The sequence below is a fragment of the Collinsella sp. CLA-SR-H006 genome (genome assembly GCF_040097075.1).
Taxonomy (GTDB): domain Bacteria; phylum Actinomycetota; class Coriobacteriia; order Coriobacteriales; family Coriobacteriaceae; genus Collinsella.
Genome location: NZ_JBBNPD010000006.1, coordinates 57672 through 114883, shown reverse-complemented (window position 1 = coordinate 114883; position 57212 = coordinate 57672). Strand labels below are relative to the sequence as shown.

The 57212-nt window shown below is 58.3% G+C and carries 58 protein-coding genes (2 of these 58 cut by a window edge); 41 read left to right on the top strand and 17 right to left on the bottom strand.

Annotated elements, in window-relative coordinates; all coding sequences use genetic code 11:
• From AAA069_RS05135 to folB, 11 genes are all read left to right on the top strand, one after another.
• A protein-coding gene (locus tag AAA069_RS05135; protein ID WP_233502238.1) for a thiolase family protein crosses the window boundary here: on the top strand, positions 1-294 show its 3' end. The gene continues 993 nt to the left of window position 1, outside the view; the window shows 294 of its 1287 coding nt (coding positions 994-1287); its start codon lies off the left edge, out of view; its stop codon occupies positions 292-294.
• A gap of 38 nt (positions 295-332) precedes the next feature.
• The gene (locus AAA069_RS05130; protein ID WP_117583871.1) at positions 333-755 is read left to right on the top strand and encodes a hypothetical protein; all 423 of its coding nucleotides are present in this window, start codon (positions 333-335) and stop codon (positions 753-755) included.
• Between the two features lie 103 nt (positions 756-858).
• A complete protein-coding gene (locus AAA069_RS05125; RefSeq protein ID WP_055251381.1) occupies positions 859-1092 on the top strand; it encodes an acyl carrier protein in 234 nt (77 codons plus the stop codon).
• A 5-nt stretch (positions 1093-1097) separates the two neighbouring features.
• Positions 1098-2105 (top strand): phosphate acyltransferase, encoded by a 1008-nt coding sequence (locus AAA069_RS05120; protein WP_349127740.1) that lies wholly within the window; start codon positions 1098-1100, stop codon positions 2103-2105.
• Positions 2106-2108: 3 nt separating this feature from the next.
• Positions 2109-3221: a butyrate kinase gene (buk, locus tag AAA069_RS05115; protein ID WP_349127739.1), complete on the top strand. Its 1113-nt coding sequence runs from the start codon at positions 2109-2111 to the stop codon at positions 3219-3221.
• 74 nt (positions 3222-3295) lie between these two features.
• Positions 3296-4495 (top strand): MFS transporter, encoded by a 1200-nt coding sequence (locus AAA069_RS05110; RefSeq protein WP_349127738.1) that lies wholly within the window; start codon positions 3296-3298, stop codon positions 4493-4495.
• 674 nt (positions 4496-5169) lie between these two features.
• Positions 5170-7392, top strand: coding sequence for an anaerobic ribonucleoside-triphosphate reductase (gene nrdD, locus AAA069_RS05105; protein WP_195239173.1), 2223 nt, complete (start codon positions 5170-5172; stop codon positions 7390-7392).
• 425 nt (positions 7393-7817) lie between these two features.
• Entirely contained in the window at positions 7818-8399 is a 582-nt protein-coding gene (nrdG, locus tag AAA069_RS05100) for an anaerobic ribonucleoside-triphosphate reductase activating protein (protein WP_349127737.1), read from the top strand.
• Positions 8400-8465: 66 nt separating this feature from the next.
• Complete coding sequence (folE, locus tag AAA069_RS05095; protein ID WP_349127736.1) at positions 8466-9023, top strand: GTP cyclohydrolase I FolE; 558 nt, start codon at positions 8466-8468, stop codon at positions 9021-9023.
• A 2-nt stretch (positions 9024-9025) separates the two neighbouring features.
• Positions 9026-9607: an HD domain-containing protein gene (locus AAA069_RS05090; RefSeq protein WP_349127735.1), complete on the top strand. Its 582-nt coding sequence runs from the start codon at positions 9026-9028 to the stop codon at positions 9605-9607.
• Positions 9608-9650: 43 nt separating this feature from the next.
• Positions 9651-10136 (top strand): dihydroneopterin aldolase, encoded by a 486-nt coding sequence (gene folB / locus AAA069_RS05085; protein WP_055251396.1) that lies wholly within the window; start codon positions 9651-9653, stop codon positions 10134-10136.
• Between the two features lie 6 nt (positions 10137-10142).
• On the opposite strand, the gene AAA069_RS05080 is transcribed toward folB, so the two are convergent.
• Both AAA069_RS05080 and AAA069_RS05075 read right to left on the bottom strand, forming a co-directional pair.
• Positions 10143-10919 carry a SprT family zinc-dependent metalloprotease gene (locus AAA069_RS05080; RefSeq protein WP_349127734.1) on the bottom strand — a complete coding sequence of 259 codons (777 nt, stop codon included), beginning with the start codon at positions 10917-10919 and terminating at the stop codon, positions 10143-10145.
• A gap of 74 nt (positions 10920-10993) precedes the next feature.
• A complete protein-coding gene (locus AAA069_RS05075; protein ID WP_349127733.1) occupies positions 10994-12007 on the bottom strand; it encodes a membrane dipeptidase in 1014 nt (337 codons plus the stop codon).
• Between the two features lie 120 nt (positions 12008-12127).
• Between AAA069_RS05075 and AAA069_RS05070 the strand changes: the two genes are divergently transcribed.
• The 3 genes from AAA069_RS05070 to AAA069_RS05060 all read left to right on the top strand — a co-directional run bounded on the left by AAA069_RS05070 (position 12128) and on the right by AAA069_RS05060 (position 14019).
• Positions 12128-12556 carry a peptidylprolyl isomerase gene (locus AAA069_RS05070; protein ID WP_117640821.1) on the top strand — a complete coding sequence of 143 codons (429 nt, stop codon included), beginning with the start codon at positions 12128-12130 and terminating at the stop codon, positions 12554-12556.
• 3 nt (positions 12557-12559) lie between these two features.
• A complete protein-coding gene (locus AAA069_RS05065) occupies positions 12560-13138 on the top strand; it encodes a hypothetical protein (RefSeq protein ID WP_349127732.1) in 579 nt (192 codons plus the stop codon).
• A gap of 83 nt (positions 13139-13221) precedes the next feature.
• Entirely contained in the window at positions 13222-14019 is a 798-nt protein-coding gene (locus AAA069_RS05060; protein ID WP_349127731.1) for an HAD family hydrolase, read from the top strand.
• Positions 14020-14095: 76 nt separating this feature from the next.
• Here the strand turns inward: AAA069_RS05060 and AAA069_RS05055 are convergent, their stop codons facing one another.
• From AAA069_RS05055 to AAA069_RS05035, 5 genes are all read right to left on the bottom strand, one after another.
• Entirely contained in the window at positions 14096-14476 is a 381-nt protein-coding gene (locus AAA069_RS05055) for a transcriptional repressor (protein WP_349127730.1), read from the bottom strand.
• Between the two features lie 61 nt (positions 14477-14537).
• Complete coding sequence (locus tag AAA069_RS05050) at positions 14538-14948, bottom strand: acylphosphatase (RefSeq protein ID WP_117583885.1); 411 nt, start codon at positions 14946-14948, stop codon at positions 14538-14540.
• Positions 14949-14950: 2 nt separating this feature from the next.
• Positions 14951-16057 carry a Gfo/Idh/MocA family oxidoreductase gene (locus AAA069_RS05045; RefSeq protein WP_349127729.1) on the bottom strand — a complete coding sequence of 369 codons (1107 nt, stop codon included), beginning with the start codon at positions 16055-16057 and terminating at the stop codon, positions 14951-14953.
• A 73-nt stretch (positions 16058-16130) separates the two neighbouring features.
• Entirely contained in the window at positions 16131-16667 is a 537-nt protein-coding gene (gene rnhA, locus AAA069_RS05040; protein WP_117637459.1) for a ribonuclease HI, read from the bottom strand.
• Between the two features lie 48 nt (positions 16668-16715).
• The gene (locus AAA069_RS05035) at positions 16716-17618 is read right to left on the bottom strand and encodes a LysR family transcriptional regulator (protein WP_117766079.1); all 903 of its coding nucleotides are present in this window, start codon (positions 17616-17618) and stop codon (positions 16716-16718) included.
• A gap of 273 nt (positions 17619-17891) precedes the next feature.
• Here AAA069_RS05035 and AAA069_RS05030 point away from each other — a divergent pair, with 273 nt between their 5' ends.
• From AAA069_RS05030 to AAA069_RS05020, 3 genes are all read left to right on the top strand, one after another.
• A complete protein-coding gene (locus AAA069_RS05030; protein ID WP_349127728.1) occupies positions 17892-19202 on the top strand; it encodes an O-acetylhomoserine aminocarboxypropyltransferase/cysteine synthase family protein in 1311 nt (436 codons plus the stop codon).
• 311 nt (positions 19203-19513) lie between these two features.
• Positions 19514-20287, top strand: a complete 774-nt coding sequence (locus AAA069_RS05025) for a hypothetical protein (protein WP_349127727.1) — start codon at positions 19514-19516, stop codon at positions 20285-20287.
• Between the two features lie 186 nt (positions 20288-20473).
• Complete coding sequence (locus AAA069_RS05020; protein ID WP_346979403.1) at positions 20474-20680, top strand: hypothetical protein; 207 nt, start codon at positions 20474-20476, stop codon at positions 20678-20680.
• 109 nt (positions 20681-20789) lie between these two features.
• Here AAA069_RS05020 and AAA069_RS05015 read toward each other — a convergent pair whose 3' ends face one another.
• A complete protein-coding gene (locus AAA069_RS05015; RefSeq protein ID WP_349127726.1) occupies positions 20790-21704 on the bottom strand; it encodes a 2-dehydropantoate 2-reductase in 915 nt (304 codons plus the stop codon).
• A 480-nt stretch (positions 21705-22184) separates the two neighbouring features.
• Here AAA069_RS05015 and AAA069_RS05010 point away from each other — a divergent pair, with 480 nt between their 5' ends.
• The 6 genes from AAA069_RS05010 to AAA069_RS04985 all read left to right on the top strand — a co-directional run bounded on the left by AAA069_RS05010 (position 22185) and on the right by AAA069_RS04985 (position 28735).
• Entirely contained in the window at positions 22185-23375 is a 1191-nt protein-coding gene (locus tag AAA069_RS05010; protein ID WP_349127725.1) for an aldo/keto reductase, read from the top strand.
• Positions 23376-23466: 91 nt separating this feature from the next.
• Positions 23467-24486: a Gfo/Idh/MocA family oxidoreductase gene (locus AAA069_RS05005; protein ID WP_349127724.1), complete on the top strand. Its 1020-nt coding sequence runs from the start codon at positions 23467-23469 to the stop codon at positions 24484-24486.
• Between the two features lie 129 nt (positions 24487-24615).
• Entirely contained in the window at positions 24616-25482 is an 867-nt protein-coding gene (locus tag AAA069_RS05000; RefSeq protein WP_349127723.1) for a deoxyribonuclease IV, read from the top strand.
• Between the two features lie 147 nt (positions 25483-25629).
• Positions 25630-26490 carry an ABC transporter substrate-binding protein gene (locus AAA069_RS04995; protein WP_099431468.1) on the top strand — a complete coding sequence of 287 codons (861 nt, stop codon included), beginning with the start codon at positions 25630-25632 and terminating at the stop codon, positions 26488-26490.
• Positions 26491-26608: 118 nt separating this feature from the next.
• Positions 26609-27970, top strand: coding sequence for an ABC transporter permease subunit (locus AAA069_RS04990; protein ID WP_349127722.1), 1362 nt, complete (start codon positions 26609-26611; stop codon positions 27968-27970).
• Positions 27971-27982: 12 nt separating this feature from the next.
• The gene (locus AAA069_RS04985) at positions 27983-28735 is read left to right on the top strand and encodes an amino acid ABC transporter ATP-binding protein (protein ID WP_117770154.1); all 753 of its coding nucleotides are present in this window, start codon (positions 27983-27985) and stop codon (positions 28733-28735) included.
• A gap of 117 nt (positions 28736-28852) precedes the next feature.
• On the opposite strand, the gene AAA069_RS04980 is transcribed toward AAA069_RS04985, so the two are convergent.
• The gene (locus AAA069_RS04980; RefSeq protein ID WP_349127721.1) at positions 28853-29272 is read right to left on the bottom strand and encodes a flavodoxin; all 420 of its coding nucleotides are present in this window, start codon (positions 29270-29272) and stop codon (positions 28853-28855) included.
• A gap of 46 nt (positions 29273-29318) precedes the next feature.
• Positions 29319-30023 carry a DUF3793 family protein gene (locus AAA069_RS04975; protein WP_349127720.1) on the bottom strand — a complete coding sequence of 235 codons (705 nt, stop codon included), beginning with the start codon at positions 30021-30023 and terminating at the stop codon, positions 29319-29321.
• Between the two features lie 176 nt (positions 30024-30199).
• Between AAA069_RS04975 and AAA069_RS04970 the strand changes: the two genes are divergently transcribed.
• Together AAA069_RS04970 and AAA069_RS04965 are read left to right on the top strand one after the other, a co-directional pair.
• Entirely contained in the window at positions 30200-30583 is a 384-nt protein-coding gene (locus AAA069_RS04970) for a cation transporter (protein WP_343007053.1), read from the top strand.
• 272 nt (positions 30584-30855) lie between these two features.
• On the top strand, positions 30856-33408 hold the full coding sequence (locus AAA069_RS04965) for a hypothetical protein (RefSeq protein ID WP_195362247.1): 2553 nt from the start codon (positions 30856-30858) through the stop codon (positions 33406-33408).
• Here the strand turns inward: AAA069_RS04965 and AAA069_RS04960 are convergent.
• Positions 33405-33830 carry a hypothetical protein gene (locus AAA069_RS04960; protein WP_227790077.1) on the bottom strand — a complete coding sequence of 142 codons (426 nt, stop codon included), beginning with the start codon at positions 33828-33830 and terminating at the stop codon, positions 33405-33407. The two genes, AAA069_RS04965 and AAA069_RS04960, sit on opposite strands and share 4 nt — an antisense overlap.
• Complete coding sequence (locus tag AAA069_RS04955) at positions 33823-35328, bottom strand: DNA repair protein (protein ID WP_195232110.1); 1506 nt, start codon at positions 35326-35328, stop codon at positions 33823-33825. Before AAA069_RS04955 ends, AAA069_RS04960 begins: the two co-directional genes overlap by 8 nt.
• Positions 35329-35551: 223 nt before the next feature.
• On the opposite strand from AAA069_RS04955, the gene AAA069_RS04950 reads away from it, so the two are divergent.
• Positions 35552-36076, top strand: a complete 525-nt coding sequence (locus AAA069_RS04950) for an iron-containing alcohol dehydrogenase (RefSeq protein WP_229066775.1) — start codon at positions 35552-35554, stop codon at positions 36074-36076.
• A 199-nt stretch (positions 36077-36275) separates the two neighbouring features.
• Positions 36276-37970, top strand: coding sequence for a glucose-6-phosphate isomerase (gene pgi, locus AAA069_RS04945; protein ID WP_349127719.1), 1695 nt, complete (start codon positions 36276-36278; stop codon positions 37968-37970).
• A gap of 141 nt (positions 37971-38111) precedes the next feature.
• On the opposite strand, the gene AAA069_RS04940 is transcribed toward pgi, so the two are convergent.
• The 3 genes from AAA069_RS04940 to AAA069_RS04930 form a co-directional block, all read right to left on the bottom strand.
• Positions 38112-39416, bottom strand: coding sequence for a VirD4-like conjugal transfer protein, CD1115 family (locus tag AAA069_RS04940; RefSeq protein WP_349127718.1), 1305 nt, complete (start codon positions 39414-39416; stop codon positions 38112-38114).
• A complete protein-coding gene (locus tag AAA069_RS04935) occupies positions 39409-40026 on the bottom strand; it encodes an ATP-dependent Clp protease proteolytic subunit (protein WP_349127717.1) in 618 nt (205 codons plus the stop codon). Before AAA069_RS04935 ends, AAA069_RS04940 begins: the two co-directional genes overlap by 8 nt.
• Before the next feature lie 63 nt (positions 40027-40089).
• Positions 40090-40980, bottom strand: a complete 891-nt coding sequence (locus AAA069_RS04930; RefSeq protein WP_349127716.1) for a hypothetical protein — start codon at positions 40978-40980, stop codon at positions 40090-40092.
• A 773-nt stretch (positions 40981-41753) separates the two neighbouring features.
• Between AAA069_RS04930 and deoC the strand changes: the two genes are divergently transcribed.
• The 14 genes from deoC (at position 41754) to AAA069_RS04860 (ending at position 55682) form a co-directional block, all read left to right on the top strand.
• Positions 41754-42428, top strand: coding sequence for a deoxyribose-phosphate aldolase (gene deoC, locus AAA069_RS04925; protein WP_349127715.1), 675 nt, complete (start codon positions 41754-41756; stop codon positions 42426-42428).
• 149 nt (positions 42429-42577) lie between these two features.
• The gene (locus AAA069_RS04920; protein ID WP_349127714.1) at positions 42578-43420 is read left to right on the top strand and encodes a Cof-type HAD-IIB family hydrolase; all 843 of its coding nucleotides are present in this window, start codon (positions 42578-42580) and stop codon (positions 43418-43420) included.
• Positions 43421-43483: 63 nt separating this feature from the next.
• Positions 43484-44143: an HAD family phosphatase gene (locus tag AAA069_RS04915; protein ID WP_349127713.1), complete on the top strand. Its 660-nt coding sequence runs from the start codon at positions 43484-43486 to the stop codon at positions 44141-44143.
• 150 nt (positions 44144-44293) lie between these two features.
• On the top strand, positions 44294-45037 hold the full coding sequence (locus AAA069_RS04910) for a GntR family transcriptional regulator (protein WP_117840174.1): 744 nt from the start codon (positions 44294-44296) through the stop codon (positions 45035-45037).
• A 218-nt stretch (positions 45038-45255) separates the two neighbouring features.
• Positions 45256-46719 (top strand): YfcC family protein, encoded by a 1464-nt coding sequence (locus AAA069_RS04905; protein ID WP_349127712.1) that lies wholly within the window; start codon positions 45256-45258, stop codon positions 46717-46719.
• A gap of 9 nt (positions 46720-46728) precedes the next feature.
• Positions 46729-48312 (top strand): amidohydrolase family protein, encoded by a 1584-nt coding sequence (locus tag AAA069_RS04900; protein WP_349127711.1) that lies wholly within the window; start codon positions 46729-46731, stop codon positions 48310-48312.
• 1 nt (position 48313) lies between these two features.
• A complete protein-coding gene (locus AAA069_RS04895) occupies positions 48314-49165 on the top strand; it encodes a sugar phosphate isomerase/epimerase family protein (protein ID WP_117745875.1) in 852 nt (283 codons plus the stop codon).
• A 62-nt stretch (positions 49166-49227) separates the two neighbouring features.
• On the top strand, positions 49228-50196 hold the full coding sequence (locus AAA069_RS04890; protein WP_022094440.1) for an SIS domain-containing protein: 969 nt from the start codon (positions 49228-49230) through the stop codon (positions 50194-50196).
• A 14-nt stretch (positions 50197-50210) separates the two neighbouring features.
• Complete coding sequence (locus tag AAA069_RS04885; RefSeq protein ID WP_349127710.1) at positions 50211-51074, top strand: PfkB family carbohydrate kinase; 864 nt, start codon at positions 50211-50213, stop codon at positions 51072-51074.
• 121 nt (positions 51075-51195) lie between these two features.
• On the top strand, positions 51196-51996 hold the full coding sequence (frlD, locus tag AAA069_RS04880) for a fructoselysine 6-kinase (RefSeq protein ID WP_161115774.1): 801 nt from the start codon (positions 51196-51198) through the stop codon (positions 51994-51996).
• Between the two features lie 27 nt (positions 51997-52023).
• Positions 52024-52884, top strand: coding sequence for an amidohydrolase family protein (locus AAA069_RS04875; RefSeq protein WP_229055555.1), 861 nt, complete (start codon positions 52024-52026; stop codon positions 52882-52884).
• Positions 52885-52886: 2 nt separating this feature from the next.
• Complete coding sequence (locus AAA069_RS04870; protein WP_117735290.1) at positions 52887-53315, top strand: secondary thiamine-phosphate synthase enzyme YjbQ; 429 nt, start codon at positions 52887-52889, stop codon at positions 53313-53315.
• Between the two features lie 33 nt (positions 53316-53348).
• A complete protein-coding gene (locus AAA069_RS04865) occupies positions 53349-54158 on the top strand; it encodes a BtpA/SgcQ family protein (RefSeq protein WP_349127709.1) in 810 nt (269 codons plus the stop codon).
• 6 nt (positions 54159-54164) lie between these two features.
• A complete protein-coding gene (locus tag AAA069_RS04860; RefSeq protein ID WP_349127708.1) occupies positions 54165-55682 on the top strand; it encodes an FGGY-family carbohydrate kinase in 1518 nt (505 codons plus the stop codon).
• Between the two features lie 79 nt (positions 55683-55761).
• On the opposite strand, the gene AAA069_RS04855 is transcribed toward AAA069_RS04860, so the two are convergent.
• Both AAA069_RS04855 and AAA069_RS04850 read right to left on the bottom strand, forming a co-directional pair.
• Positions 55762-56544, bottom strand: coding sequence for a TatD family hydrolase (locus AAA069_RS04855; RefSeq protein WP_349127707.1), 783 nt, complete (start codon positions 56542-56544; stop codon positions 55762-55764).
• Between the two features lie 14 nt (positions 56545-56558).
• On the bottom strand, positions 56559-57212 hold the 3' portion of the coding sequence (locus AAA069_RS04850) for a tRNA threonylcarbamoyladenosine dehydratase (protein WP_347478567.1). Its footprint extends 144 nt past the window's final position; the window shows 654 of its 798 coding nt (coding positions 145-798); its start codon lies beyond the right edge, outside the window; its stop codon occupies positions 56559-56561.

Below are 57212 nucleotides of genomic sequence, written 5' to 3'. Positions count from 1 at the left end.
GAGATCGTCTCGGCTGAGGAGTGCGGCTATATTCCGCGCGGCGAGGCTTGGAAGTATGCGATCGATGGCCGCACCGCTTTTGACGGCGATAAGCCCATCAACCCGCACGGTGGCCGCTGCAACTTTGGCCACGCACATGGCGCATCGGGCATCGCCGATATCGTCGAGGCCGTTAAGCAAATGCGCGGCGTCGCCGGTGCCACCCAGATGAAGAAGGTTCCCGAAACGGCTTTCCTGCGCGGTTTTGGCGGTTCTCAGAACGTGCGCTGCCAGATCCTTCGTACCGTCGCCTAAGCGACCGCGGTTTTCGATTTCCCATAAGGAGTATTCTCATGCAACTCAAAGATATGGAGCCCGTGGTCAAGAAGTTCTACACGGGTCTTGAAGAGGGCATCTATTGGGCGCGCCAGTGCCCCGAGTGCGGAGCCGTCGAGTTTCCGCCCCACCTTGCCTGCAATGCCTGCGGCTATCACAAGACCGATTGGGTCCAGGTTTCTGGTCACGGGCATCTGATCGATTTTACCTTGCCTGGTCCACAGAACGACAAGCCTTACCTCAAGGAGTATGGCAAGTACGCCTACGGCGCCGTCGATATCGACGAGGGTTCTCAGTACACCTACGTCATCTACGGCATTACCAAGAAGAAGGCCCCCGAGATTCGCGCCAAGCTCATGGCGGGCGAGACCGTTGGCGTCCATGCCAAGGTTATCGACCGTCCGGGCTATAAAGAGCTTACGTTCGAGCTTGACGATTAGGTTTTCACCCTTGCAACAATTCGATTCCTCTCTTAGGCCACGGCGGGACCCATGTCTCCAGCCCGCCGTGGTCGCCCCTCTTTTTCGATTGAAAGGCACCATCATGAACGAAGAACTCACTCAGCAGATCTGCGATTTTGCCAAGTCCGCCTACAACTATGACGGCGATGTGACCCCCGAGACGACGTTTGAGACCCTGGGCAAGGGCTCGATGAAGATGATCGCTCTGACCTCCATGATCGAGAACGAGCTCGATGCCGAGGTCCCCGTTCGCGAGGTCATGGTCATGAAGACCATCGGCGAGCTTATCGAGCGCACTGCCGAAGAGATGGAGTAACTGCCATGGACCTGATGCAGACCCTGCGCGAGCAGGCTGCCGCCAAGCCTATGCGCGTTGCTTTTCCCGAGGGCGAAAACGAGACCATGATGCAGGCGGTCGCAAAGATCGCCGCCGAGCATCTTGCCGAATGTGTGCTGGTCGGCGATGGCGGTAAGCTCAAGGAGCTTGCCGATGAGCGCGGCATCTCCCTTGACGGCATCGAGATTGTCGATGTGACCGACGAAGAGGCGAACGCTGCTTGCTGCGAGCGCTACCTTTCTCATCCGGATTGCAAGTTTAAGCCCAAGGGCGCTGCGCGCCGTATGACGCGTCCGCTTGAGCGCGCCCTGATTTTGCAGGTGCTCGGCGATGTCGACGTTATGTTCGCAGGCATCGATAACGCTACGGGCGATATTATCCTGGCTGGTCAGACCATCGTCGGCCTTGCCGACGGGGTGGACACCGTGAGCTCGTGCGGTATCGCCGACATCCCCAACTGGAATGGCGGCGAAGGTGGCCTTTTGGCTTTTGGCGATTCTGCCGTGTGCGTTGACCCCACGAGCGAGGAGCTTGCCTCGATCGCGATTTCGTCGAGCGAAACGGTACGCTCGCTGACCGGATGGGATATCCGTTGCGCGCTGCTTTCGCATTCGACTGACGGTTCGATGGATAACGAACTCGTCGACAAGGTACGTCGTGCTCGCGAGATTGCCAACAATCGCCGTCCCGACCTTGCCATCGACGGCGAGTTCCAGTTTGATTCGGCGATTAACCCCAAGGTTGCGGCCAAGAAAGTTCATCGCGAATCCGCTGTTGCAGGCCAAGCTAACGTGGTCATCTGGCCCGATATCAACGTGGGCAATATCGGCGTCAAGATCATCCAGAATCTGACCGGCGCCAATGCTTACGGCCCCATGCTTCAGGGCTTCAAGAAGATCGTGTGCGATTGCTCACGTTCTGCGCCCGTCGACGAGATTGTCGGCAACGTGGTGATGAGCTGCGTGCGCGCCCAGGCGCTTAAGGAGGCTTAAGGTATGTCCGATAAAAAGACTCCCTGGCGCGTCCTGGTAATCAACCCTGGTTCCACTTCCACGAAGGTGGGCGTTTTTGAGGGTGATGAGTGCAAGCTCAGTAAGAACGTTGCGCACGATGCGAAGGACCTTGCCCAATTCGACGGGGTTTCGGCTCAGATGCCGTATCGCTGCGATCTGATTCTAACGGCGCTCGACGAAGCAGGGCTTTCGCTCGATGACTTCGATGCGTTTGTTGGCCGCGGCGGTGGTCTGCTTTCGCTGCCCGGCGGCACCTATGCCATCAACGAGGTTATGCTCGAGCATGCCCGCATCGGTGCGAATGGCGTTCGGCACCCGGCGCAGCTGGGTCCCCAGATTGCCCATGAGTTCGCCTTAAAGACGGGAAAGCCCTCTTTTGTGGTGAATCCTCCCGATACCGACGAGCTGTGCGACCTCGCACGTATGACGGGCATTAAGGGCGTGTATCGAAACGTGCACCTGCACGCCCTTAATCTCAAAGAGACCGCCATCCGCCATGCGGCAAAGCTCGGTCGCCCCTATGATGAGTGCAACTTCATCGTTTGCCATATCGGCGGCGGCATCTCTATCTCGGCTCATCTTAAGGGCAAGATGGTGGACGGCAACGACATCGTCGGCGGCGAGGGCCCCATGGCACCGACGCGCTGCGGATCGGTTCCCGCGATCGAGGTCGCAAAGTACACCGCGGAGCACGGTCTTGATGTCGCCCGTGCCCATTGCATGAAGACGGGCGGCTTCGTTGACCTTTTGGGTACCTCCGATGCCATCGAGGTGTGCGAACGCGCTGCAGCGGGAGATAAGGCCGCAGCTCGCGCCTGGGATGCAATGGTCTACCAAATCTGCAAGTGGATTGGCGAGATGGCATGTGTGCTGAAGGGCGATGTCGACGGTATCTTGCTCGGAGGCGGCATGGTCCACAGCAAGGAGCTCGTTGCCTCGATTGAGGAATGCTGCTCTTGGATCGCCCCCGTGTCGGCTTATCCCGGCGAGTTTGAGCTCGAGGCGATGGCGTCTGGCGCCTGCCGCGTGCTCGATGGTGTCGAGGAAGCGCTCGTGTACAGCGGAGAGCCCGTGTTCACTGGTTTCAACGACTGATAGTGCTGTGTTTGGGGCGGCCGATGGTGACGTCCGGCCGCTCCGACCCTTTTTTCTAAGTGTAAGGATGGATCATGGATAAAACCAAGATCAAGTACCTGGTGGGCATTTATGCTGCCGCCATGTGCATTATGGGCATGTTGGTGCCCGTCCCCATCGTGGCCTCTGTTGCAGCGGCGTTTCCCAACGAGAACATCGCTGCCGTCCAGATGATCATCGGCATCATTCCGCTCATGATGGCTGTGTCCGCCATGCTCGTGTCTTCCCAGCTCGCCTCGCGTGTATCCAAGAAGAAGACGACGCTTGTCGGCCACGTTATCGTGATGCTCGCCGGCGCCTCGGTGCTGGTGTTCCACGATTCGCTTGCCCAGGTTCTTGCGGCCTCTGCCGTGATGGGTCTTGGCCTTGGCGCCGTGCAGAACTCGACCGACGCTCTGATCGCCGACTATTTCGGTGGCAAGCAGCGTTCGTTTGTCATGGGCATCTACTCAACCTTTGTTGCACTGGGTGGCATTATCTGGACGATGGTTTCCGGCATCTTGGGTTCTGCCGAGTGGTTCCACAGCTATGCGGCGTACTTCATCATGATCGTGTTTATCGTCATTGAGGCCGTCTGCCTGCCCGAGGGTCATCTTGAGCCCAAGCGTAAGGTCAACGTGTTTGCCAACATGCCCAAAGAGGTCGCAATTATCACGGTCATGAGCTTTGTGTTCGTACTCACGTTCCAGCTCTTTAGCTCCAATGTCTCGCTGCTTGTCGTGGGTCGCGGCTTTGGCGGCACTGTTGAGGCTGGCCTCGCTTCGACCGTCATGACGGTCGCCGGCATTGCGGCTGGCCTTTTGGTGGGCCCGCTGTTTGCCAAGTTCAAGAACCTGTCGATGCCGATCGCGTGGGGCGTGACGCTCGTTGGCCTGGGCCTGACGCTGGTTGCGCCCGCCTTTATGGTGCTGTGCGTTGCGGGCTTTGTCGTTGCGCTGGGCAAGGAGACCTACGTGCCGCTGGAGGGCAATTTTGCCGCCGGCAACTCTGCTCCCGAGGGACGTGCGTTTAACCTCGCCATTGGCATGGCGGGCATCAACTTTGGCATGGCACTGTCTCCCATTGTGTTTGAGGCCGTGACGTCGCCGTTTGGTGCAACGATTGACCAGAAGTTCATCGCCGGCATGATTGTCTGTGCGGCTTGTGTCGTCTTTGGCGCCATTAAGTATCGCAAGCTCACTCCGGCCCAGCTTGCCGAAGCCGAGAAGATGGCGGCCAACGGCGAGGCGGAGTAACCGCTCGAGTAGTTGCTTTGCCGCCCATCATGTTTTATCGGGGCCGCCGACATATGCCGGCGGCCCTCTTTCTATCAATGGCTTGATAGCTCGCGAAGAGAAGTAATAGCTCCTCGCCTATCGAATGCCGGCGGACGGGGTGCCGGGGCTACAGTCTTCCGAGCGTTTGCAGTCCCGTCGCTCCGTCCGCCGGCATTCGACCGCAACATGTTGGTCAAGCATAATCTTTTGGATTCTTTTGGCGTGAGTGGCTTGGTTTTAGTAGGATTTGTCAGTGGCTTGACTAAGGGGGTTTTATAGCTGCCATGCAGGTAGCCGTGTTGGTAACGTTTTACCGACTTGTCAAATACCCCTCATTTATAATGCGTCTGCAAAATGACTAATTGCTTTGACCTGCTGAAACACTATATGTTGTGTTTGACCTAAAAAAAGAATACAGGATATAGATGCATCTTTGTCGTATGATAGATGGCGGACAGAGAACGAAGACCTTAATTGCCCCTTTTGAACGTGTCCTTGAGCCGCTTGATCGGCTCCTGGGAATGTCCGCATAGAGGCTTATGGTTTATCGAGAACACAGATTGCGCGACGGCGCCGCAAGACAGGGGCAAGCCCTGCCGGGCATCGTTTGGCTCTGAAGCGCAATGAGGCTACGACGCGAAAGAGGCAAGAGGATGAAGATCATCAAGCGCAGCGGCACCGAGGTTGTCTTTGACATCGATAAGATTGTCAATGCCATCCGCGCCGCTAACTTGGAGGTCGAGGAGAGTTCTCGTCTAACCGACCGCCAGGTGGTTTATGCGGCGCAAAACGTCGCCGAGGCATGCGAGAACGCGGGCCACACCGTTTCGGTCGAGGAGATCCAGGATTTGGTCGAGGACGAGATCATGCGTCTCGACTGCTACGAGGTTGCCCGCCACTACATCATCTATCGCTATGTTCAGAGCCTGAAGCGCCAGAAGAACACGACCGATGACAAGATCCTGTCGCTGATCGAGTGCAATAACGAAGAGGTCAAGCAGGAGAACTCCAACAAGAACCCGACCGTCAACTCCGTTCAGCGCGACTATATGGCTGGCGAGATTTCCAAGGACCTGACCCAGCGCGTGCTGCTGCCTCAGGAGATCGTGGATGCCCATAATGAGGGTCTGATCCATTTCCACGATTCGGATTACTTTGCCCAGCATATGCACAACTGCGATCTGGTGAACCTGGAGGACATGCTCCAGAACGGCACTGTTATTTCGGGCACGCTGATTGAGAAGCCGCACAGCTTCTCGACCGCCTGCAATATTGCGACGCAGATTATCGCCCAGGTTGCTTCCTCCCAGTACGGCGGCCAGTCCATCTCGCTGACCCATCTTGCCCCCTTTGTTGAGGTGAGCCGTCAAAAGATTCGTGGCGAGGTCGCCCGCGAGCTCGAGGAGCTCGGCGTTTCCGCATCTCCCGAAAAGGTTCGCGAGGTCGTTGAGGATCGCCTGCGTGACGAGATCCGTCGCGGCGTCCAGACGATTCAGTATCAGGTCGTGACCCTTATGACCACCAATGGCCAGGCGCCGTTCGTGACGGTCTTTATGTATCTTAACGAGGCCCGTACGCCTCAGGAGAAGCACGACCTTGCCATGATCGTGGAGGAGACGCTTCGCCAGCGCTACGAGGGCGTTAAGAACGAGGCCGGCGTGTGGATTACCCCGGCATTCCCCAAGCTTATCTATGTACTCGAGGACGATAACGTTCACGAGGATTCCCCGTACTTCTACCTGACCCAGCTGGCTGCCAAGTGCACCGCCAAGCGCATGGTGCCCGATTACATCTCCGAGAAGAAGATGCGCGAGCTCAAGCTGTCTAAGGGCGAGACCGCCGGCAACGGCGATTGCTACACCTGCATGGGTTGCCGCAGTTTCCTGACGCCCGACCGTTCGGGCAACGGTTTTAACAACGTTGCCAACGCGCTGAACTACGACCCGAACAAGCCCAAGTACTATGGTCGCTTTAACCAGGGCGTTGTGACCATCAACCTGCCTGATGTCGCACTGAGCTCGCACCAGGATATGGACAAGTTCTGGAAGATCTTCGATGAGCGCCTTGAGCTGTGTCACCGTGCCCTGCTGTGCCGTCATGAGCGCCTGATGGGTACACTTTCTGACGCCGCGCCGATTCTTTGGCAATACGGCGCCCTGGCGCGTCTGAAGAAGGGCGAGACGATCGACAAGCTGCTCGTGGGCGGATACTCTACGATCAGCCTGGGCTATGCCGGCCTGTATGAGTGCGTTAAGTACATGACGGGTCACAGCCACACCGAGAAGGAGGGCACGCCGTTTGCCATGGCCGTCATGCAGCACATGAACGACAAGTGCGCCGAGTGGAAGGCCGAAAGCGATATCGACTTCTCGCTGTACGGCACCCCGCTTGAGTCGACGACCTACAAGTTTGCCAAGTGCCTGCAGCGCCGTTTTGGCATTATCCCGGGCGTGACGGACAAGGGCTACATTACCAACAGCTATCACGTCCATGTGTCCGAGGAGATCGACGCCTTCGATAAGCTTAAGTTTGAGGGCATGTTCCAGCAGCTTTCGCCGGGCGGTGCCATCTCCTACGTCGAGGTTCCCAACATGCAGGACAACCTCAAGGCTGTCATTCGCGTGATGCAGTACATCTACGACAACATCATGTACGCCGAGCTCAACACCAAGAGCGACTACTGCCAGGTGTGCGGCTACGACGGTGAGATCAAGATTGTCGAGGACGATGGCAAGCTGGTGTGGGAGTGCCCCAACTGCGGCAACCGCGACCAGGAGAAGATGAATGTCGCTCGTCGTACGTGCGGCTACATCGGTACCCAGTTCTGGAACCAGGGTCGAACCGAGGAGATCCGCGACCGCGTGCTGCATCTCTAATAACCATCCCAGGCTGCCCCGTAGCGAGGCCCCGGACCTTTACTCGCTATTTCGGACAGTCCTGGCTCACGACGGAGGCGCCACTGGCGCCTCCTGTTCGTGCGGAACTCATATCGAGCAAAGGTCCGGGGCCTCGCTACGGGCAGCCAAGTTGATGTAGCTGAGATGCGGCATGCGGTCTGCTCACTCCTCGAAGTTCTTAGCGGAAATAATTTGAGCTGCAGCTGCGATTTACTTGCGATGGCGGTTGAGCTGCAGCTGAGTATTTATTGGACCTCGAACCCTATGCTCGATGTTCGCTTCGTTCATTGAGTTACCCTTTGCATGAGGCCGGGACATATCGTCCCGCCCGCAGTTTCGCAGGCCGAAGGCCGAGAATGTTTGAGGACGGGAAGATATGTCCCGGCCTCCCGGGAGAGTTACTTATGAACTACGCGAACATTAAGTATTTCGATATTGCTGATGGTGAAGGCGTTCGTACTTCTCTGTTTGTGAGTGGGTGCCGTCGTGGGTGCAAGAATTGCTTTAACTCTGTCGCGTGGGACTTTGCTGCGGGCGAGCCGTTCGATCGCGCCGTCGAGGACAAAATTATCGAGAGTCTCGACCATCCCTTTAACGACGGTCTGACAATTTTGGGCGGCGAGCCCATGGAACCTGAGAACCAGGCGGGACTCGTTGATTTTGTCGAGCGTGTTCGCGCGGCCTATCCATCGGGGTCGGGAAAGACTATTTGGTGCTTTACCGGCGATGTGCTCGAGGAGCTTATGCCGGGCGGTCGTCATCATACCGAGGTGACGGACCGCATCCTTACCTGTCTTGATATGTTGGTGGACGGCCCGTTTGTTCAGGACCTGTACGATATCACGCTGCGCTTTAGGGGCTCGAGCAATCAGCGCGTGATTGATATGAACGCTACGCGCGCCCGTGCTGAGCGCGAGGGCGTTGCGCTTTGTGATGCGGTTGAACTTTGGCGTGATGATCCGGTCTATTCGACCCATACTATGTAGCTTGTGGTCGATGCCGGAGGGCGTGGTACCATAGCGCGAACGCAAAATCGGAAAAGTGAGGCCCAGATGGTCGATCAGGAAAAAGTCGAGGCCGCCATTAAGCTGTTGCTTGAGGGCATAGGCGAGGACCCAACTCGTGAGGGCCTGCTGGAGACCCCGGCGCGCGTTGCCCGTATGTATGGTGAGATCGCCGGCGGTATGGACCAGAGTGCCGAGGAACACCTGTCCAAAACCTTTGCCGTCGCTTCGAACGATTTAGTTATCGAGCGCGACATCACGTTCTACTCGCTGTGTGAACATCATCTGCTGCCGTTTTATGGCAAGGCCGCCATTGGTTATATCCCTAACGGTCGGGTGGCTGGGCTTTCCAAGCTCGCCCGCACGGTTGAGGTCTACGCCCGTCGTCTGCAGCTGCAGGAGCAGCTGTGTGCGCAGGTTGCCGACGCCCTCATGGATTATCTCGCTCCCCAGGGAGCGATTGTGTTCATGGAAGCTGAGCATATGTGCATGACTATGCGCGGCGTGCAAAAGCCCGGCACCAAGACCGTGACGCTCGCTCGCCGCGGCGTCTTTGAGACCGATCCGGCGCTCGAGGAGCGATTCTTTAGGATGCTGGGCCGCTAACCATGAGAGTCGTCAACGACTTTACATCGAAGACCGATGAGGGCACGTCGCGTCGCGGCTTTATGGCTTCGGGCCTGGCCCCCTTTGGTGCCATGCCTCGCATTGATTACATTTGTGCCAACGGGCTGTTCCGGCGGCACCTGGGCAACATTGCACAGTTGGAATCGGGTCGCATCTTCTGCCGCCACGGTATTGACCATCTGCTCGATGTCGCTCGCATTATGTGGATCAAGAATCTCGAGGAAGAGCTCGAATTTGACCGCGAGGTCATCTACGCTACGGCACTTCTTCACGATATCGGCAAAGATGAACAGTATGAATCGGGTATATCCCATGATGTTGCAAGCGAGCGCGTCGCTGATGCAATACTCGCCGGCATGCCCGATGGCGTGGCGTTTGAGCCGGCCGATGCCGCAGCAATTAAGACGGCCATTCTGGGCCATCGAAAGCTGCGCGTGAACAGCCAACCGCTTGAGCGTCTGCTCTATGCAGCCGACAAAGCGTCGCGCGCCTGCTTTGCATGTCCCGCGCGCAATGCTTGCAACTGGAGCGATGATAAAAAGAACCTGTCGATTCGCGTGTAGTTAGTTTGCGCGGTCGGGGTTCTAAACGAAGGAGACGATCGCGATGAGTAACAAGAAACTGCCCGAGAATGCAACCAAGACTGAGGGTGCTGAGCTCGCCCGTCGTGGTAGGGGTGAAATTTCTACTGCGACGGCGGTGCCTCACGTGAGCTATGACGATTTGCGCCATGCCGATCGTATTGTCATTGACGGCCTTGAGGTTTTTGCCAACCATGGCGTGTATCCCGAGGAGAACGCGCTGGGTCAGAAGTTCATCGTTTCTCTGGTGCTCTATGCCGACCTGCGCGCGGCGGGGGAGCACGATAACCTGGACGCCTCGATTGACTATGGCTCGGTGTGCCACGATGTTGATGGCTATCTGCGCGAGCATACGTTTAAACTCATCGAGGCGGCAGCCGAGGGGACAGCCCAGATGCTGCTGCGCCGCTATCCCTCGCTGCTTGGTGTGCGCATAAAGCTCGATAAGCCGTGGGCTCCTGTTGGCCTGCCCCTGGCAAGTTGCGGTGTCGAGATCGAGCGCGTGCGCTAACCGGTTCTAATACGTCTCTATGGGTGGCTGCTTGAGCCGCTGCGACAGAGCTCTATTGTTGGGGCAGTACGTGTCGAGCAGGGCGTGAAACCGCTGATTGTGGCTTGGCTCGAGCAAGTGGACGAGCTCGTGGGCGACAACCATGTCGAGACACTCGATGGGATAGGCGGCGAGCTCGCGTGCGATGCGAATGGCTCCGGTCTTGGGCGTGCATGAGCCCCAACGCGTTTTCATGCTGCGCACGGAAACGCGGGCCACGGTGACGCCCATTGCGATTTCGTACGCGTGCACGATGTCGCGTAGCGCTGCGGTGACCTCGGTCGTATAAAGCTGGCTGATGTGGGCTTGGAGCTCGTCGGACGTTAGGCCGTCGAGGATTGCGCGCCGCTTGGCCTGTGGGCCTTCGTCCGTTTCGTCGGTACCCATAAAACTTGCGAAGGTAGCCTGCTTGGGTCGCGGTGCGGGTGATGCAAAGTTGTGATCGAGCGCATCCTGTACCGTGATGGGCTTGCCCCAAAGTGCAATGATGGACGAGGGACTGAGTGGCTCTCGCGCCGCCGCCTGACGTTGCTCGCGCTGGGCAAGTCGGCTGACAATCCAGGCGCTGTTGCGCTTCACAAATGCCTCGATGCGCTCGCGGCTGGCGCCGAGCGGTGCGCTGGCGTGGGCCTCACCGCTTGATGTGACGCGTAGGTTGAAGTTTTTGACGCGTTTTTTGGTAACGACGACGGAGATGGGCGTCCCATCCGGTCGGGATACAGAAATCGTAAACTGCTGCGTCAAAAGCGGTCCTTCAGATTGGGGACGGGCCGGCATGTCGACCGTTCGGCATGCTGGCCCGCTCAAGGGATGTGAAATTAATAACGCTCAAAGAAGGCAAGCGCGTTGTCGCTGCAGAGCTTCTGCATCACGGTCTTGCCAAAATGCTTGGAAAGCATGTTCTGGAACTCGGGCATCTTGCTGGCATCGGAGAGGAAAGCAGGCACCGTGGCGCCGTCCCAGTCGCCGCCGAGCGCGATGACGTCCTCGCCGCCCAGGTCGAGCCAGTGCTCGATATGTGCCGCCAGCTGGTCGAAGGTGACGTCTGCGGCGGTCTTGTCGGTTACGTCGTTGGATAGGAACTCGCTGCAGTAGTTGAGGCCGACGATGCCACCCATGTCGCGAATGGTGCGGAACTGGTCGTCGGTAAGGTTGCGTTTGACGCCGCAAACCGCACGGGAGTTGGAGTGGCTGGCGACGAAGGGGCGCGTGGCGTGGGCGACAACCTCGTCAAAGCACTCATCGTTGAGGTGGGAGACGTCGAGTACCATGCCGGCGTGCTCCATCTGCGTAAGTGCCTCGATGCCGGCGGCGGTGAGGCCGGCGTGGGTATCGTGCCCGCTCGCGAGCGGTCCCTGCGCGTTCCAGCTGAGTGATGACATGAGTACGCCCAGGCTCTTGAGTACCTCGATCAGCGCGGGGTCCTCGGCAAAGAACGTGGCGTTTTCGATGGTGTGGATGCAAGCGACCTTGCCGTCCTTGAGCGCGGGGCGAATGTCTGCGGCGCTGCGTACGTTGACCATGCGGTCGTGGTTGAGCATTGCCTGGCCGCTCATATGCGCCATGATTTGCGCCTGGAAGCGCGCGGCGTGGGCGGTGGGAATCTCGTCGGGGACAAACGTGGCGAAGCACTGTGCCCACGGCGTGTTGCCGATCTTTGCGAGCGAGATGGCGCAGGCGTTACCCTCGATGAGGTCGAAATCTTGCGGATGCGTCTCGTCGCCGGGGAAATAGCCGTCGGTGCCGGCGGTAAAGCGCAGGTCGAGATCGAGCGTGGCCCAGCCGATGCGGTCGGCGGTGTCGCAGTGTAGGTCAAATACGGGATATGCCATGGTTCCTCCGGTTGCAGCGTTTCTTTGCAAACTGTCTTTGAATTGTATGACTAGGGTATAGTTAGCGCCATATGTTCATGGCGGCCCACGTTGTGCGCCGCCCTTATCACGGAGGTTTCCATGTCCAACCAGGGCAAGAAGGTCAAGACTCATTATCGCGGCACGCTCGACGACGGCACGCAGTTCGATAGCTCCTACGATCGCGGCGAGCCGCTGGAGTTCACCTGCGGCGCCGGTCAGATGATCAAGGGCTTCGACGCCGCTGTTGTCGACATGCAGGTGGGCGAGAAGAAGACCGTGCACATTCCTGCTGCCGATGCCTACGGCGAGCACAACCCCGAGATGGTTATTACCTTCCCGGCCGAACAGGTTCCCAACATCGAGCAGATCGAGAAGGGCATGAAGCTTTTCCTGTCCACGCCGAGCGGCATGCCCGTCCCCGCCGTGGTCATCGACGTAACGCCTGAGGCCGTGACGCTCGACGCCAACCACGAGCTGGCCGGCAAGGACCTCAACTTTGATATCGAGCTCGTTGAGGTCGAGGACTAGGCTATGCCTGTGAATCTGGTTTCGACAGCGTGTCTCGGAAATCTCAACGACCCGTCCTATGAGCTTTTGCTTCGCCGGGAGCTGGGCGGTGTCTTTGGGGTCGATGAGCTACTACTCGATTGGGACCAGGCCGATGCCCGCACATTTGTGGGCGTGACGGAGCTGGGGCGTACGGTCGATATTCGGCTGGGCGCTGCCGATGGCGATCGCCTTGCCGATGGCGATGTGCTTGTCATCGACCGTTCGGGCATAGTGCCCATGGCGGTTGTCGTGCGCCTGCGCAGCGCCGAGGTTTATTTGGTCGAAGTTGACCGCATGGACCCGATTGCGCTCGCGCATGCGTGCTGGGAGATCGGCAACATGCATGCGCCGCTCTTCCGGGGCGACTCGGACGAGCATACCGTGCGCATGTATACGCCGGTGCAGCCTGTTTTGGGCCGCATGCTCCGGGGTGTCGAGGGTGTTCGGCTCTCGGTGGTTACCCGTGAACTCGATGCGGACCGACGCTTTGCATCGAGCGCGGCGGATGCCGTTGTGAGTATGGCTCCAGACTTTGCGATCGTAAAAAAGGCGCGCGGTTAACGTGCGTATGAGTAAGACGGACTTTGAGAGGCAGCTATTCAAAGTCCGTCTTACTGTTGATGAGGTGCTTTGGGGGAAAGCATATGGGTCTTGAGGGAATCAAGCTGATTGCATGCGATTTGGACGGCACGTTGCTGCATCCGGGGGAGCACGAGCCGCGTTCCGAGGCCTTTGAGCTCATCGATGAACTGCATCGTCGCGGCATCGTGTTTATGCCGGCGAGCGGTCGTCAATATGCGAGCTTGCGCTACCTGTTTGCCCCGGTGGCCGATGAGCTCGCCTATGTATGCGAAAACGGAGCCCTAGTGATGAGCGAGGGGCGTGCCGTTGTCAAGCGTTCCATGGAGCGTAGCCTTGCTATGGATATCGCGAATGCCGTGGTTGCGTATCCCCATGCCGACGTGACCCTTTCGTGTGAGGGACACCTCTACACCATGAGCGGCAACGATGCGTTCGTCGACCATTTGCGCTATGAGGTCTACTGCGATGTGGCGGTGGTCGACCGTCCCGAGGACATCGACGAGGACGTCATTAAGATTGCCTTCCAGACGCCCGAGGTGGATCAGCCGGCGGCCCTGGAGTATTTTGAGTGCCTCTTTAGCGACCGTGTCGACGTGATGACGTCGGGAACCGAGTGGACGGACTTTATCGGCTTTGGTTCGGGCAAGGGTTCCGCGCTTGCCGATTACGGTCGTGCCCTGGGAATTTCGCCCGACGAGATGATGGCGTTTGGCGATAACGAAAACGACCGCGACATGCTCAACGTAGTGGGCCATCCTTATCTAATGGAGAGCTGCAATCCCTCTATGTGTGGCATCAACGACCGCGTCCGCTACGTGCGCACGGTCGAAGAAGAACTGCGCTGCCTGCTCGCCGAGTAGATATATGTGGCATGCCTAGGAATCTCTTTTTGCTACAGAGTGCAGAAAGGTGGATTTTAAGGCATGTCCCGAACATCTACCGACAGTCGGGGCAGAGACCCTCGAAGATGGTGTAGTGCGACGTGACGTGCCAGCCGATTTGCTCGGATGCCTTGGCGTCGAGCTGGGCATCGAAGGGGAGCGGTACGTCGATGACGCAGCTGCACGAGGTGCAGATGATATGCGCATGCGGCTCGATCGTGCGATCGAAGCGGCTGCCGCCCGGCGTCTTGATGGAGAGAATCTCGCCGGCGTCGGCCAAGAGATTGAGGTTGCGGTAGACCGTGCCGCGGCTGATTTTGTCATCCTGCGCGCGCACGACGTTGTAGATTTCGTCGGCGGTGGGATGGTTATAGCTTTGGCGCACGGCGTCAAGAACCAGCTTTCGCTGCCTGGTATTCCTTCTTTGCACCGCCATGCGCCTCGCCTCTTTTCTATCAACGGTCGTAGGTAAATGATACCGTATTTAGCACACAATACTAATAACGAGGCGTGAAACCGTCTTCATTGGCAAGTGGGGCTCGGGCCTGGGCGTCTACGAGGCGAAAACGCGTTCCCATACGCTCGTAGGAGGCATGAAGCGCCTCGAGATGAGATAGGATATTTGCCGGAGCCCCCTGTATCTCCATCTCGACTGAGCCGTCTTCCATGTTACGCACCCAGCCGGTGAGCGCGCGTGCCTGCGCGAGGTTGGTGTTGGTAAAGCGAAAGCCAACGCCCTGGACTTGCCCCGCCCAGCGCAGGAAATAGCGCAGGGGAGTGTCTTGAGTGGCCTCGTCGCTTGCGAGCACAGTAAGCCTGCGGCGCAGCTCGAGCTCGACGTTTGATGGTTTTTGAGGCTCTCGACTGCCGCCGGTGACGCTGGAGAAGAACGTATCGAAGAGGCCCATCGCTATACCTGCTTGCCTGCGTCGGCCGGGAAGGTTATGCCGGCCTGCTGGCGCACGGCATCCATGATGCGCAGTGAGACGAGTGTGACATCGCGGTAGTGGCCAAGCTCGTGGCGTCCCGCCGGGGTCTCCCAAATCTCTTCCTTAACGTTATCGATGCCGCCGATGGCGGTGATAAAGTCTGTGAGTTCGTATTCCATAGTGTTGCTCGATTTGGGCAGGTCGAGCACGCGGCCGTTGTCTCCCTGTTCGCGCGGTGCCTCGGTCGCCGAGCCGCGTACGACGTCGCCGCGATAGTCGATGCGGACGTTGCGGGGCGTGGACAGATGGTCGATCTGGATAGTGCCACGCTCGCCTTCGATCTGCGAGGGCAGCAGGTCATCCGTAATTTTGGAGTGCGCAAGCTCGACGGAGATGCGGCCTCCGCCATAACTGGCGAGAATGGAGCCGCAGCCGTCGATGGGGCCATGGGTGAGCTCTTGCGTTGAGGGGTCGAGCAGCGTGGTCATGCTGGTGAGACCGGAGGGCATGCCGAAAATCTCGACCATGGGCTCGACGGTGTAGACACCAATGTCCATGAGGGAACCCGATGCCATATTGCAGTCGAAGATATTGGTGGCGCGTCCCGCGAGAATCTCGTTGTAGCGCGAGGAATATTTGCCAAAGCGCAATGAGGCGCGGCGGATGGGCGCAATTTCGCCCAGAGCGTCCTCAATGGCGTGGAAGGCGGGATCGTGGAGGGGACGCATGGCCTCGAGGGCCACGACACCTGCTGCCTCGGCAGCGCGGAAGACTTCCAGCGCCTGCGCTTCGGTGGCGCAGAAGGGCTTCTCGACGATGACGTGCTTGCCACCGGCGATGCAGGCAAGGGCCTGCTCGTAGTGAAGTGCGTTAGGACTGCCGATATAGACGGCGTCGACGTCGGCGGCTGCCGCAAGCTCATCGAGTGACGTAAAGTTTCGCTCGCCACCGTGCTCGACGGTAAAGGCGGTACCGCGATTGGCGTCGCGTGAAAGCGTGCCCACAAACGCGGCTTGGTCGTTGGCGTTGACGACTTGGATAAAGTCGTCGGTGATCATGGATGTGCCGATGGTCGCGATGCGCAGCATACGTCCCCCTTGCGTTGTTTGGTCTACAGGATGAGTGTAGCGCGTGGGGATATAAAGCTGCGCGAAAACGCTATTACAGGTCGCTCTCGTTAAAGCCGGTGTCGATATCGAGGTTACTGCCGTCGGCCGCCGTGGTGGCGAGCTCATCGCAGCGCTCGTTGAGCTCGTGACCGGCGTGGCCCTTAACCCAGATGAACTCAACCTTGTGCTTGCTTTTAGCGGTGAGTAGGCGTTCCCACAGGTCGCGGTTCTTGACGGGCTGCTTGTTGGCGGTTTTCCATCCGCGCTTTTTCCAGCCGTCGATCCAGTGCTTGTTAAAAGCGTTGACGACGTACTGCGAATCGGAATGGACCTCGACCTCGCAGGGGCGGTTAAGTGCCTCGAGCGCCACGATGACCGCCATGAGCTCCATGCGGTTGTTGGTGGTCTTGGCGTAGCCGCGCGAAAGCTCGGAGGTGAAGGTCTTGCCGGCGGGGTTGGTGTATTTGAGCACGGCGCCGTAGCCGCCGCGTCCCGGATTTGATCGGGCCGAGCCGTCGGTATAGATGATGACCTTCACGGGCTTCCTTTCGTTGGGTACGTTTCGTGTGAGTGACCATTGTAGCGCCATGCCCGCCGGGGGCTAGCATTCTACGATTTCTACCCCGTCTTCCGACAGTTAGTTGGCATGGATGATGCGGTTGAGCTCGTCGAGGTATTGCTGCAAGAGGGGAGAGGGCTTGCGCTCGTCGTGCATGATATAGCCTACGTGCATCGTTGGGGCGTCTGCTAACGGGATCGATGCCATACCCCATTGCATTTCATTGGAGAGGACACCGGTCGACAGGGTGTAGCCGTTCGACGTGATAAGTAAGTTAGTAAGTGTTCCGCGGTCCGAGATTCGTATGTTGCGGTCGCAAGGGATATAGCTAAATGGTTCCTCGGCGTAATAGAAGGAGTTTGAGGTTCCCTGCTCAAAGCTATAACGCGTATAGGGTGTGAGGTCGGCAAGGGACAGCTGCGGGCGGCGGGCAAGCGGGTGGCGCTCGCTAACGAAGACGTGGACCGTCGCGTCGAATAGGGGATGGAAGCTCGCGCGCGCATCGGCAAAAGCCTTCTGCAGAACGCGGGCGTTAAAGTCGTCCAGATAGAGGATGCCGATGTCGCTGCGAAACGCGCGGACGTCATCGATGATCTGCGATGTGGTGGTCTCGCGCATGATGAACTCGAACTTGCTGTCGCGGCAGCGTTCGACCACGTTGACAAAGGCCTCGACCGAAAAGGCGTAGTGCTGGGCGGAAATGGCGAGGCGGGCTTGCGGGGTGCCGCCGTCCTCGTAGCGCGCCTCGAGCATGTCGGCCTGCTCTACGACCTGGCGCGCATAGCCCAAAAGCTCGGTGCCGTCGTTAGTGAGCGTGACGCCGCGGCTGGAGCGCGTAAAGATCTCCAGATGGAGCTCCTGTTCCAGGCTTTTGACGGCGTTTGAGATGTTGGACTGAGCGGTATAGAGGCGCTGAGCTGCGGCGTTGATTGAGCCGGACTCTGCCACGGCAATCAGAAAACGAAGCTGCTGAAGGGTCATCGACGCCATCCTTTCGATTGCTATCTATAAAACCGATAACAGGTTAGCGCTTTTAAGTGATTGACCGAGCGAAACAATGCTCGTACTATTCAAAACACACAAAGGCGGTAGGTAATTAAACCGACCACGGAACCGGGATGCGAAAGGAGGCCCGCATATGAATTGCTTACCAAGACGAATGCCGGGCTCCTGTTTGCGCCCGTCGGCGTGATCAGGAGACAGCGACTTACTTCTCTCTAATTTATTTACTTTTGTTCGATCAAGGAGATCATCATGAGCCAGTTCATCAACAACCCCGAGCACACCTTTGGTTTCGATACCCTGCAGCTTCACGTTGGCCAGGAGAGCGCCGATCCCGCATCCGACTCCCGCGCCGTGCCTATCTACCAGACCACGAGCTATGTGTTCCGCAACTCCCAGCACGCTGCCGACCGCTTTGGTCTTGCCGATGCTGGTAACATCTACGGCCGTCTGACCAACTCCACCCAGGGCGTCTTCGAGGACCGTATCGCCGCACTCGAGGATGGCGTGGCAGGTCTCGCCGTCGCCTCCGGTGCTGCTGCCATCACCTATACCCTGCAGGCTCTTGCCCAGGCCGGTGACCACGTGGTGGCTCAGAAGACCATCTACGGTGGCTCCTACAACCTGCTGGAGCATACGCTCTCCCAGTTTGGCGTCGAGACCACCTTCGTCGATGCCCACAACCTGGACGAGGTCGAGGGCGCCATCAAGGACAACACCACGGTCGTCTATCTCGAGACGCTCGGCAACCCCAACTCCGACATCCCCAACATCGACGCCATCTCCGAGATCGCCAAGAAGCACGGTCTGCCGGTTGTCGTCGACAACACCTTCGGCACCCCGTATCTGTTCCGTCCGCTGGAGCATGGTGCCAACATCGTCGTCCACTCCGCAACCAAGTTCATCGGCGGCCACGGCACCTCGCTGGGCGGTGTGATCGTCGACGGCGGTAACTTCGATTGGAAGGCGAGTGGCAAGTACGCCCAGATCGCTGAGCCCAACCCCTCCTACCACGGTGTTTCGTTTGCCGAGGCCGCCGGTCCCGCCGCCTTCGCAACCTATGTCCGCGCTATCCTGCTGCGCGACGAGGGCGCCTGCATCAGCCCGTTCAACGCCTGGGTCCTGCTCCAGGGCACCGAGACCCTGTCGCTGCGCGTTGACCGTCATGTCGAGAACACCAAGAAGGTCGTTGAGTTCCTGGCTGGCGACAGCCGCGTCGCCAAGGTGAACCACCCGAGCCTGCCTGAGCACCCCGATCACGAGCTCTATCAGAAGTACTTCCCCAACGGCGGTGCCTCGATCTTTACCTTTGAGATTAAGGGTGGCCAGGAGGCAGCTTGGAAGTTCATCGATCATCTGCAGGTGTTCTCGCTGCTCGCCAACGTGGCCGACGTCAAGTCGCTCGTCGTGCACCCGGCTACCACCACGCACTCCCAGCTCTCTGCCGAGGAGCTCGCCGAGCAGAACATCACGCCCTCCACGATCCGTCTTTCCATCGGTACCGAGAACGCCGAGGATATCATTTGGGATCTGAAGCAGGCCTTCGCCGCGCTGGACGAGTAAGGCGTCTTGTGCAAGGCCCCCTTGCGACTCGATAGGTATAACTGCATAAAATGCCTGCTCAAGGCGCCTGTGCGAACAATGGTTGCACAGGCGCCTTTTTGCATAGAGAGGGCGCTATTACAGGGTTTTTGGCATGCTTTATGCATTCGAGTTGTGGAAAACTCCTGTTGAGAGGATGTGAGTTTTACGCAATTGACGTGCGCCTTTTGAGTAAAACCGCAGGTCGCGATTTGCTCGGGGTACTATGCAGCGCGATCGAATCACACGCAGCTCAAACGCAGCAAAAACGCACTACGGAGGTTTCCAGCTACATGAGGATCGATTCACGAAAACCGAAAGCCGCCGCCCTTTCCGCCGCTCTGACCGTGGCACTTTTGGCGGGCGCCGGTGCAACTGATGCCCACGCCGCAACACTGTCCGATACGGTTGGATCTACGCCGTCCGAGACGACGCTGGTACAGCCCGTTGACTATCGCGGCGATGGTTATGGTTCCATGCAGGAGTGGAACGCCTCGATGGAGGCCAAGCGCGATTCCCTGGAGATGCGCGCTCAGATCATCATGAACATGTACGGTGACTATGCCACCGATGACGAGCGCGCTGTGCTGCAGGGTTGCATCGACGGCGCGGGTAGCCTGTTGACGATGGGGGAGGTCGACGCCAAGTCGACCGAGCTCGATGAGCTGCGCACTGCGCTTGAGGATGCCAAGCGCGAAGCGCTCGAGGCTGCCGCCGAGGCGGAGGCTGCCGAGGCCGTCCAAGCTTCGTACTACAACGCCGGTTACACTCCGTCCTACGCGTCTGCCGCGTCCTGCGCGAACGGATCGGGCCTGACGCGCTCTGCGGGTGTCAATAACTACAACGGGCGCCGCGAGACCTATTACAGCAGCAATGTGCTTTATCACTATCGCACGGGCGAATGGACTCAGGATTCTGAGGGCTTCTGGCGCGATTCCGACGGCTATTACGTTGTTGCCGCGGGCGATATGGCCCAGGGCTCGACCTTTACGGGCTCCAAGGGTGATTGCAAGGTCTATGACTCCGGCTGCGCTGCCGGAACCACCGACTACTACACCGGTTGGTAATTTTTCTGCATCACGGATATTTGGCGGACGGGCGTCTTTACCGAGCTTTAGGGCAACGTAAGGACGTCCGTTCTATGTATGCGTTTGAGTTAACAGAGCCCTTACCGTGGCGGTACGCTGGGCGTATGGATGCGGGGCACACTGGTTCTTGAGAAATAAGGTCTTTCTCTTGGAGGAAGTGGTCTTGTGAATGCTCGAGATATTGCCGTTGCCGCCGTCGCGTTGATGCTTGGTTGCCTTGGTCCTACGGCCGCGCTCGTCGCGGGTATGCAGGGGTCTTGTGGGGCTGCCTCTATCGTGGTTGGCGTGTTGATCGCGGCCGCGCTGCTGGGAAGTGCGGGTGTAGCCCTTTGTCGCGACGATGAGGGCCAGGCGTCGGAGTCGCAGCTCTAACCGTTGTGAAGCTGATTTTTGGCCAAAGATGAAAAAGGAAGCCGCCGCGAGGGGAGTGCCCCTTGCGGCGGCTTTGCCATTGGATCTGTTGGCTGCAGTATGCCGAGCACTACCAGCTGCTTTCTATTTCGCGAATCCTCTGGTAGAGCCAATCGTTTTGCGGCACTTGGATATCGTGTTTGGCGGCCAGGCGGCAAATGGTGCCCGCGAACTCCTCGACTTCGGTTTTTCGTTGTGCGATGCGGTCCTGCGCCATCGAGGGCATACCGGTGGGGTCGATTCCCTCGATGAGGTGCACCATTTGCGTCAGGTCTGCCTCGGTCAGCTCAACGCCCTCGGCGTTGGCGACCGCAAGCGTTTCGCGCATGGCGGAAACAAAGCAGCGACGCTGCTCGGAGCCCGGCTCCGTGGCGCTTCCGTAGGTCCCGCCGTAGGCCATGCAGGTCTGGTTGATGCCGTCGTTGAGCATGAGTTTGGCCCACATGCGGTGCGCAATGTCGCGCTCGACGGTATGGGCGATGCCGCAGCGCGTGTAGAGCCCGTCGATCGCGGCGACGGTCGCGGGGTCCGTGCCGGCCGCCGCGCCAAAGCGGATCTCGCCCGCATTGGTAAAGGTGAGCGCGCCGTTGAGGAACACGGCGTCCATGCCCTGGCAGATACCAAGAACGGTATGCTCCCAGCCAAAGCGTTCGGCAATCTTTTGCTCGCTCGTAATGCCGTTGCACAGCGAGGCGATGAGCGTGTTGGGTCCCACGACGCGCTCCATAGTCTTGAGTGCTTGGTCGAGACCGGTGGTCTTGACCGTCAGGATGACCAGATCGGCGGGCGCTGCCTCGCTGGCGCGGACGGACGTGAGATCGCAGGGCTTGCCGTTGACGGTGAGCGCGTCGTTCGCATGGCGCTCAAAGCGAGCGTCGTCCATGACGTATTCGACGCCGCCCTTGCCGAGGGCCTTGGCAATCATGCTGCCGTAGAGCAGGCCGACGCCGCCCTTGCCGATAAAAGCGACCTTGTTGATCTGCATGTGAATCATCTCCCCATATAAAAGGCGCCCGCGTAAGGGGCGCCTGATGGATTGTATGCTGCCGGGGTGATTGGCGGGTGCGCGGGGCGGCTGTTATGAAAAAGAAACTATTGCGCTGTGCGCTTATGCCGCGGGGCAGACCGCAAAGACGCGGGCGGGGTATCCGACGCCATCGCGGACCTTGGGGAAGGTGCAGAAGATGACGGCACCCGTGGCGGGGAGCTCGTCCAGATGGTCCATGACTTCGATCTGATAGCGGTCGACCGAGAGGATGTATTGCTCGCCGGGGTAGGGGTAGGCGTCCTCGCACGTGGTGATGCCCGGCTCCTTTCATCGGGCTTTTTGCTGATGTTAAAGCGGTGCCGTGACGGCTCGATTTCTGCTGCGTTACGATACGTTCTCAATTGCGATTCCGATGTGTTTCGATGACGTGACGGGTTTGTTTCGCCTTGTCAGGGTTTCGATGGGAGGGGAGGGGCCGTGCAATACCGCGTTGACCCTAAAAGTGGTAACCGAATATCCGCTCTGGGTCTGGGCTGCATGAGGTTTCCCGGTGCGCCGGGACACCCCGATGCGAAGACGGCCGATGCCATCATCTCCCGTGCGGTGGAGCAGGGGATTAATTATCTGGACACGGCCTATCTCTATCCCGGCAACGAGGCTTGCGTGGGCGCTTCGCTTGAACGCCTGGGCTTGCGCGACCAGGTTTTGCTCGCAACCAAGCTGCCGCATGCTTCGTGCAAATGCGCGGAGGATTTCGATCGGTTTTTCGACGAGCAGCTGCGCCGCCTGCAGACCGACCATATCGACTATTACCTTATGCACAACATCACCTCGCCTGCGCAGTGGGAGCGCGTGGTGGCGCTGGGCATCGAGGACTGGATCGCGCAGCAAAAGGCTGCAGGGCGTATTCGTCAGATAGGCTTTTCGTACCACGGCAGCGCGGCGGACTTCCTTACGATGCTCGATGCGTATGAGTGGGACTTTTGCCAGATCCAGTACAACTACGCTGGAGAGCGATATCAGGCGGGAACGGCGGGGCTCATGGCCGCCGCCGAGCGAGGTCTCGCGGTGTTTGTGATGGAGCCGCTTTTGGGCGGACGCTTGGCAGGCAAATTGCCTCCGCGGGCGCGCGCTGTTCTCGATGGTGCATGCGATCGGCATTTGCATACGCCTGCCGCTTGGGGGCTCTCGTGGGTGTGGAATCATCCTCAGGTGACGATGCTGCTTTCGGGTATGACCGATACCGCGCAGGTGGATGAGAACTCGTCACTGGCAGACCTCGCGTTGCCGAATTCGATGACTGCTAACCAGCTCGACACGATCGCGCACGTGCTGGATGAGTTTGAAAAATCGAATCGCGTGCCCTGCACGGGATGCGGCTACTGCATGCCATGTCCCAAGGGTATCAACATTCCCGGCTGCTTTGCCGCCTACAACGCGAGCTATGCGCACAGCTGGTTTACGGGGCTGTCGCAATACTTTACGGCGAGTGCGGTGCGCACAAGCGAGGCCAAGCTGGCGAGCAATTGCGTCAAGTGCGGCAAATGCGCGCGCCACTGCCCGCAGCATATCGATATCCCCGAGCGTCTCGATGACGTGCGCCGGCGCTTCCAGCCTGGACCCGTGACGGCAGTGCTTAAGGCCTTCGGCAAAACGCGCTCCTCGTGACCCTTTTATAACTTGCGGTGGAATAGTTCCTGTTTGCGGCAGAATAGGGCTTAAACAGGGACTATTCCACCGCAACTGAAGGGGGGCTGTCGTGGGCCATCGGGATTCATGTAATGATTCGCGTGGGGTTCGTTGGGGCATTTTGGGCGCTGGGCACATTTCTCATCGATTTGCATCGTCGCTCAAGAAGGTCGACGGGGCACGGCTGGTGGCTGCGGCCGGTCGCACTCCTGCACATGTCGAGGAATTTTGCCGAGTGTTTTCGATCGATGCTGCGCATGGCCATGCCTCGGCCGACGATAGCGGCGATGCGGCTTATGACGCGCTGATTGCCGACCCCGATGTCGACGCAATCTACTTGGCTCTTCCGCATGGCATGCATACGCGTTGGGCCTGTCGCGCGTTGTGCGCCGGAAAGGCCGTGCTGTGCGAAAAGCCGGCCGTTTTGAGTGAGGAAGAGGCTCTCTCGATCGCCTCCACCTCTCGCGAGCGCGGCGTGCTGTTTGTGGAGGCGATGAAGAATCGGTTTTGCCCGATGCGCACTCGCGTGAAAGACTTGCTTGCGTCGGGTGAGCTTGGCCGTATCGTCTCGATTGAAAGCGTGCAAAAGCTCGATTACGGCGAGTCTCCTTCGGGCTATCTGCTTGATCCGCTGCAGGGCGGCTGTCTATATGACATGGGCTGTTATGCGGTCGGTTGGTTTGAGGATTTGCTCGCGGGCGCGTGCGAGGTTTCGTCCCGTGAAGTTCGCTGGCGTGACGTATCAGGCGGCCGTGTCGATTGGGCCGACGAGATCCATATGAGCGTCGGCGGTATACCCATTCATATGGTGTGCGACGGCAAAGCAGCATATGAAAGCCGCTTAACGATTGCCTGTGAGCGGGGCTCGTTGGAAATCGAGCGTCTTCATCGCCCCGAGCTCGCCCATGTGAAGTACTCCGACGGTCGAGCACTCGAAATCGATGCACCATTTGAGGTCGATGATTTTTACGGTGAGGTGTCGCATGCGGCGCGGCTCATTCAGGCGGGGAAACTCGAAAGCCCCATCATGTCCCTAGCCGCCACACAGCGCTGTGCGCACATCATCGATGCGATTCGCTTGGAACTTTAGGGCGTGGGGGCTCGGCGGACCGTGCCCCTGATGCCCCTTTTATAACTTGCGGTGGAATACGGTCTGTTTGCGCCAAAATAAGGCACCAATAGACCGTATTTCACCGCAACTGATGAGGGAGAGCTGGAGATGCTGACGATCGGGTGTCATCTTTCGACGACGAAGGGCTATCGGGCAATGGGGGAGACGGCGTTGTCCATTGGCGCCAATACTTTTGCATTCTTTACGCGCAACCCGCGCGGTGGCAAGGCAAAAGACCTTGACATGGATGACGTGGCGGCTCTGCGCGAGCTTATGGCGCAAAACGACTTTGGACCGCTGGTGGCGCATGCCCCGTATACCTATAACCCCTGCTCCGCTAAGGAGCGGGCGCGCGAGTTTGCCTTGGAGGCTATTGCGGAAGATTTGCAGCGTCTGGAAGCGCTGCCCGGCAACTACTACAACTTCCATCCTGGCGCGCATGTGGGACAGGGGGCAGACGCCGGCATTCAGATGATTGTCGACACGCTGTGCCAGGTGATGTTTGAGGGGCAGCAGACGACGGTATTGCTCGAGACCATGGCGGGCAAGGGCACCGAGGTGGGTCGTAGCTTTGAGGAACTGGCGCTCATCATTGAGGGTGTTGCCGGCAAGCGCCCCGAGCTGTCGGCCAAGCTGGGCGTTTGTTTGGATACCTGCCATGTGAGCGATGCCGGCTACGACATCATCCATGATCTGGACGGCGTACTCGACGAGTTCGATCGTGTGGTGGGTATCGATCGCTTGCATGCCGTACACATCAACGATTCGAAGAACCCTTGTGGCGCCCATAAAGATCGTCACGAGTGCATCGGCAAGGGATACCTTGGCAGCGAGGAATTTGGTGGCGGTATGCAGGTTATGCAGAATATTGTATCGAATGGCCGTTTGCGTTCGCTGCCGTTTATTTTGGAGACTCCGAACGAACTTGCAGGTTATGCAGCTGAAATTAGACTATTAAGGTCATTGCAGCAGTAATGACTGTCACAAAGTAGAGTATTCCATTCACGTTATGGGTTTGTTTCAATCAGTTTTCTCATTGCAGATTCGTAATTCCGGGTGCATAATAGCCAACAGTTTTTGCAGACCTCTGAATCAAACGAGGTCACCGGAAGGAGACTGATTATGAAGCTGAAGAAGCTTGGCGCATTTGCCGCCACGGGTGCTATGGCGCTCGCCCTTGCTCTGACGGGCTGCGGCTCGTCCAACGCCACCTCTGGTTCTGATGCCGGTTCCAGCAGCTCTGACGACGCTAAGGTCGAGAAGGTCGACGGCTCCAAGGAGTACGCGCTCGTCAAGGACGGCACGCTGACCGTCGGCACCTCTGCCGAGTACGCGCCGTTTGAGTACAAGGATGACAACGGCGATTATCAGGGCTTTGACCTTGAGCTCATCAAAGCTATCGGCGACAAGCTGGGCCTGGATGTCGAGTACGTCAACAACGACTTCGACACGCTCGTCCCCGGCGTCGCTTCGGGCGCCAAGTATGACGTTTCCATCGCGGCTATCACCGACACGCCCGAGCGTGAGAAGGAAGTCACTTTCTCCGATTCCTACTACATGGACGATCAGGCTATCGTGACCAAGGTCGATAACACCGACATCACGGCCGACAACTACAGCGAGAAGCTCAACAATGCTGACGCCACGATCATCGTCCAGTCTGGTTCGACCGCCGAGGCCTTTGCCCAGGAGAACTTCCCCAAGGCCAAGATCGTCCCCTACAAGGACGCTACCGAGTGCTTCAGCGCCCTGCAGTCCGATAAGGGCGACGCCGTAGTCACCAACCGCTCCGTTGCCAGCCAGCTGACCGCCGAGCAGTTCAACACCTGCCAGACCATTAAGCAGATTAGCACCGGCGAGGAGTACGCCATCGCCATCAACCAGGGCAACACCAAGCTCAAGGACGACATCAACCAGGCCATCAAGGACCTGACCGACGACGGTACCGTTGACGCCCTCATGGCTAAGTACAACATCAAGTAAAATAGCTACTTGATTGCTCGCGGGCCCTTTCCGTTTTGGCGGAGAGGGCCTTTGCGCTTCTCTTGACGGAGAGTATTTCCGTCTCGTTTTGCCGGCAACTTCTACGATAGGAGCCACCTTGTCTCGACTGAACAAAGGAGCCGCGGAGCAGCGTTTTCCACTGCCCGCCTTGCTCCAAAAGCTAGCCTGCGCCATGGCCGTGGCGCTCGCGCTGGTGTGTGTGGGGACATATGCGCCCACGACCGCCCAGGCGCTTGAGACCGCAAAGATTACCGCTCGACCCAACACCGGTTCGGGCAGCGCTGTGGTCGGCGGTACCGAGACGCGCATTACCTGGGAGGTCCAGGCCGATGCCGATGAGGAGCTGAGCGGTCTTTCTTTGACGTTTGTCGACGGCACGACGTTTGGTACCGATGACACGCGATTGACGATGCTCTCGGGCGAGGACCTCATGGATCGTACGCCCATGAAACCCACGTGCAAGGCTGATGGCCAGACGCTCAAGATTGACTTTGGCGAGACGGCGCCTGCCGGCGGCTTTTTCCGTGTCGAGGTTTACGGCGTGACCTTCCCCGTCGAGGGCGGCGATGAGGCCTTTAGCGGCACCTACACTTTGGCCGATGGCTCGACCAAGAAGATCTCCAAGATTCCGTCGGTGGAGATCAAGGGTGTGACGGCCTTCGATAACTTCTTGGCCGATCTTAAGGAGCAGCCGTGGGTCGAGGCTTGGAACTCCAATATGTTCCTGCGCCTGTTCTTGAACCCGGTCATTTTGGTCCAAAGCCTGCCGATCGTCTTCAAGGGCTTCCTCATGTCGCTTTCGATCGTGCTTGTGGCGTTTCCGCTGGCAATTCCCTTCGGTTTCGCCCTATCGCTCATGCGCATTTCCAAGTCGCGCATCCTTCGTTGCCTTGCCGGCATCTATGTGAATATCATCCGTGGTACGCCGGCGTTCCTGCAGATCTATATCGCGTTCTTCGGTCTGCCGCTTGCCGGCGTCAAGGTTGATGACTACGTGCTCGGCGTCATCGTCATGGCCATGAACTCGTCTGCGTACCTGTGTGAGATCTTCCGTGCCGGTATTCAATCGATCCCCAAGGGCCAAAACGAGGCTGCTCGTTCGCTGGGCATGAACGCGTTCCAGACGCTGCTCTATGTCATGATTCCGCAGACGTTCCGTAATGTCCTGCCTACGCTGACCAGTGAATTTATCCTGCTTTACAAGGATACGTCTCTGCTTGCGGCCGTGGGCGTGGTCGAGATCGTCATGAACGCCCGTACCATCGTGGCCACGACGGGCTCCATTACACCGTACGTGGTTGCCGCCCTGTTCTATCTGGTCATCACCCTGCCGCTCGCTCGCTTGGTGAGCGGTCTTGAGGCGAGGCTTTTGGGCACGGCCGAGACCAAGAAGAAACGTCCCGCCAAGAGCGCCGGACAGGTTGTCGCGACGCCCGCCGATCACATCGCCGGTCTGTAAGGAGGTCCTATCATGAGCGAAACCAATAACTCGAACGAGGTCGTCGTCAGCATCAAGAACCTCCAGAAGGCCTTTGGCGACAACGTGGTCCTGCGCGATATCGATCTGGATGTGCACAAGGGTGAGGTCGTTGTGGTCTTGGGCCCCTCGGGCTCGGGCAAGTCGACGATGCTTCGCTGCATCAATCGTCTGGAGCATCCCACGAGTGGCTCGATTATCGTTGAGGGCGTGGATGTGTGCGCCAAGGGTGTCGACCTCAACAAAGTGCGTACGCATCTGGGTATGGTGTTCCAGCAGTTCAATTTGTTCCCGCACCTGTCGGTCAAAAAGAACGTCATGCTTGCGCAACAAAAGGTGCTCAAGCGCAGCAAGGAAGAGGCCGAGAAGATCGCCGTCGAGGAGCTGACCAAGGTCGGTCTTGCCGAGCGCATCGATTTTATGCCGAGTCAGCTTTCGGGCGGCCAGCAGCAGCGCGTTGCCATCGCCCGCGCCCTGTCGATGAACCCGCACGTCATGCTCTTTGACGAGGCCACCTCGGCGCTCGACCCTGAGCTCGTGCGCGACGTCCTGGGCGTCATGCGCGACCTGGCGCACGACGGTATGACCATGATCGTCGTGACGCACGAGATGGGCTTTGCCCGCGATGTCGCCGACCGCGTCGTCTTTATGGACGGAGGCGTCATTGTGGAAGAGGGTACGCCGAGCGAGGTCTTCGACCATCCTAAGAGCGAGCGCACCAAGGCGTTCTTGGGCAATATCTCGTAGCCGGTTGATGTAACTGTCGTTACAAAAGAGCGGGGGCTGGACTTGAATCCAGCCCCCGCTCTTTTGTAGGGATGGGGATGTGCTTTGATGCAGGCTCTTTTGGAAGCCCTGGGTTCGTTACGCGAGCTCGGCTCCGAGGGCCTTGCAAGCGGTCTCGCCCTCGTCGTCGGGCGCGTCGTAGCAGATGGTGGAGTCCATGACGTTGACGCCGGCCTCGTCGGCGTCGGCCTTCCAGTTGTCCATCCACTCGCCCTCGGCCCACGAATAGGAGCCAAAGAGGACGACCTTCTTGTCGCCGAGAGTCTCCTTGACCTCGTCCCACATCGGCTGGAACTCATCGTACTCGAGCTCCTCGGAGCCCATGGCGGGGCAGCCGAAGGCGAAGGCATCATATTCGGCGGCCTTGTCGGCAGAGAAGTCGGCGCAGGGGATGACTTCGGTCTCGGCACCCGCGGACGTGGCGCCTTCGGCGACGAGGTTTGCCATGACCTCGGTGTTGCCCGTGCCGCTCCAGTAGACGACGGCGATCTTGCTCATGTTGAGTCCTTTCAGTTGTGCGGCAGGTTGCCGCGGCTTCTATGTTCTATCGGGTTGCCTGGGCAAGTTGTGCCAAGCTGCAGCCCTGCTGATAGACAAAGGTGAGGTATTGAGTGCAAGCGCGGTAGGCGTCAAACATCGCAAGCGCTTGCTCGACATTCGTATAGACCTTCCAGGCTCCAAAGATCTTGTAGTTCTCGCCACGTTGGGCGATGAACTCGTGCACGTCGTCGTAGGGATACCCCAGGAAGTAGCCAATTTCGTGTGGAAACTCGCAGGTGCAGCCGTTGTCGTAGCGTGCTTGATGGTCCAATGCGCATCGGGTTTGGCCGCATGCGCATTCCGCGGCGTTATCGCTTGCGAGCGTGATGCGCGATGCCAGGTGCACAAGACATGCCGAGAGGTTGCCGGTGTCGTAGCCCTCCTTGGCGAGTGCCGTTTTGGCGCGCGGGTCAGCAAGGTAAGTGGCGAGGCTATTGGGCCGATATGCGTATACGAGCGCCCCGCAGGGGCGCCAGACCAAAACGCTCAGATGAATGCCGAGCGAGTTAAGCTCGCGGTTGCACTGGGCGATAACGTTGAGCAGGCGTGCTCGGCGTTCTGCGATTGACGCGGTCGCGTCCGAACCATCCTGATGGGCGTAGACGCCGGGATAGGTAAAGAGCGATGCCGGCTTGATGCCCGCGAGCGTGGGAGAGCAGTTGCGCACGACCGCTGCCTGAAACGTTGGAATGTCTATGGTTCGGGTCACGGTGCTCCTTACGGATCTAAACTGTTAGCCTAGGAAAACTTATACACGAAAGTAAGCCATGGTCAACAAAAAAGTTTGAGTAGGGAAACTAATTGACCGAACCGACATGATTTTGGGTTAAGATGGGGACACCCCACGGGGGTATCTCTGAAATGGACCGTAAGGAAGGGGAGCGTATGAGCGACTTGCTCAACCCAGCAAATATCATCGTGCTGGGCGTGATTGCTATTGGTATGTTCTTTGGGCTGCGCCGTATTGCGGCGTCGACGCATGGGAAGAGTTGCTGCAGTGATGGCGCAAGCGGAAAGAAAGCCAAGAGGGTTGTTGTGGTGGATACCGATGCGTCGCACTATCCCTATAGCGATGAGCTGTTCATCGGCGGCATGAGCTGTGACGACTGCGCTCAGAACGTAGCCAATGCCCTCAATACGCTTGATGGCGTGTGGGCAACGGTAACGTATGCGGACCACACGGCACGCGTACGCTCGAAGCGCCCGGTTGATCGCGACACACTCGAGACGGCGGTGAGGGGTGCGGGCTATTACGTTATGAAAATGTAGGCGTTGCCCTCTCCGGTGGGTACCAGCCTCCTGCCCATTGTGACTATCGGCATCCAAAAATTTGCGCAAAAATAACCTTTAGATGCGGCAAAAGTGGAGTTTGGTGACGGTTTGCGCGGAATTCGCTACCAATCGAGCATCTATGAACCCGTCCAAAAAATTACAGGTGTATATTTATACACTGATTATTGCTGTGCTCAGATTGCAATTAACCGTGGACAGAAATGAAGAATGCTAAAACTGGGCTTTAGGACAGGGGAGGCTATAACCTTATGAGACGAGTGGGAACACTTGGCTTGGTGGCAGCGCTTGCCGCTATCTTGGTATCGCCGCTGCCGGCGCACGCCGAAGACGCATCGGGTGCCGTTACCTACAATGCGGGAAATGGGTATTCCTTTGAGAAGCTCTCACATCCTACGGTAGGAACGTCGCAGCCGGATGGCATCGTCGACTACCAGGGTAACGGTGCCGTTGCCGTTCCGGGCGCCGATGGTAATACGGCCAACAACGAAGGCGATCGCGGCCAGAGCTACACTTGGGCGGCTGCGAGCTATGGTGACTGGCTTTATGTGGGCACCTGCTATGCGGCGATGGGCAACACGCTGACGCTCATGAACAGCACGCTGGGCGATTCCTTTGATGTCGAAACCATGCGCCTGACGCTGGAGGCCATGTTTAACGGTACCTTCTTCTATGGACAGCAGAAGGAGGACGGCACGGCCGACAAGGACAGCGGCGGCATCTTGGTCAAGATCAATACCAAGACCGGTGAGACCAAGCTGCTACTCTCTGAATCGCTCAACGGCGTCGCTCCTTTGTTCCGCAATGCCGTGAGCTATAAGGGTAAGCTCTATTTCTGCGGCAGCGTCAGGACCAATGACGGCAAAGGCGGCCTGCCTGCTGTATACGAGATCGATCCTAAGACGGATGAGTACAAAGTTGTCTATCAGGGCCTTTCGAGCATGCAGGATTACGGTGCTGCCTACAAGCAGGGCATTTCTACCGGTATCCGCGGCATGTGCGTCCATGATGGCCAGCTCGTCATCAGTAATGTGGGTAAAGACGCGAACGGTAATTTTGTGTCGACAATCCTGACGTCGTCTGACCCCTCGAAGGGCCAGGACAGCTTCACCGAGATTGCCAACTCGGAGACGCTGTTTGGCTATCCGGCGATTCGCTATCAGGACAGCATCTACGGCGGCGCCATTTGGGATATGGTCTCGTACAATGGCCATCTCTATGCGACCATCTGCACCGGTACGCCCGAGAACGCTCCCGATGATAATTCCATGCAGTCGTTTGCCATGGTCCGTGGCGACAAGAATGCCGACGGCAGCTATTCGTGGACTCCCATTGTCGGCGATCAGAAGACGGACGGTGCAAAGTACTGCTTTGGCATCGATCCTGCCCGTACCCGTTCTGGCGCTGCCAACCTCATCGTCTACAACGACTACCTCTATATCGGTGAATACAACGACGAGGAGATTGCCCTCGAGCGCATCCTGTTCAACAAATCCAACACCGAAGAGGGCGGCAAGAGCAGCATGGGTGGCGTTGACTGCTCGTTTGTGAATGCCAATCTTGAGCAGTCGGTTAACATCTATCGCATGGACAAGGACGAGAACATGGAGCTCGTCGTTGGCGATCGCACCGACATGTTCCCCGAGGGCGGTATTTCCGGCCTGACTTCGGGCTTTGGCCGAAACGAGAACCAGTACATTTGGCGCATGCAGAAGTTCGACGGCAAGCTGTATATCGGTACCTTTGATACCGCGAGCCTGCTTGAGCCGATCGGCCAGTTCTCCAATGGCGACATTATCGATATGACGCCCGAGGAGTGGGACTCTCAGGTTCAGCGCCTTAGGGACCTGCTCAATCACCTGCTCGACAAGAAATCGCCTGACGACCCCATCGTTCCCGTGAACACGCTTGCGGACGATGATTCAAACGAGGCCGTCGAGGTCGATGATTCGAACGAAGCTGCTGAGGTTGATGATTCAAACAAGGCCGTCGATGTCGATGACGAGAAGACCGAGGTTGCTAAGGGCTTTGGCGATCTGAGCGATGCGCTGGAGGATGCCGCGGGCGGTCTTTGCGATCAGGCCGCGACGATGTCCCAGGACTTTGAGGACGACGCCGCTTATGTCCAGAAGATCGATGGCGAGATCGCGTACTTCAAGTCCTTTGCCGACCAGTATCAGGACATGCTCGATAGCTATGAGAGCCTTAAGCAGCAGTACGAGGATGCCTATGGCACCGAGCTGCCGAGCGATATTCAGGATGCGCTCGATAAGCTGCTGAGCGAGGAGAACCTCAAGAAGTTGCAGAGTGTCCTTACGTGCATGTGTTACCTGCGCGATGCCGAGCGCGGCTTTGATATGTATGTGACCGAGGACGGCGTGAACTTTACGACGCTGACGACCAATGGCTTTAACGATCCGTATAACCATGGTCTGCGCACCTTTGCGGTGACCAACCAGGGTCTGTGCCTTGGTACCGCCAACCCGTTCTATGGTTGCCAGGTCTGGATCCAGCGCAAGGAGAATTCGGAGAATCCGGTTGATCCCGGTACTCCGGATCCGACGGAACCCACCGATCCTTCGCAGCCGGGTGGCGGCGATCAGCCTGGCGGCAGCCAGACGGGTGGCAACGACCAGTCGAGCAGCACCACGACCACCGTCACGACGACCGCTAAGAAGACTCCGAAGGACGGCTCGCTGCCTCGCGCTGGCGACTCGACCCTCACGCTGGTCTTGGGATTGCTGGTTGCAGCTGCCGCAGTGCTTGGCATTGCTCTCGTCTTGCGCAAGCGTTCTCGTCGCTAGGCTCGTCCGCGTAGCTCAATGTCCTGGATATCGTCGAAGTTGATGGCGATATCCCTGAGTTTGAGCAGCTTGAATGCGGGTAACGCTTCGTCGAGAATGCCCGTGCGGCTACGATAGCCGTACGTATCGTAATAGGTGACGCGCACCAAGTCGCCGCGTTTGAGGCCCTCGAGCTTTTGCGAAAGCTCGAGGGCTTTTTCTTCCGTGAGCTCACGTTTTTGCTCGACGGTGATTTCCTGCTTGCGCACGAGTTCGTAGTATCCCGTGAGGGCGGCAAAGGGCATAAACTGTGCGGCGCGGTTGGCGCGCACGGCACCGTTGGCAGTGAGGTTGGGGTCGGCTGCGCGGCGTCTGCCCTCGGGGTCCGCCAGGCGCTCGAAGGCGGTCGGCGGGCGCATGGGCTGTTGTTTGGGTTTAGGCACGGTGTCCTCCAACTTGATCGTTGCGCTCGCGCGCGGTGGCGCCGGCGGTAAAGCTTAATCCCTTGACGAGCGCGTTCTTGCCGTACTTGCCTTTCACGGCCAGGACGGCGCGCGCCAGGTCGCGCTCGCGCTCATCGGTCTCGATATCGCTGAACAGATCGATGGTGGCAAATTCCTCGGGCACAAGATTGCTAAAGCCCAGGTTGATGCGCTTGACCGGTCGTTTGGGATCGACAGTCTGCGCCCAGAGCTCATCGAAATAGCCCATGATCTTCTTAAACGAATTGGTACGCTCGGGCAGCTTGCGCGAGGCGTTGGAGTGCGCAAAGAGCGCGGCATAGCCGCCACGCGGTTTGCCACCATGCTCTCCCACAAAGATGCCATCGATTGCCTGCGCTTCGCGCACCAGGCGGCGCCGTTCGTCATCGCGCTGGACGGGCTTGGGAGCACGGGGCGCGAGCTCGGGGCCGGCGGTTGCGGTGGGTTCGATGCTCGACGTACTCGAGCGCAGGTGTCCGCATCCGTCCACATATTGTGCAGTACCGCTGGCATCAAGCCTGCGTATGTCGGCGCGCTCGCTCGCGTAGCCCACAAAGAGCGAGATGCTGTCGCAGACCACGTGCTTATCGATCAAGTCCAACACGGCGTTGTCGACCATCTCGCGCAAGACGGTGTAGGCCTGCTCGTAGGCATAGCCCTTCGAGAGCACCTGTCCTGTGGTGGTCGAAGTTGCTTGCGGGCGATAGGCTTGGATATCGGCGATGGTTGTCGGCTCGCGTCCGAAGGCGTGGTCGATGAGATACTCGGCATTGACGCCGAGCTCGTCGTAAAGCAGGTTTTCGTCGAGCGCCGCGACGCCCATCAGATCGTAGACGCCGTATTTTTCGAGTCGTGCTGCCACGCCGGGGCCGATGCCCCAGATATCGGTGATGGGACGATGGGGCCAGATTTCCTTGCGAAAGGTCTCATCGTCGAGTATGCCGATGCGGCTGGGTACGTGCTTGGCGGTGATATCGAGTGCAACTTTGGCCTGGAATAGGTTGGGGCCGATGCCGACCGTCGCCGTGATGCCGGTGCGCGCCAGGACCTCGTCGCGCAACATGCAGGCGAAGCCTTCCGCGTCGGTGTGATAGAGGTCCAGATAGGGTGTCACGTCGATAAAGCACTCGTCAATTGAGTAGACGTGAACGTCTTGCGGACTGACGTATTCCAGGTAGATACCGTAGATCTGCGCCGACACCTCCATGTAGTGCTGCATGCGCGGTACGGCCTTGATGTAGTCGATGCCGTCGGGAATCTCGAATAGGCGGCAGCGGTTGTGAATACCTAAGTCCTTCATGGCCTGCGTGATGGCGAGGCAGATGGTCGTGCGTCCGCGCGATTCGTCGGCAACGACTAGGTTGGTGGTGAGCGGATCGAGCCCACGGTCGACGCACTCGACGCTGGCATAAAACGTCTTGAGGTCGATGCAGATATAGGTGTGCTGCTCGTGCGCCATCCGTGTCCCTCCATCAAACACATGTTCTTATCGAATATCTGTTCGATAATACCCGCTCGTCCGGACATCGTCAAAACCTGTTCCTTTTTGCCAGGTATAGTCGTGCAACTGCATCGGGTTTTAACGCAGCTCTAAAGAGTGCGAAACAGCTCGGAAAAGCTCGCTTCGTAGCATGAGCCTAACGATTGATACCGCCTATGTGCACGGAAGGGTTGTGGGAAAGATGGTCAATTACGGGTTTGGTATGCCGACGCGCCTTGTTGTGGATGGAGACGTGGCTCGCTGGTGCGGACGATTGGTCGCTCACTACGGTGGCACTAAGGCGCTGGTCGTGTTGGGCGGTGACAAGCATACGCGCGATGAGCTTGTCTCGGCGGCACTTGGCTCGCTTGATCGAGCCCTACTCGAGCGCGTACTTTTCCGCTGCGGCTCGGTTGGGGGCGACGGGGGAGACGAACTGATCGACGAAGCCGTGGCCCTGGCGACCGACGAAGGCGTGGACTTTGTCCTGGCGATTGGCGATGCCGATACTGCTGGCTTTGCGCGCGAGCTCGCGCGTCGCATGGCGGCGCTCGATGCCGGCGAAGACGGTTTTGTCCCTTATGGATGCATTCTCTCGGAGGGCAAGGCGCCTGCTGTCGTGGGCACCGGTGAGGTTCCCGTTTTTGCCATTATCGCGCCCGAACTGCTGGAGGGCATCGGGTCTCCTCTGCGTGAGTTGCTCGGTAGCATCTGCGCCGCGGCCTAATATTTGCCATAAAAGGACGGGTTATTTTTGGTTGGTAAAGCGTTTGACCTGCCAAAATAAGCCTGTCCCTTTTTAATCGGTTGCCGTTTGGGGGCCGATTGGCAACGCTCGCTGATTATAGTCTTGACCTGCGCTAGAATAGTGGCATCTGAATGTCCGGGCGCATGGAGGCGTGCGCCCGTATGCTGAGGAGGACTCTATGGCAACTGTTGCCGCACCTATCGATGCTACGTCGACTGCCGCTTGGAAGGCGCTCGAGGCCCATCAGGAGAAGCTCGAGGCCGAGGGTATCGACCTCAAGGCCTGGTTCGCCGCCGATGCCGAGCGCGTGAACAAGCTGAGCTTTGACGCCGGTGACCTGCACTTCGATCTGTCGAAGAACCTGGTGACCGATGAGACCGTCAAGCTGCTGTGCGATCTTGCCCGCGAGGTGAAGCTCGAGGAGCGCCGCGACGCCATGTTCTCTGGCGAGCACATCAACACCACCGAGGACCGCGCTGTCCTGCACACCGCGCTGCGCCGCCCGGCAAGCGAGAAGGGCCAGCTCATCGTCGACGGCCAGGACGTCGTCGCCGACGTGCACGAGGTCCTCGATCGCATGTATGCCTTCGCCGAGCGCGTGCGCTCCGGTGAGTGGAAGGGCGTTACCGGCAAGAAGATCGAGCACCTGGTGTCCATCGGCATCGGCGGCTCCGATCTGGGCCCGGTCATGGCCTACGAGGCTCTGCGTCCCTATGCCGACGCCGGTATCGACTGCCGCTACATCTCCAACATCGACCCCAACGACCAGGCCGAGAAGCTCAAGGGCCTGGATCCCGAGACCACGCTCGTGATCATCGTCTCCAAGACCTTCACCACGCTCGAGACCCTCACCAACGCCCGCGAAGTCAAGACCTGGATGCTCGAGCAGCTCAAGGCTCAGGGTGCCATCGACGGCTCCGATGAGCAGAACGCCGAGGCCGTGGCAAAGCACTTCGTCGCCGTTTCCACCGCACTCGAGAAGGTCGAGGCCTTCGGTATCGACCCCGCCAACGCCTTCGGTTTCTGGAACTGGGTTGGCGGCCGCTATTCCGTTGACTCCGCCGTGGGCCTGTCGCTGATCGTCGTGCTCGGCCCCGAGCGCTTCCAACAGTTCCTCGAGGGCTTCCACGCCATCGACGAGTACTTCTGCAACACGCCGCTCGAGAACAATGCCGTCGCGCTGATGGGCCTGCTCAACGTCTGGTACGTCAACTTCTTCGGTTCCAAGAGCCACGCCGTGCTTCCGTACTGCCAGTATCTGCACCGCTTCCCGGCTTACCTGCAGCAGCTCACCATGGAGTCCAACGGCAAGCACGTCCGTTGGGATGGCAGCGCTGTGACCTCCGATACCGGTGAGATTTTCTGGGGCGAGCCCGGCACCAACGGCCAGCATGCCTTCTATCAGCTGCTGCACCAGGGCACCGTGGTGGTTCCGGCCGATTTCATCGCCTTTGCCAATACCGCCAACCCTGCGACCGATAGCGGCCAGGACGTGCATGAGCTGTTCCTGGGCAACTTCCTGGCCCAGACCAAGGCGCTCGCCTTTGGCAAGACGGCCGACGAGGTTCGTGCCGAGGGCACGCCCGAGCAGATCGTCCCGGCCCGTTGCTTTGAGGGCAATCGCCCGACGACCTCGATCTTCGGCGACACGTTGACTCCGTTTGCGCTCGGCGAGCTCATCGCCCTGTACGAGCACATCGTATTTGTCGAGGGCACGGTCTGGGGCATCGACTCCTACGACCAGTGGGGCGTCGAGCTGGGCAAGCAGCTTGCCAAGCAGATTACCCCTGCCTTCCACGACGACGCCGCCAAGGCCGAGCAGGACGCTTCGACTCAGGCGCTCATCGAGTTCTACCGCGCTCACCGTAAGTAGTCGCTGCTGTTAACGCATCGTGCCTTATAGTCAGGGGCCCGTATCCTATCGGATGCGGGCCCCTTTGCTTTGCCGTGGTCCCGGGGCGCACGGCCTTTGTGGAACATCGCCGGGGCGCCGCGCGCTGCGAGAACCCTGCGCTTAGATCTTGGCCTCCGCATGGCCTCGCTGCGCCTCGGGCAGCTCCCCGTAGAGCGGATGGTCTTCGAGCCTAAAGCGCTCGACCTGTTCGGGAGTGCGACCGCGTACAAAGAGCCACGAGCAATCAATCGGCGTCGCCATGAGTGTGCTGGGCAGCGCGTCGGCGCGGTCGGAAAACACCCGGGCACTCTCGGGATCCTGGAACGCCAGCACCAGATGCGTGTCGCAGTTGCCCATGATGGAGCGTGCGCGTGCCTCGCCATAGAGCGCATCGAGCTGGTTGGTCGACTGCAGCAGCAGCGTTGCCCAGATGTTGCGGCTTCGGATAATCGAGAGCACGTTGTCGATCTGGGGGATCTGCAGATTTGCGAAGTCATCGAGCATAAAGCGCACGGGCACGGGCAGGCTGCCGTCGGGCTGCCTATCGGCCTCACGAATGAGGCCCATAAACGCCTGCGAAATAAAGAGGCCGGTCAGCGGATCGAGATTGCGGTCAATATCGCTCACGGTTACAAACAGGGCGCAGGGGGTGTGTCCCATGGAAGCGAAGTCCACCTGATGGCACTCACGATAGAGCTGTGCCGCACCGTCGAATCCCAGACACATGACCTTTTCGGCAAGGATGCCGACGATGCTCGCGTGCATGCGCTCGGCATTTTGCGTAATGGCGTAGCGCCGCCATAGCGAGAGGGCATAGCTTTGGGGGTCGGTCGTGATCAGGTCGTCAAACAATCGACCCGTGGCACCGTCCTGCAGGTGCTCGATCAGCTTGATGACCGAGCTGATCGTCTGCTCGTCGGCGGGTAGCTGTTCGGTGACGTAGGCGATAAGACACGACAGCAGGTTTGCCGCCGCATGATCCCAAAAAGGCTGGTTGTTGTCCTCGATGGGGCAGATGGCCTTTGCCACCGAGAGGATGTCCTGCTGGTTGGGCCTGCCGTCCGCCTTGCGGCGAATGTGCCTCAGGGGGTTGTAGCCGCAGCGCTCGATGCCGGGCGCAAGGGCCGGGACGGTGTTGAGGTCGGCGAAGTTGAGACATTGCACGCGGTAGCCGCGGGCTGCCAGCACGGGTCCCACTTCGCGACAGAGCGTGCCTTTGGTGTCGAGCACGATGTAGCTTGCGTTCATTTGCAGCAGGTTGGGCTTGAGGACGTTTCGGGTCTTGCCGGCTCCCGAGGGGCCGATCACAAGTGCGTTGTTGTTGAGTCCCGTTTGGCGGGTGTCGCAGGAAAGCGTTCGATCCTTGGCGAGGATAGTGGACGATGCGGACTCAGATGCGGCGAGGCGGCTGGTGAGGTTAGACATGGGCGACCTCCTTGGTGGTCGAGAGGATTTCGTGGGCAAAGCCGAGCTCGACGGCGCGCTCGGCCGAAAGGTAGGTGTCTTTTGCAGTGAGGGACTGGATGCGCTTGGGCGTGAGGCCGCTGCGGTCCGAGAGGATTTGCGTGAGGGTCTTGCGGGTCTGCATGAGACGCCGGCTGGTTTCCTGCAGCGCAAGTGCCGAGCCGCCTGCCCCCTGGGGGATCAGCGGGTCGTGAATCATGAGCTCTGCATGGGGCGCCATACGGCGATCGTCGCCGCCCATAAAGATCACGGCGCCCATGGACGCGGCGAATTCCAGGCAGACGGTGCGGATGAGGCACGATGCGAGGCGCATGGCGTCATAGATCGCAAGACCCGATCGCGCGCTTCCGCCGGCGCTGGCGACAAATATGGTGATGGGGCGGCTGGGGTCGGTGGCATCGAGCAGGCGGATCTGCTGGCATAGGTCGTGGGCCATCGGGGTTTCGATGTTTCCCATGACGGAGAGCTCGCGACGGGCGAGCATCTCATCGTAAATGCTGGTGAGCGTGATACCTCGGGCGGATTCACGCATGGTGAGGGGGCTGATGATGGGGGGATGATTGGTGTCCATGAGGACTCCTTTCTGTTGGTTGTGTTGTGGAATAGGATTGTTGCCCGCGGAGGGGCTGGCGGGCTACAGGGTTCGTCCGAGCCTGAGATCGAGCTCGGTTGTGGGGCAGGCTGCCTGTTCGTGCGGCTCGCAAGCGCCAAGGGCTCCAAAGCGATGGAGCGTTGCGACGGGCGTGGTGTAGGCGAGCCGCAGCTGATGCTCGGCAGGGGCACATCCGTCATTTTTGTAATGAGCCGCGTAGTACTGCGCGATGCTGGCGTTCATCTCGCTGCCATTGCGATGGCGCTCAAACTGGCGTCTGCAGGTCTCGATGATCTTTGCTACCGACTTGGGTGCCGTCGCGGGAACAAGGGCGAGATAGCCCTCAAATAGCTCGTTGATGCTCAGGAGGCACAGCAGGTCGATCAGCGTCCTTATGGCTGCTCCCTCGGCGGAAAAGTGCGCGGTCATGCGGTTATATCGGTTGCGGTCGACGATGGCCGCATGGGGTCTTGGAGTTTTCTGCCCCGTGGTCCCGGGCTTTTGCCGCGCCTGTGTATTGAGCTCGACGTTGCAGCGCTTGAGGCCGTCCAACGGAAGGAACAGTGCGGTGCGCAGGGTGTTCCGCTTGCTTTCGAGTTCATGACGCTCGTCGGGTTCCCATTCGAGCTTGAGTTTCGTGTCGAGCGCCGTAAGCATATGGGCTAGGCAGCCTACGGTAAGAATGTGCGAATCGTTGTCGCGTTTTGGGGCATAGGGGTCTGTCAGCTTGCGAATGTCGGGGTCGCCCATGATCTTTGTGCAGCGCTTCAGCAGTTGAGGGTGATCGGCCAAGATCGTCGCGAGCGGTAGCGACGCGTAGTTCTTGATGGTCGCGGCGGCAAAGGCGGCGTCATATTCGTTTGCATATGCTCGCTCAATGCGGGCATCCAGAATGCTTTTCTTATCGCCGTCTTCAGCGTGGTGGTTTGTCATAGCTTCTCCAATCGGTTGATGTTCGTGCTGTTTGTTGATGTGTTGGTTGTCGTGAGTGATGTGCTTGCCGTGGGTGATGTGCTGACGTTGGGGTGCTATGCGGTTTTCAATGAGCCCGTGAGGCAGTTGCTGCAGGGGTGGGATGGAACGGCCCATGCAAGGCGGAAGGCATCGTGCTCAAAATCGAGACAGCAATGCCCTGGGTGCCTCACATGTGGCAGTTACCTCATTAAGTTGTCATTGCGTTTGGGGTTGTACTTTGCCGATCTTCCTTCTCTTACACGCTAAAACTCAAACTTCATATGCTCGATCTACTTAAAACCGCAACGGCGGTCTTTTTTCAACTTATATGTCGGAACGCGTCTTTGCAAGTACTTTTTTGCCTTTGTTTCAAATGGGGTGGTTTTGCAACCGTCACGCGCCACGCTATGCAAGCGTGTCCCGGCTCGGATAAGATGGTGCGATCGAGTTCTACCGCGCTCACCGCAGTAGTCTTTGTTGCTGAGATAGGTCATGGCCGAAAGGGGCCCGTATCCCAACAGATACGGGCCCCTTGCTATTTAAATGGGCATGAGGGTGTATTGAGGGGGGGGATGTCTTGCTGTCGGCATCCGCCTGCGGTGCCATTCGCTGCCGTAAATTATACGTTTACGGCTAATTTCATACCACTTGTCGGAATGCGGACGCTGTCCTTGCATGCCGGGCGTACATTGAACGTGGTTTTTCGCGTGAAACCACGAATCGGTTGTCGGCCCTGAACAAGGAGGCCCAGCATGACGCTTGCCAAACCCATCAATAAATACATCGACTATATCGATGCCCCCGAGGACACGTTTGAGCACTATGTCGAGAAGGCGTTAAAGTACAACTTTCGCTGCGTATTTGCGAACCTGCAGGAGTACGAGACGGGCCGCGCCATGCTCGAGGGCTCTGACATCATCCTTGCCGGCGCTATCGACTTTCCCCAGGGCACTATGACGCTTGAGGAGAAGCTTGCGAGGTTTGAGGAATACGCTGCGTGTGGCTTTACCGAGATTGACTACGTTTTGAATCAGGGGTCGATCGAGAACCGCGATTTTGATGCCATCGAGCGCGAGATGACTACCATTGCTGATTTTTGTCGCGCGCATGGCATCACTGACAAGGTAATCGTCGAGATGTGCAAGCTGGACGGCGACGACGCCGCCAAGCGCCGTGTATGCGAGATCGCGCTGGAGGCCAAGCCGGGATTCCTTAAGACGTCGACCGGCAGAAGCTTTGGCGGTGCTAAGCTCGAGGACGTGCGGCTGATGCACGAGGTGCTCGGCGATGCCGTGGCAATCAAGGCGGCGGGCGGTATCCATAATTACGAAGAGGCTTGCGCATTCATCGAGGCCGGCGCCAGCGCGTTAGGTGCATCGGCGGGCATCGCGATCGTCGAGGGCGCACCGACGGATGAGCGTCGCTAGCAGACGTATTTGACCTGAGCGATAAAGCTTCACGACCACACGCCGTTCATGTTCGGGACAATATGACATTTTTCCCGTTGCAAACGGAGTCGCGGTGGCTGTTCTGTATGATGACTCAGACAAGGTTATTCAATGACAGGGAGGCATATATGGCAATCAAAGCCATCGCGATGGATATTGACGGTACGCTCACCAACGACCAGAAAGTGATTAGCCCGCGCACGCGCGAAAAGCTGCTCGCGGCGCAGGAGTCGGGCATTAAGCTCATTTTGGCTTCGGGCCGTCCCGCATGGGGACTACATGCTCTGGCGCAGGAGCTCGACCTTCAAAACCATGACGGTCTGCTGGTTGCCTTTAATGGCGCGCATGTGGTCGACGCTCAGACCGATGAGGTCCTTTTTGACCAGGCCATGCCGGCTGACGAGCTGCACCGTCTGATTGATCACCTGCAAAACTATGATGTGATCCCCATGATCTCGCTCGGTCGCGATCTGCATGTCGAGGATTCGTATCGCTGCATGATTACGCTGCCGGATGGCTCGCAGAAAAACATCGTCAAATACGAGCGCGATGCGTGCGACCTTAAGATCCGCGAGGTCGAGAGCTTGCATGAGGTCGCGGACGCTTATCCCGTGGACAAGCTGCTGACGGCGGGCGATCCGGCCTACCTGCAGGCGCATTACGAGGAGATGTATACGCCCTTTAGGCAGACGCTTTCGGGCATGTTTACGGCCGACTGGTACTTTGAGTACACGGCGCCTGGTATCGACAAGGCCCGCGCGCTCGAGGGCGCCCTGCCCAAGCTCGGTATCGATGCCAGCGAGGTCGTATCGTTTGGTGACGGCCAGAACGACAAGTCCATGATTGAGTGGGCCGGCACCGGTGTTGCCATGGGCAACGCAGTCGATGAGGTTAAGGCGGTAGCCCAGATGGTGACCGCCAATAACAACGAAGACGGTATTGCGGTGGCGTTGGATAAGCTGCTGGGTTAGAATCGCCGATAATGCATGGTTCGGGCGCCTGCTTACAGGCGCCCTTTTGTTAGGGAGGGTGCCGTGTCCGCATTTCCGTTCGACGCCGTTATCTTTGATATGGACGGCGTCATTGTCGATACCGAGTATTACTACCTGGGCGAGACTGCCGCGTTTGCCAAGGAGCTTGGGCTTAACCTGACTCAAGAGGAGTTGAATGGGCAGGTTGGTACCTCGCATCAGTTCTTCCTGCATATGCTGGTCGATTGGTTTGAGCGCGCCGGTAAGGGGCATTTTACTGGCGAGGAAGCGTTGGCCCGTTGGGATGAGTGGGCGCATGAGCGTCCGCGCGACTATCAGACTTTGATTAACCCAGGCGCCGTGGATACGATTCGAGAGCTGCCGCGCCGGGGCGTTCGCGTGGCGCTTGCCAGCTCGTCTCCCATGGATAGCATCGAGGAAGTGCTCAATGCGTGCGGGCTGTCGGATGCCTTTGAGTATGTGGTGAGCGGCGAGCAGTTTAAGGAGAGCAAGCCCGAGCCCGACATCTACCTGCATGCGCTGGACCTGCTGGGGCTGCCCGCGAATCGCTGCTGCTGCGTTGAGGATTCGGTGCCCGGCATCACTGCCGGCAAGCGAGCCGGCCTGACGGTCATTGCCAAGCGCGAGGAGCGCTTTGGCTTTAGCCAGGATGCCGCGGACAAGATTATCGACCAGTTGCCGGAGCTGCTCGCGCTTTCTTAGGGGTGCGGTAGTTGCGCGTTTTTCGGGTCAGATGAGTAAATACCCGACATTTTGGTGCGATAGCAAGCATACTTTATGCTAATGCGAGCTCAAGGGCTTGTTGAATGTCCTTGAGCCCGCTTTAGACTTAATTGCGCTGGGAGAGGGTATATGCCACCGACTGAAGGGCTAACTGACGGTAAAGCTGCGATACCGCTGTACCAACAGGTTATCGATATCATCAAAAACGAAATCAACTCCGGTGCCTACAAGGCGGGCGAGCGGATTCCCAACGAATTTGAATTAGCTGAAAGCTATAAAGTTGGCCGTGTTACCGTGCGGCGCGCTATTGAGGAGCTTGTCCAGCAGGGCTATCTAACGAAGCGACAGGGGAAAGGCACGTTTGTCAATGCCCCCAAGCTTAAGCGCAAGATTCGCCAGAAGGATGACGTCCAGAGTTTTTCGGACGCATGCCGCGTTAACGGAATGGAGCCGGGGGCGCGCGTCATTTCGAGAAAGATACTGCCGGCGGATTCCACCGAAGCGCAGTTCTTTGGTGTTCCCGTTGGAACTGATTTGATTTGCGTTGAGCGTGTGCGTACTGCCGATGGGGTCCCCGTCATGCTTGAGAACAACATATACGTTTACGAGGACAACGCTTATCTATCAACGGCACCTCTATCTAACCAATCCATTTTTGAGTTCGTGCGCAACCGGACGGGCCGTACGCCCGCGTTTACCGACCCGTGCACGCTCGAGATCGCGTGCGCCTCGCCCGAGGTCGCTCGGCTGTTGGCGGTTTCCGTTGGCGAACCCTTGTTTTACATGGATGCCTTCTTTTTCGATGAGCAGCGGCGGCCGTTTATCATCGGTCGTCAGCGGATCGTTGGGTCTCGCTACGTTTTTGACATCTAGGACATTGCGAATGGAGACGCCCGGTGGATCATCTCACCGGGCGTTTCCATACCGTTCACGGCGCAAACGCAACCGTTCAACCGCGTTGCGGCAATCAGTTTGAAATTATCTTGATGACGAGAAAAGCTGCTGGTAATCTATGGGACGTCATAGAACGTTTGCATTGTGCAAACGTTGAAGCGAGATGCGATGCAGTCTCGAGTTCTTTGGAGGTATCTATGTCAGATACGAAGGCGAAGAAGACAAACAGACGTTTTAAGTTCAAATTACCGCATGTCTATACGATCATGTTCTTGCTGATTGTTGTCTTTGCGGTTCTGACTTGGATCGTTCCTTCTGGTCAGTATCAGCGCAAGACGATTTCGACAGCGGCGGGCGAGCGTGAAGTCGCCGTTGCTGGAACCTATGAACAGGTCGATAAGAACTACACCGATTCCGAGACCGGCGAGACCATCAATCTGGGCCAGGATATCTTCGCAGTCCTGCAAGCGCCCACCAAGGGTATCCAAGAAGCTGCCGACGTCGTTGCGTTCGTCTTATTGATTGGCGGATCGTTCGCAATCATCACCAAGACCAACGCTTTGAATGCCGGCATGAGCCGTGTGATTAAAAAGCTCAAGAACAAGGACATCCTCATCATTCCCATCACGATGACGTTGCTGTCCATTTGCGGCACTACGTTTGGTATGTCTGAGGAAGCCCTGCCGTTCTATGCCATCTTCATTCCTATCATGATGGGTATCGGCTATGACTCGATGACGGCATTCATCATCTGCTTCCTTGGTCCCAACCTGGGATATTGTGCTTCGACCATCGACCCGTTTAATGTTTTGATCGCCCAAGGCATCATTGGCATCGAGGGCAATCCGCAACTGTGGCTGCGTGCCGTTTCTTGGGTCATCTTCACTGCCGTCGGTATCGCATGGGCCATGCGCTACGCCATGCGCGTCAAGAAAAATCCCGAGTCGTCCATTGTGTACGAGGACGATAAGCTCAAGCGTATTGAGTTTTCCGTGACCGATGCCTCCATCGAGGAAGAGTTCACTATCCGTCAGAAGCTCGTGCTTATCGATTTTGCTTGCGGTATGGGCATTATCGTCTGGGGTCTTGTTACCCAGGGCTGGTACATGAATGAGATTTCCGCCGTGTTCCTTGGCATGGGCCTGCTTGCCGGTATCCTGGGCGGTCTTGACCAGCAGACGATCGCAGAGGAGTTCGTTAAGGGTCTTGCCGACTTTGCGTACGCTGCCATCGTTATCGGTATCGCTCGCGGTATTCTGGTCATCGCCGAGGGCGGCATGATCATCGACACCATCCTCCAGGCGCTCGCTACTGCGCTTGCCGGTGCACCCGCCGCCGTCTACACCACGTTTATGTATATCGTCCTTGGCCTGCTCTCTTTGCTGGTTCCCTCGAGTTCTGGCCTGGCGGCGCTCACCATGCCCGTTATGGGCCCCCTGACCGAGCTCATGGGCCTCAATCCCGAGGCGGCCGTCACCGCGCTCCAGTTTGCCAACCAGACCATCAACACCATCAGCCCCGTGGCGGGCATGACGGTCGCCGGTCTTGCCGTGGCTAGGATTTCGTTTGGCCAATGGTGGAAGACCATTTGGAAGTTCTTCATCTTCATGGTCGTGTTTGGATTGGTCATTACTGCCATTTCCGGCATGCTTCCGGCGTAGGTGGTTGTGATGTCTGATCGTTTGACGGTCCTGACGTCTAAGAGCGTCTTTACCGGTACGGGGGACCTGCCGTTTGAAGGTTTCGTAGCGGTCCGTGGCAATCGAATTGAGGCTGTTGGCGCCACGTGTGAGGTAGCTTCGTATTTGACCCAGGCGGACGAGGTAGTTGACCTGGGCGACCGCACTGTCATGCCTGGCCTGATCGATGTGCATACCTTCTATACAGGTTGGGCGCTGCGGACGTTGGGGTCTGATCTGTCCGGCATCGCTGATGCCAAAGAGGCTGTGTCGCTCTTGCGTGCATGGAAAGAAGATCATCCGGATTGCGCGGCGGCTTTTGGCCACAACCTACCCGAAACGTTGGCATCGGATGCCGAGAACGCAAATACGGCAGCTGTGTTTGACGATTGTTTTGGCGATATCCCCGTCGTCTGCTTTACACCGGGAGCGGAGACCTGCGTTCTCAATGCTGCTGCCAGTGCGCGATACGGCTTTACACCCCAGGCGTGCTATGCCGAGAAGATCTGGCGCATGATGAGCGATTTCCTCGCGCTGCCCGAGGTGCGTGCCGGGTATTCGGACTACATGAGCATGCTTAACGAGCGCGGCGTTACCGCCATCAAGGAGATGGCGTTTGATGACTACTACGGCTTTGCCGACGAAATGGCTCGCCGCGAGGAATCTGGTGAGCTGACGGTTCGCGTCTCTATGATGTCGCAGCCGGTGGGTGCCGGTGCAAATCTGCCATATGCTCGTGAGGCACGAGAGCGCTTCCGGGGATCGTTCGTTCGTTTTTCTGGCTTCAACCGTATGACCGATCGCGGCGTATGGGCGGGGCTTGCCGAGATGATTGAACCCTATGAGGACACGGCCGATGCGGGCGCTGCCGGCAAGACGGTCGTCGAGGAGCCAGAGTGGGATCTGATTGAGAACGAGCTGCGTGCAATTGATGCTGACGGCTTCCGATATTCCTTGCATTGCCAGGGCGATGGCGCCGTTCGTCGCACCGTGGAGCTATACGCTTCGCTGCCTCGAGACGAGCACGGACGGATGCTTCGTCGCCATGCGATTACCGATCTCGAGAACTCTGACCCGACCGATCTTGTCGAGTTTGGCAAGTTAGGTGGAATTTGCGAGGTCTATCCGCAGATTCTGACGCTGGACCGGCGCGAGGATTGCCTGTCGATGATGCGTCGACAAATTGGCGAGACGCGACTTTTGCACAGCTGGAATCGCCGCGGCATGGAAGATTCCGGATGCACAGTGTGCTGTGGAACGGATTTGCCGCTGCTGATTCCGAGCCTGGGCGAGTCAATCTACAGCGCGTGCGGCGGATTCTTCGCCGACGGACTGCCCGTGAATGAGGTCAACACGCTGACGCTTGTCGAGCTCTTGCGCGCTTGGACTGCCGGGGGCGCGTACGACCTGATGCGCGAAGACGAGCTGGGTACGCTCGAGGTCGGCAAGCTTGCCGATATCTGCGTGCTCGACCGGGATGTGTTCGACCTCGATTATCGCGACGCACGCGATCTTGCGGTTGATATGACGATGTCGGACGGACGAATCGTGTTCGATCGAAATAAGGAGGCATAAGATGTCTGAATCCAAACCGACGCTGCGTCGCGAGCAGATTGCGGGCATGAATATCCACTACATCATGTGGTCGCTCGATTACTTCCTTGATGTGCAGCAGCGCTTGGGCTTTGAGTCCATTGAGCTGTGGTGTGCAGAGCCGCATGTGACGCTCGACCATACGGGCTACTTTGAGGCTGAGGTCCTGGCGAAAAAGGCTGCAGACCGTGGGCTTAGGTATCGTACTCTGTGCCCCGAGAATGTTGTCTATCCTTGGCAGTATTGCGCACGCAAACCGCTGCATGAGCAGCGCAGTCTGGCGTACTTTAAGCACGGCATTGAGCTTGCCGAGGTACTTGGGTGCGACCGTATGTCCATCAACTCGGGCTGGGGCGACTGGGACGAGGACCGCGAGGAAGCCTGGAAGCGCAGCCGCGAGCACTTGTCCATTCTGGCGGAGTATGCCGGCGAGCACGGTCTGGTGCTTACGATGGAAAGCCTGCGTCCCGAGGAGAGCAACCTTGTGACGACGGTTTCCGATGCGAAGCGCATGATTGACGAGGTCGCGAGCCCGTACTTACAGCCCATGGTTGATACAACCGCGATGGGCGTTGCAGGCGAGACGCTCGAGGACTGGTTTGCCGCCTTTGGTGATGGGGCAATTCACGAGATGCACTTTATCGACGGTGACCCGTATGGCCATCTGGTGTGGGGCGATGGCAAGCACGATATGGACGCCTTCGTCGCCACACTCAACGCCCATGGTTTCGACGGCATGTTGGGCCAGGAAATCACGGATGGTCGTTACTACGATGACCCGGCAGCGGCAGATGCCAAGAACATGGCCGCATTCGAGAAATATCTGATTGACTAAAACAACTATCGGCCACGCAGCCAATGTCATTGATTGCGGACCAAACAAGAAAGGAACTGGATATGAACGCACACGATCTGATCAAAGAGGCAATTGCCGAGAAGGGCAAGTTCGACAGCGTCTACTGGATTGCTTGCGGTGGCTCCATGATCGATTTGATCCCGGCTCATGAGCTTCTGCAGCGCGAGGCTACCACTTTCACTTCGTATATCTATACCGCGCGTGAATTCGACATTATGCGTCCGCGTCGTCTAGGCGAGAAGTCCCTGGTCATCGCTTGCAGCCACAGTGGCAACACCCCCGAGGTCGTCGAGGGCTGCGAGATTGCCCTTGCCGCCGGCGCTACGGTGATCGCCCAGACCGACAACGCTGGATCCAAGATTGACTCCGGCAAGTGGACCACGTGGGTCTACCCGTGGGGCGAGGGCGTGCCGCAGGCCGAGGTCCCCGCTGGTATTTCGCTGTCGCTTGCGGCAGAGCTGCTCGATCAGCAGGAGGGCTACGCCGATCTTGCCGATATGTATGCCGGTATCGCCGAGATGGATAAAATTCTTCCCCCGGCACGCGAGAAGGTAAATGCCGAGCTGGGCGATCGTTTTGCTAAACTTTGCCAGGAGCACGAGTTCTTCTACATTCTGGGCAGCGGTCCCAACTTTAGCCAGACCTACGGTTTCGCTATCTGCTCTCTTATGGAGATGCAGTGGCAGCACTGCAGCTACATCCACTCTGCCGAGTACTTCCATGGCCCCTTCGAGGCTACTCAGGATGGCGTTTTTTACTTCCTGCAGATGGGCTCCAGCGAGTGCCGTGCTATGGACGAGCGCGCCCTGGCGTTCCTTAAGACGCATACCGATACGCTGATGGTGCTCGATGCTAAGGAGTACGGTATGGAGGCCGTGCCGGCGAGCGTCCGCGCTTATCTGGACCCGGTGCTGTTCTATGCCATGAACTGCGAGCTGCGTGCTGCACGCGGCAAGGTGTTTGATCACGATCCCGATTTCCGTCGCTATATGGGTGTTGTCGAGTACTAGAAGGGACAAAGGCCATGGCATTTAACGTTAACGCGCTCGGATTTGGCGACAACGTCGTCGATCGCTACGAGCATATCCACACCATGTATCCCGGCGGCAACGCGGTGAACTTCGCCGTTTATGCCAAGAAATGCGGTGCCGCACGCTCTGCTTACATGGGCATTTTTGGCAATGACGCCGCTGCCGAGCATGTCATTGCAAGCCTCGAGGATGAGGGTATCGAGCTTGACAAGTGCGAGCAGATGATTGGCGAGAACGGAGCGGCTCGCGTGACCGTCGTTGACGGTGACCGTGTCTTCCTCGGCTCCAACGAGGGCGGTATCCGTGGCGATGCGCGCTATGTTCTCGATCGCTTTGACCTTTTGTACATGAAGCAGTTCGATGTGGTTCATTCGGGCAACTATTGCTTTACCGAGCGCGAGCTGCCCAAGCTGAAGGCTGCGGGCGTCACGGTCTCTTTTGACTTTTCGGACGACTCCACCGACGAGTACTACGAGCAGATTGCACCCTACGTCGATTTTGCCTTCTTTAGTGCGGCGGATGCCGCGAGTGAGGACGAGATTCGCGAGCGTCTGGCATGGGTGAAGGGCCTGGGTCCGCGTTTTGTGTCGGCTACGGCGGGCGCCGAGGGCTGCATTGCTTACGACGGCGAGCGTTATTACCGCCAGCTGGCTAAACCGGTAACGGACATGAAGGACACCATGGGGGCGGGCGACTCGTTCCTCACCTCGTTTTTGATGTGCTATCTCGATTCCGCCAAGCGTGGTGAGGATGGCGCCGAGGCCATCGAGCGCGCGCTCGACTTTGCTGCCGGGTTCGCCTCGACCGTGTGCGGCATGGAAGGCTCTTGGGGCCACGGAGCGCCAATCGTCGAATAGCTTAAGAAAGCGTTCGGCGGTCGGGCTATGAGGCCTTGGACAGCCGATGCAAAACAATAAGCGAAACGCGAAAAGGGGGCTCGCCATGTGGTGGGTCCCCTTTTGATCATTGGAGAAGACCATGGGTATTAAAGCGTGTGCGGCTGGTTTTTGCTGTGCGGACGTCTATCAAAACATCGGCGTGTTCTATCCGACTGGTAACGGCATTGACTGGGGTATCCATCTTGCACGAATGGGAGTTTCGGTATCCGCCGTGTCGGTTGTCGGCAAGGACGAGTACGGAGACAAGATGAGAGAGGCGCTGGCCGCTGAGGGGCTCGATATCTCACATCTGCGGGTGGAGGATGGCGACACCTCGGTGATGCTCATGGCATTGAAAGACGGCGTCGATCGTGTGCATCTCGAGGCAATCGATGGCGTAATGGAGACATATCGTCCGAATGAAGATGACCGGGCGTTTATCCTAGAGCATGACATCATTCATACCGACCTGTTTGGCAATTGTTTGGACCTCCTGCCCGAATGGCATGATGCGGGCAAGACGGTGGTTATGGACTTCTCGGTGTTCAGCCAGGATCCCGAATATGCATGTGAGGCTCATTTTCCTTACGTAGACTATGCGTTCATGTCGTTTGAAGAGGACACTCCGGAGCTACGAGACTGGGTACGCCACGTGCAGGGATTGGGACCGCGCGTTGCGGTTGCCACGCTTGGCGAGAAGGGAAGCATTGCCTTTGACGGTGAGCGCTTCTATGAGTGCGGGATCGTGCCGGCGGAGAAGGTCGTTAATACCGTGGGTGCCGGCGACTCGTATATCGCCGGGTTTACCAAGGGCGTGATCGATGGCCTTGATATTCCGGCGTGTATGAAGGCGGGCGCTGAGCTGTCGTCCCGAGTGATTGGTTCGTTTGAGCCGTACTAGGGTCAAATGCCTGGAAAGGAGTACGAAATGGTTATCGACATGTTGGTCCATCCTATGCTCTACGGCGAGATCTGTACGCCGGGCGATGAGCCTGATGGATTCGGTTTTTGGTCACGAGAATATGGTATGGGGCATATGGGCCCCATGGATTGGGACGAGCTTCAAGTCGAGATGGACGTCTGTGATGTGCAGAAGAGCGTGCTCATGCCGCTCGATGTAACCACGGCATGCGGAGGGCATTTTGGCACCAATGACCAGATTGCCATGCTGGTTGCCGCGCACCCCGATCGTCTGTGGGGATTTGCGAGCGTAGATCCGCAGGTGAGCGGTGCCGCAGACGAATTGGAGCGCGCCTTTACCGAGTTGGGGGCAAAGGGGCTTTGCCTGCATCCGGCAAAGCAGGGTTTTGCCCCCGATGATGCTGTGGCCGAGCCGCTTTACGAGCTGTGCGAGCGCTATAACAAGCCGGTGGTTTTCCATGCCGGTATGTCTTGGGAGCCGGGCGCAGAGCTCTCGCGCAGTAACCCGCTTGCATTTGAGCACACAATCGCAACGCATCCAAATGTGCGCTTTAGTTTGACCCACTTTGGCTGGCCCTGGGTGCGCGAGACCGTGGCGATGCTGCTCAAGTATCCCAACTGCTACACGGACACCTCTATCACTTACATCGATTCGCCCGAGGAGATGATGCAGCGTCTTTTCACGGTCGATATGGGGCCGCTGTGGTATGAGCGCGCGCTATCGCATCAAGTGATGTTCGCCAGCAATACGCCGCGTTTCCGTGCATTCAAACTCAAGCGGGCGCTCGATACCGTGCCCATGCGCGATGATGCGCGAGAAAGGCTCTACTGGGGTAATGCCCTGCGTTTTCTTGAAGGGGATGAGTGAACATGGTGACGCTCGAGACATTGAGCTATCTATCGACTGCTCCGGACCAGTTCATCGATATTACCGAGGACGTGCACGCTGCCATCGAACGCAGCTCGGTGACCAATGGCTTGGCAGCGATTATTTTGTCGCATACGACCTGCGGGATCGTGGTAAACGAGGGGCTGCCCTGCGTGGAGACGGATCTTATGGAGACGCTTGATCGCATCGCCCCACTCGATGCTCCCTATGCGCATGCACACTTCCTGCCGAGCTATGGAGCCACCGGCAACAACTCCTGTGGGCATATCAAGAGCATGATTTGTGGAAACAGTTGCTTCTTTCCCGTCCAAGATGGCCACATCGTGTGCGGAGGTGCCCAGAACATCTATCTTGCGGAGTTTGACGGTCCGCAGAAGCGAAAAGTGTACGTCGAGGTGCTGGGGGAGTAACGTCCCTGCAATAACCCTATGAAGGAGCACGTTATGTCGTTTCTAGCTTCGATGTTCAAGACCGAAAAGCCGGTTATCGGAATGCTGCACCTGCGTCCTCTGCCGGGCGATCCGCTGTATTACCCGGGCGGAAGCGTGTCGCAGGTCGTGGAAGCCGCCAAGCGCGATCTCGAGGCGTTGCAGCAGGGCGGTGTCGATGGCATTTTGATTACCAATGAGCTCTCGATGCCCTATGAGCAGCACGTTTCTCCCTCAACCCTTGCATCGATGGGCTATATAATCGGGGCTCTGTCCCATGATCTGTCGACTCCTTGGGGAGCTGAGGCTATTTACGATGGTGATGCCACAATCGAGCTGTGCGCTGCCGTCGACGCGCAGTTCACGCGCTGCAATTTTTGCGGTGCCTGGGCCGGTGATCTCGGGCTGATTAACCGAGATTTCGCGCACACCATGCGTCGCAAGGCGGCGCTGCGTCTGGATGACCTCAAGCTTTTTCACTTCATCACGAGCGAGGGGGAGGTTTATCTCAACGACCGCACGACTGCGGACATTGCCGATTCACTTCTCTTTAATTGCCTACCGGATGCGATGGTCATCGGCGGTTCGGCTGCCGGTCGTGGCGCTTCGGGCGAGCTTGCCGATGAGGTCCGCGAGCGTGTTGGCGAAGTGCCTGTGGTATGTGGCACCGGTTGTCGCGAAAATACCGTGGCTGACGTATTTGCTCACTACGATGGCGCGTTTGTCGGCACGTGCTTAAAGCGCGACGGAAAGCTGGATGCCCCGGTCGATGTTGAGCGGGTGGTTCGTTTTATGGCTGCCGCTCGTACGGCGCGAGGGGAGTAGGCGCTCATGGCGTTCTATCTGGGTATTGATATTGGGACAAGCGCCTCTAAAGGCGTTTTAATCGATGATCGATGCAACATCGTTTGCCAAGCCTCTTGTGGACACGAGACGGACAACCCGCGTGATGGATGGTACCAGCATGATGCGGAGGCAGTTTGGTGGGGTGATTTTTGCCGCTTGTCGCGCGAGCTGGTGGCGCGATCGGGGGTTAACGCGGCACAGATCGGATGCGTGGGCCTTTCCGCATTGGGTTGCGACTGCGTGCCGGTCGATACCGAGTGCAACGCGCTGGCGCCCGCGATTTTGTATGGAGTCGATGCACGTTCGAAGCCGCAGATTGACGAGCTTCTTTCCGAATATGGGTCAGATCGCGCACGCGAGCTTTTCGGGCACGATCCCTGTTCGTCAGATATTGCTCCCAAGATCTTGTGGTTTAAGGAGAATATGCCCGAGGCGCACGAACGTGCCGCGAAGTTCTTGACGGCGTCATCGTTTCTGTGCGCAAAGTTGACGGGGCGTTTTACGGTGGACCGTTATTTGGCGGAGGATTTTCTTCCCCTATATGACCGCTACACTTGGAAGGTTGATGCTCGGGAATGTGCTCGTTTCTGCCGGCCTGACCAGATGGCGGAGGTAATGTCGGCTACTGATATTGCCGGGGTGATTACGCAGCGTGCGGCTGAGGCGACGGGGCTCGCGGCGGGGACACCTGTCTTAGTGGGAACGGGTGACTCTGGTGCCGAGGCCATTTCGACGGGTGTATTCCGTCCCGGCGATATGATGGTTCAGTTGGGGAGCACGGCGTATTTCATCTACCTAGCTGATCATATGGTCGATGATGCCCGCATGTGGCCGGGGACGTTTATCATTCCCGGAACTTACGGGATCTGCGCGGGGACCAATACGGCGGGTGCACTCACATCGTGGCTGCGCCAAGAGCTGTATCGCGACGCCGTAGAGGCCGAGGGCCACGGTGGCCCCGATGCATATTCGGTTATGGCACATGATGCCGCCGACGTGGCGCCGGGTGCCGATGGGCTCCTATGTCTGCCGTACTTTGCGGGGGAGCGTACTCCGCTCAACGATCCCGAGGCGCGTGGCGTCTTCTTTGGCCTGACCGGAAGACATACGCGAGCCCATATGGTTCGTGCCGCCTTGGAAGGCGTTGCGTATACCGTTGCATCCCATGTCGACATTATCGAGCGAGAGCATGGACTGCCAATTGGGCGCATTATGCTTGTCGGAGGTGGAACCAAGAATCCAGTTTGGATGCAAGCTATCGCCGACGTATGCGGGCGCGAGGTCTCGGTTGCCAAGGTTACGGTGGGCGCATGCTTCGGTGATGCCATCATGGCAGCTCTCGCAGGTGGCGCCTATGCATCATGGGATGAACTCGCCCGAGTCCTTGGCGTCGCGCAAACAATCGTGCCCGATATGACTGCCCACGAGTTATATGCGTCGCGCCGTCATATCTTTGACGAATTGTATGCACGCAACCGTGATCTCATGCACGAATTGGTGTAATGCTGCCGAATTGTACTGCTTTCCAATAGGGGCTGCGTTGTGCGATTCGCATGCCCCTTGGCATGTTTGTCCACAGGGGTTAGCGAAGGTCAAAAACAGAGCGCGCATTTGCTAAAACTGCCGACTCAATGTGCTTTGCATCGCAGTTTTTGAGTGAGGCGATGCGCATCGAGGTCCTTGTGAGCGATCTGATGAGCGACTGCGCGCTTGTTTCTGTGTTTGGCTCGGCCGGCGCATCGGTCTCGAGCAGTAGACGGTCGAGTGGAATCTGTCGTGCGTATTCGCGACCGCGCTTGGTCGCGAGCATGCGTTCGTTGACGGAAAAATAGCAGCCTGCATTGCGTGCGCGGACAAGCTCGTCCGAGGTGCCGCTAAACCAGTGGAAGATGATAACGGGGGAGCTGGGGGTGTCCTCAAGAAGGCTGTGCGACTCCAAAATGTTCAAGATCGCCCCTGCCGCGCGAATGGCGTGAATGGACAGGACGCGCGCAGGAAGCGGGTACTGCGACAGCGTCTGGCAAAGCCGATCAAATGCCTGAGTTTGGATTCCCTCGGTGTCCGCGAAGCGCGGCGAGAAGTCGAGCCCAACTTCGCCGATATAGCGCTCCTGTGCGGCAAATTTGCAAAGCAGATCGATTTCGGCGGTACCGCATCGGCCGTCAGCCAGCCACCAAGGATGGAGTCCGATGCCGGCGGTGATGCCTGGGTGGCACACGGCGCACTTGTTTGCCGTTGCGAAGTCGCGCGGGTCGACCCCGCAATCAAAGAGTCCCAGCCCCATCGCCGCGACCTCGCTGGCAATGGCGTCAGGGCAGGCCATTAAATCAAGGTGGCAGTGTGCGTCAAAAAGCTGTAACTCCATCGCGGCGTGCTCCGCTAGTCCAGGCGCTGACCGTCAGCGCGCACGCGCTCGGTGCCGCGCCCACTGATCTGGCGGATAACCTCGCCGGCAATCATCTGACCCATGATGGGCGGCATAAAGCTGGCGGTTCCGAGCTCGGTACGCTCGTGGATATTGGAAGGGTCGCGGGGCTGTGTCTTAACCGATTCCTCACAGCTAAACAGTACATGCAGGCTCTTGATTCCGCGTTTCTTGCATTCTTTGCGCATAATGCGGCTCATAGGGTCACGCACCGTATCGAAGATGTCGGCAAAGCGGAGGCACTCGGGATGGAGCTTGTTGGCCCCGCCCATGGAGCTAACCAAACGAATGCCGTGGTCCTGAGCGTATTTGGCAATGGTGAGCTTGGCCGAGATGGTGTCGATGGCGTCGACGACGTAGTCGAGCTTGCCGTCCGTCTGCTCCAAAACGCTCGCGAAGAAATCATCGATGTTGTCGCTCAGCAAGTATTCGGTGCGCTTGATGACGGTGGCGGCGGGATTGATGTCGTGGATCATGGCCTCCATCACGTCAACCTTGCGCTTGCCGACGGTGCTGTGAAAGGCGATGGCCTGGCGATTGATATTGCTGGGCGCGATGATGTCCTTATCCAGAATGACGAAATGACCAATGCCGCCGCGGGCGAGTGC

Bases quoted from the DNA above. Each gene is read 5' to 3' on its own strand.
- AAA069_RS04980 (WP_349127721.1), bottom strand. From the start codon at position 29,272: ATGAGCAAGATCGCCGTCGTCTACTGGAGCGGCACGGGCAACACCGAG.
- nrdD (WP_195239173.1), top strand. From the start codon at position 5,170: ATGAAGATCATCAAGCGCAGCGGCACCGAGGTTGTCTTTGACATCGAT.
- buk (WP_349127739.1), top strand. From the start codon at position 2,109: ATGTCCGATAAAAAGACTCCCTGGCGCGTCCTGGTAATCAACCCTGGT.
- AAA069_RS05035 (WP_117766079.1), bottom strand. From the start codon at position 17,618: ATGACCCTTCAGCAGCTTCGTTTTCTGATTGCCGTGGCAGAGTCCGGC.
- AAA069_RS05110 (WP_349127738.1), top strand. From the start codon at position 3,296: ATGGATAAAACCAAGATCAAGTACCTGGTGGGCATTTATGCTGCCGCC.
- AAA069_RS05130 (WP_117583871.1), top strand. From the start codon at position 333: ATGCAACTCAAAGATATGGAGCCCGTGGTCAAGAAGTTCTACACGGGT.
- AAA069_RS05120 (WP_349127740.1), top strand. From the start codon at position 1,098: ATGGACCTGATGCAGACCCTGCGCGAGCAGGCTGCCGCCAAGCCTATG.
- AAA069_RS05075 (WP_349127733.1), bottom strand. From the start codon at position 12,007: ATGGCATATCCCGTATTTGACCTACACTGCGACACCGCCGACCGCATC.
- nrdG (WP_349127737.1), top strand. From the start codon at position 7,818: ATGAACTACGCGAACATTAAGTATTTCGATATTGCTGATGGTGAAGGC.
- AAA069_RS05060 (WP_349127731.1), top strand. From the start codon at position 13,222: ATGGGTCTTGAGGGAATCAAGCTGATTGCATGCGATTTGGACGGCACG.
- AAA069_RS04935 (WP_349127717.1), bottom strand. From the start codon at position 40,026: ATGGACACCAATCATCCCCCCATCATCAGCCCCCTCACCATGCGTGAA.
- AAA069_RS04970 (WP_343007053.1), top strand. From the start codon at position 30,200: ATGAGCGACTTGCTCAACCCAGCAAATATCATCGTGCTGGGCGTGATT.
- deoC (WP_349127715.1), top strand. From the start codon at position 41,754: ATGACGCTTGCCAAACCCATCAATAAATACATCGACTATATCGATGCC.
- AAA069_RS04885 (WP_349127710.1), top strand. From the start codon at position 50,211: ATGGCATTTAACGTTAACGCGCTCGGATTTGGCGACAACGTCGTCGAT.
- AAA069_RS04890 (WP_022094440.1), top strand. From the start codon at position 49,228: ATGAACGCACACGATCTGATCAAAGAGGCAATTGCCGAGAAGGGCAAG.
- pgi (WP_349127719.1), top strand. From the start codon at position 36,276: ATGGCAACTGTTGCCGCACCTATCGATGCTACGTCGACTGCCGCTTGG.
- AAA069_RS04995 (WP_099431468.1), top strand. From the start codon at position 25,630: ATGAAGCTGAAGAAGCTTGGCGCATTTGCCGCCACGGGTGCTATGGCG.
- AAA069_RS05090 (WP_349127735.1), top strand. From the start codon at position 9,026: ATGAGAGTCGTCAACGACTTTACATCGAAGACCGATGAGGGCACGTCG.
- AAA069_RS04930 (WP_349127716.1), bottom strand. From the start codon at position 40,980: ATGACAAACCACCACGCTGAAGACGGCGATAAGAAAAGCATTCTGGAT.
- AAA069_RS04965 (WP_195362247.1), top strand. From the start codon at position 30,856: ATGAGACGAGTGGGAACACTTGGCTTGGTGGCAGCGCTTGCCGCTATC.
- AAA069_RS05015 (WP_349127726.1), bottom strand. From the start codon at position 21,704: ATGCAGATCAACAAGGTCGCTTTTATCGGCAAGGGCGGCGTCGGCCTG.
- frlD (WP_161115774.1), top strand. From the start codon at position 51,196: ATGGGTATTAAAGCGTGTGCGGCTGGTTTTTGCTGTGCGGACGTCTAT.
- AAA069_RS04950 (WP_229066775.1), top strand. From the start codon at position 35,552: ATGGTCAATTACGGGTTTGGTATGCCGACGCGCCTTGTTGTGGATGGA.
- folE (WP_349127736.1), top strand. From the start codon at position 8,466: ATGGTCGATCAGGAAAAAGTCGAGGCCGCCATTAAGCTGTTGCTTGAG.
- rnhA (WP_117637459.1), bottom strand. From the start codon at position 16,667: ATGGCGCTACAATGGTCACTCACACGAAACGTACCCAACGAAAGGAAG.
- folB (WP_055251396.1), top strand. From the start codon at position 9,651: ATGAGTAACAAGAAACTGCCCGAGAATGCAACCAAGACTGAGGGTGCT.
- AAA069_RS04910 (WP_117840174.1), top strand. From the start codon at position 44,294: ATGCCACCGACTGAAGGGCTAACTGACGGTAAAGCTGCGATACCGCTG.
- AAA069_RS04865 (WP_349127709.1), top strand. From the start codon at position 53,349: ATGTCGTTTCTAGCTTCGATGTTCAAGACCGAAAAGCCGGTTATCGGA.
- AAA069_RS04985 (WP_117770154.1), top strand. From the start codon at position 27,983: ATGAGCGAAACCAATAACTCGAACGAGGTCGTCGTCAGCATCAAGAAC.
- AAA069_RS05070 (WP_117640821.1), top strand. From the start codon at position 12,128: ATGTCCAACCAGGGCAAGAAGGTCAAGACTCATTATCGCGGCACGCTC.
- AAA069_RS04900 (WP_349127711.1), top strand. From the start codon at position 46,729: ATGTCTGATCGTTTGACGGTCCTGACGTCTAAGAGCGTCTTTACCGGT.
- AAA069_RS05065 (WP_349127732.1), top strand. From the start codon at position 12,560: ATGCCTGTGAATCTGGTTTCGACAGCGTGTCTCGGAAATCTCAACGAC.
- AAA069_RS04940 (WP_349127718.1), bottom strand. From the start codon at position 39,416: ATGTCTAACCTCACCAGCCGCCTCGCCGCATCTGAGTCCGCATCGTCC.
- AAA069_RS05055 (WP_349127730.1), bottom strand. From the start codon at position 14,476: ATGGCGGTGCAAAGAAGGAATACCAGGCAGCGAAAGCTGGTTCTTGAC.
- AAA069_RS05125 (WP_055251381.1), top strand. From the start codon at position 859: ATGAACGAAGAACTCACTCAGCAGATCTGCGATTTTGCCAAGTCCGCC.
- AAA069_RS04875 (WP_229055555.1), top strand. From the start codon at position 52,024: ATGGTTATCGACATGTTGGTCCATCCTATGCTCTACGGCGAGATCTGT.
- AAA069_RS05025 (WP_349127727.1), top strand. From the start codon at position 19,514: ATGAGGATCGATTCACGAAAACCGAAAGCCGCCGCCCTTTCCGCCGCT.
- AAA069_RS04905 (WP_349127712.1), top strand. From the start codon at position 45,256: ATGTCAGATACGAAGGCGAAGAAGACAAACAGACGTTTTAAGTTCAAA.
- AAA069_RS05000 (WP_349127723.1), top strand. From the start codon at position 24,616: ATGCTGACGATCGGGTGTCATCTTTCGACGACGAAGGGCTATCGGGCA.
- AAA069_RS04855 (WP_349127707.1), bottom strand. From the start codon at position 56,544: ATGGAGTTACAGCTTTTTGACGCACACTGCCACCTTGATTTAATGGCC.
- AAA069_RS04955 (WP_195232110.1), bottom strand. From the start codon at position 35,328: ATGGCGCACGAGCAGCACACCTATATCTGCATCGACCTCAAGACGTTT.
- AAA069_RS04870 (WP_117735290.1), top strand. From the start codon at position 52,887: ATGGTGACGCTCGAGACATTGAGCTATCTATCGACTGCTCCGGACCAG.
- AAA069_RS04860 (WP_349127708.1), top strand. From the start codon at position 54,165: ATGGCGTTCTATCTGGGTATTGATATTGGGACAAGCGCCTCTAAAGGC.
- AAA069_RS04895 (WP_117745875.1), top strand. From the start codon at position 48,314: ATGTCTGAATCCAAACCGACGCTGCGTCGCGAGCAGATTGCGGGCATG.
- AAA069_RS05030 (WP_349127728.1), top strand. From the start codon at position 17,892: ATGAGCCAGTTCATCAACAACCCCGAGCACACCTTTGGTTTCGATACC.
- AAA069_RS04920 (WP_349127714.1), top strand. From the start codon at position 42,578: ATGGCAATCAAAGCCATCGCGATGGATATTGACGGTACGCTCACCAAC.
- AAA069_RS05050 (WP_117583885.1), bottom strand. From the start codon at position 14,948: ATGGGCCTCTTCGATACGTTCTTCTCCAGCGTCACCGGCGGCAGTCGA.
- AAA069_RS05045 (WP_349127729.1), bottom strand. From the start codon at position 16,057: ATGCTGCGCATCGCGACCATCGGCACATCCATGATCACCGACGACTTT.